Raw genomic sequence first — 54212 nt, forward strand, 5'->3', positions numbered from 1 at the left:
GGCTGGCCAGGTCGGCTACGCTGAACCGCTGGAGAATGCTGCCGAGGCGACCGGCGCGACGGAACACGCCACTGCTGTCGGGACGGCGCTGTTTCCGGACTACGGCGTCCCCGGTTTCGGCGGCGCGACTGGGACGTTCGTGTCGGCTGTCGTCGGGACGGCGCTGACACTCCTTTTCGGGGCTGGCATCGGTCGCTTGCTCGGGGCGGATACCGACGGACGTCAGTAGCCTATGTCCGGCAGGGACCTGCTCGACCGGACGGTCGCAGCCATCGCGGCCAGCGCCCAGTGGTTCCTGCTCGCCGAGGACCTACCGGACCGAGACGGGTTTCTTCAGGCCGTTACGCCGACCGTCAAGCTCGTCGGCATCGCAACGCTTGTCGCCCTGACCGTGACACAGCGGGCGTTGGCAGTCGTCAGTGCGCTCGCGCTTTTTGCCACAGTGCTCGCGGTCCTTTCTCGGGTCCCCGTTCGTACCTTTCTGGGTCGCCTGACCGGCCCGCCGGCCTTCGCCTTGGTTGTCGTCGCACCGCAGGCCGTCCTGATGGGTGGTCCCTCGCTGGGTGGGCTCCCACTCTCGGCCCCTGGCGTCGACTACGTGCTCACGTTCGCCGTCCGGGTAACCGCGTGTGTCGGTTTCCTGTCCGTGTTGCTGTTGACGACTCGTTTCGCCGACCTGCTGGCGGCGTTTCGCCGGCTCCGGGTCCCGACGATTGTCGTTTCGCTGCTCGGGATCACGTATCGCTATCTGTTCCTCTTTTTCGCCGAACTCGAACGCATGGTCCGGGCTCGACGGAGCCGAACCATCGCCGAGCCGAGCCTCCGCCGGAACTGGCGCGATTCGGGCCACTTCGTGGGCTCATTTCTCGTCCGGAGCCTGGAACGCGGCGAGCGGGTCCAGCGGGCCGCTCGTGCCCGCGGGGGCACCGGCTCGACGCCGACACAGCCTCGGGAACCGCTTGGACGAGCCGACCTCGCCTTCGGTCTGGTCGTCGCACTCGCCGTCGTGGTGGTGGTCGCGTGACTGCCATCGAGGCCACTGATATCCGGTACGCGTACCCGGACGAAACATTGGCCGTCGACGGCGTCGACGCGTCCATCGACCGCGGCGAGCGTGTGGCACTACTCGGCCCGAACGGGGCCGGCAAGTCGACGCTGCTGGAACTGCTCGGCGGCCTGGTCGAGCCAGACAGCGGACGGGTCCGGTACTTCGGTGAGACGACCGACGCCGACACCGTCCGCAGTCGCCTGAGCGTCCTCACGCAGAACCCCGCGGACTATCTGTTCAATCCGACCGTCCGCGAGGACCTCGCCTACGGGCCAGCACAACTCGACTGCGACCGCGCGGAAGTCGACCGCCGCGTCGAACGAGTCGCAGACAGACTTGACCTCGACGGCCTCCTGTCGAAGCCGCCGTTCCGGCTCAGCGGCGGCGAACAGCGCAGGGCGGCCCTTGCCAGCGCGCTCACTGTCGACCCGGACGTGCTCCTCCTCGATGAGCCGGTGAGCAACGTCGACGCCGCGAACCGGGCGACGATTCTCGATCTGCTCGACGAACTCGCGGCCGACGGCGTCACGCTCGTCGTCTCGACGCCGGACACCGAACTCGTCCCGCACGTCGCGGACCGGGTACTGCTGCTCGACGATACCGGTACGATTGCTGCGAGGGGGACGACTCGGCGTATCCTGACCGACACCGAGTTACTGAGGGATTGTGACCTGCGCCCGCCACAGGTCGTCAGACTGTTCGAAGGCCGAACGGACGACGTGCCACTGACCGTCGACGAGGCTGCTGAATGGCTGGATGGGGCTGGCTTAGACTCCATAGAGTGACGATCCAACGTGCAGGGGTTCCGTTGTCCAGCAGCCGGCTCTCATTCCGACGTGTCGAGCAGGCGGCCGTGTACGTCGATCTCCCCGTTCCGAATCCGGGTGCTGCTGATTCGCGTGCCGTCTTCCGCGACGACGAACGGCGGCGTGTGGATTTCCAGTGGGTGGAGCCCCGACTCCCGCCGCTGCTGATTGAGTTCGTAGGCGCGGCGTTGCGCCTTTGCCTCCGGCGACGCGACGAGCGCATCCACGTCCGCCCGTGTCGCGGCCGGTCCCTGCGTGTCGTCTAACCGGACGATCTCATACGTGGCGGTGTACGGTTCACCCAGCTGGTCCAACTCGGAAACGAGCGCGGTTCGACGGTCATCGTACGCACCCAGCTGATCGACGTGTGTCGGGTCGCTACGCGTCTCTGTGGCCAGTTCGGGGCTAGTCAGACCAACGATAACGTGGCCATCGCCGCTCCCGTCGTGGCTTGCGGTCTGAAACGCCTTGTGCAGGAGCGCCCGGTGGCCGTTGTGAATCGGTGTGAAGGTCCCGCCGAGGATCGCTGTCCGGTCCGCGTCTGCCATACGCGAATGTCCCACCAGTGTCATATATAACTGCTGTCCGTCGCATGACTCGTCAGCCCCGAGCGTTTCTACCGACAGTAACCCGGTAACACTCGCGTCAGCAGTCATTCAAGTAGTTTCGGCACGTATCGACACTAATGACTGAAGTCACTCCGACACCGGGTATCCACCACGTCACGTGTATCGCGAGCGACCCACAGGAGAATATCGACTTCTGGGTCGAAACGCTCGGGCTCAGGCTCGTCAAGCGCTCGATCAATCAGGACGACCCCAGTACGTACCACTTCTTCTTTGCCGACGCCGAGGGGAATCCGGGGACGAGCATGACGTTCTTCCCGTGGGAGAACCACGCACAGGGAAAAGTCGGCTCCGGTCAGGTCTCACGCACCGCGTTCCGCGTTCCCGAAGGGAGCCTCGACTACTGGGAGGACCGCTTCGACGAGTACGGCGTCGACTACGACGACCGCGTCGAGCGCTTCGGCGAGACTGTCCTTCCGTTCCGCGACCCGGACGGGCTGCCGATCGAACTGGTCGAAGTCGAGATCGCCGACGACGACCCGACCAAGCCGTGGACGGAGTTCGTCCCTGAAGACGCTGCGATCCGCGGCTTCCACTCCGTGACGCTGTGGCTGGCTGACCCCGAACCGACGGAGGAACTGCTCCAGACGATGGGCTTAGAAGAAGTCGGTACCGAGCAGGCACAGGGCGACACGCCCGGCGACGAGCGGACTCGCTTCGCCGCGACGGGGACCGTCGGGAAGTACGTCGACGTGTTGCCGACTATCGAAGGTGGTCGCCAGGGCCACGGCACGGTCCATCACGTCGCCTTCCAGACGCCAACCGACGAGGACCAGCAGTCGATGCGCGAGGCCGTTCGCGGTGCGGGGCTGCGCCCCACGTCACAGATCGACCGCCATTGGTTCCGCTCGGTCTACTTCCGGGAATTCGGCGGTGTGCTGTTCGAACTCGCTACAAGCGGCCCCGGCTACGACAGCGACGAACCGCTTGATGACCTCGGTGGCCGGCTGGTGCTGCCCGGGAAGTTCGAGGGTCGGCGCGAGGAAATCGAAGCGGGGCTCACGGACGTGACGATTCCCCGGCCAGAGGCCGCCGAAGCCGCCGACTAACGCTACCGAATCGATCGGTATCCGTTTCATTCTTCCTGTTAGCCTGCGAGTAAATATGCGTGCCCGGGATGTCCATTGTTATATGTCCACAGAGGGCCAGGAGTACGTTATCGCGCCGTGGGGGGAGAGTGAGTGTGAGACGACCGACGTGATGGTCGACCTGCCGTCGCGGGACATTGCGGCGCAACTGGAAGTCCCGACAGGCGTGCTGGACCGCATCGCACAGCTCAGCGACGAGCACGACATCCCGGTGACGCAGGCGCTCGGGGAGCGACTGGAGATCAACCGAGCGCGGGTATCGCTCTGTGCCGCAAAGTCGGTCGACGACGTGGCCGCCGTCCAGCAGCACCTCACTGACGCCCGCGAGTACCTCTCCGGTGTCGAGGCGCTCGATACGGCCGATCTCGAAGCCGATATCGAGCATCTCTGGACCAACGAACTCGGCGGCGCGTAACCTCGTCGGTGAGGTGGGTGACGGAGTGAGAGCGGCTATTGTGCCCATAGATGCGTAGAAAGTCGGTTTATCGGCAACGCGGGATAACTGGTAATGAATGATAGTTGAGAGACGGTACACTACGTGGGAGAAGACCCATTCCCTCTTTTTAACGGGTCAGCGTCTCATTTTCAGGTTTGCTCTCAATTCTTTACCGTCGGCTTGGAGTTTACAGTAACTTTAATTTACTGAGTGTTTCACCTGTCCTCGTGGTAATATCATGAACGATGATAGACGACTGTGGATCATAGCTGCAGTGTCGGTACTCCTGATATTCAGCGGGAGCGGGCTCGCATGGACGGTACAGACAGACGGTGGTTCCGTGGAGGTTCGCGACGTGACGTTCTCCGGAACCAACGGAACGATGATGAGCGGGACGCTGTACATCCCTGAAGAAGCGAGTAGCGCTTCCCCACAACCGGGGGTGTTGGCCGTCCACGGGTACATCAATTCGAAAGAGACGCAATCGCCGTTCGCGATCGAGTACGCACGGCGTGGTTTCGTCGTGCTCGCTATCGACCAGACCGGCCACGGCTACTCGGACCCGCCAGCGTTCAAGAACGGCTATGGTGGCCCTGACAGCCTCGAATACCTTCGGTCGCTGGACTACGTCGACAACAAAAACATCGGGCTCGAAGGGCACTCGATGGGTGGCTGGACCGTCGTCACGGCGGCCGCGGCCCACCCGGACGGGTACGAATCGATGGTCATCGAAGGCTCCTCGACGGGGTCGAACCGCGCCCCCAAAGGCACTGACTCGTTCCCGCGGAACTTCGCCGTCGTGTTCAGCGAATACGACGAGTTCTCCCCGCTGATGTGGGGGACGGCGAGTGCTTCCGACGTTGAACAGAGCGGAAAACTCCAGACGGTGTTCGGGACGGACAGCGCCGTCGAGGAGGGGCGTACTTACGGCAGCGTCGAGGACGGGACCGCACGGCGACTGTACACGCCGGCGACGACCCATCCCGGCGACCACTTCTCGACCACGGCCATCGGCGCGTCCATCCAATGGCTCCAGCTAACGCTCGAAGGCGAAGACGAGATGGACCCCAGCAATCAGGTCTGGTACTGGAAATCGCTGGGGACCTTTATCGCCCTCATCGGCGGTGTGCTGTCACTGTTCCCGGCCGGCGGGCTGCTCATCGAACGAGTATCGACTGACAGGCTCCGGCGGGAGTATCCTGATGGGAAGGGGATGACCGGCGCCAAGCGGTACGCGGCGTCGCTCCTCGCAGCGGCCATTCCGATTGTGACGTACTTTCCGTTGCAGGACATCGCACCGTCGATCATCGGGCTCAGTTGGCTGTTCCCACAGCAGATCAACAACGGCGTGATCGTCTGGGCGCTGGGTAACACAGTCATCACGGCGGTGCTGTTCGCGGTGTGGCATTACACGAGCAACGCCGATGACCCGTCCGTGTCGCTGGCGAACTACGGTCTCGATACGGGCGACGGCGCGCGGACAGTCGGCGTCTCGGTACTGGCCGGCGTCGCGACCGTCGCCGTGCTGTACCTGCTTGAGGCCGTCGTGGCGTTCCTGTTCCAGACGGACTTCCGTATCTGGGTGTTCGCCATCAAACTCCTGTCCCCGGCGCAGTTCCGGATTAGCTTCTCGTATCTCCTGCCGCTGTTTGCCTTCTTCGTCGTTCTCGGCGCGCTCCTGCACGGCCAGCTCCGTCCCGAGGACGAGTCCCGGTCGCTTCGCCGTGCGATGGCGACGAACTGGCTCATCGTCGTCGGTGGGTTCGTCGTGCTACTGGCGATTCAGTACATTCCGCTGCTGACCGGCCAGCCCCTGCCGCTTGGTCACCCACTGTTGACGATTCTGGCGCTGCAGTTCGTTGCCCTGCTCAGCATCGTGGCCTTCGTTAGTACCTACTTCTTCAGAAAGACAGGTCGGGTCTGGGTTGGCGCGACGATCAACGCCGTCCTCGTGACGTGGGTCATCGTCGCCGGAACGGCGACGCAGTTCCCCGTCTAAACCCGACGTTCACTTCTCTATTCGCTCTTGATGACGGTCGTGTTTCGACCGTTACGACGTACAGCCGAAACCCGATCGCGGCTCAGTCGTCGCTCATGACGCCTTCCGCGACGGCCATGTCCTCGACCGTGGGGTCATCCTCGGACCTTCGGAGGACGAACCGCTTGCGGATCAGGTCGGCCGCGTAGATGGCCGTCCCGAGGATAATGAGCGTGTCACCGGGAAGTCGCGCCCAGAACAGCGTCTGGACGAGCGGCTGGTTGTAGAACGCCACGCTCCGGGCCGCGGCGTAGCTGCCGGTGAACGCCGCCTCCAGCTGGAGGAAGCCTACGGGCAGGACGGAGACGAACACCATCAGTGCGAGGCCGACGTTCCAGCACCAGAACGCTGCCCGGAGCCAGGACCCGTCCCAGCGACCGGGTTTGATGGCGAGCTGGAGCATGTAGGTGACCATCCCCAGCGCGAGGAAGCCAAAGGCCCCGAACATCGCGGCGTGGGCGTGGCCGACCGTGAGGTAGGTACCGTGCTCGTAGTAGTTGATCAGCGGGAGGTTGATGAAGAACCCGAGCACGCCGGCCCCGACGAAGTTCCAGACCCCGCTGGCGATGATGAACATGAACGGGAGCTTGTAGGGGAACCCGCCGGTCTCGGACATCGTCCGGTACTGGCCCAGCGCCTCGTAGAGGATGAACACCAGCGGGAGCAGTTCCAGCGTCGAGAACACGCTCCCGATGGGGACCCACATGTCGGGCATGCCGACCCACCAGTAGTGGTGGGAGACGCCGATGACACCTGTACTCATCACCAGCAATGCCTGGAGCATGACCGCCTTCTCGGCACTACGGCGGCTGAGCAGGTTCATCGACACCAGCGTCAGCCCGATGATGGCGACGATGAAGAACTCGAAGGCCCCTTCGACCCACATGTGGACGACCCACCAGCGCCAGAACTCCGTGACGGCGATGTTGGTCTCGGGAGTAAAGAAGAACCCCGCGGTAAACAGCAGGGCAATGGAGCCGCCGGCGTACAGGATCATGTGTGCGAGACCGAACACCGGCTCGCGGTCCAGCAGCGGCTTCAGGCCTCGAATCGAGAGGACGGCCCACAGGCCGAAGCCGACGAACAGCCCGACCTGCCAGAGCTTCCCGACTTCGAGGTACTCCAGGCCCTCGTTGCCGACGATCCACCAGAGATCACCCAAGTAACCATGCGAGCCAAGCCAGATACCGCCGAGACCGCCGACGGTGACGACGACGATAGCTCCAAGGAGGATGTTGATGTACGTCGACTGGCGCTTGGGCTCGTGGCCGGTCAGCAGCGGTGGGAGGAACAGTCCCGCTCCGAGCCACGTCGCGGCAATCCAGAGAATGCCCAGGTCGATGTGCCAGGTCTTCGCTATGGCAAAGGGCAGTAGCTGGAGGATTGGGACGCCGAATATTTCCTCGACGCCGAAGAAGCCGGCCCGTTCGATGTAGAAGTGGGCGAGCAGCCCACCGAGTAACACCTGTGCGAGGAACAACCCGGCAGCGACCGGGATGAACCGCAAGGCGGCCCGCTGGCTGGGGAAGATGCTCACGTCGCCCGGCCCGGGAACTGAGAGGGAGTCTGCGGAGGGTTCCGGGAGACTGACGGACTGGTACAGCCAGATGCCGCCACCGGCGGCGGCGACGAGGAGGACCATCGCGATGACGCTCCAGGTCATCGCGGCACCGGTCGCGTCGTTACCGGCGGCCGGCTCGTACGGCCAGTCGTTCGTGTATGAGTGGTCGCCGCCCGGCCGGTCGGTGTGGGAGAACCACGCCGTCCACATGGCGAAGTCGGCGAACTGGCGGGCGTCGGCTTCGGAGTCGATCATCCCCTCGGGGACGCCCCGTTCGTGGCTCCCTTCGTGATATCGTTCGACGTATTCCTGACGGACCTGCTGGTGGGCGTACAGCTCTGCGGCGGAGTACTCGATGTTTCCGCCCTCGTACTCTCCACTGAGGTCCTGTTTCACGTCGTCATCGACGGCGGCCTGTTCGGCCGTCGACAGCGATTCGTACTCGGTCCCGTAGCGCTCCTCGGCGTAGTAGGTGCGCATGTGCTGGGTTTTCAACTCCAGCGCGTCGGCGGTGTAGTCCGCGCCGTAGTACGCACCGTTCCCGAGAATCGACCCGTGGTTCATCAGTCCGTTCTTCTGGAACGTCTTCTTGCCCTCACGGATGTCCTCACCCGTGACGAGCGTCTCGCCGTCGGGTCCGACAACCTGCTCGGGGATGGGTGGTGCTTCCTGGTACGCGATCCACGCGCCAGCCCCCATGACGACGAGGTTGAAGACGAACGCGGCGGCGATCACCTTCGCGATTGTTTTGCGTTTGAGCTCCATGTGGTTGGACCTCCAGCACCCCAAAATAAGAAGGGGATAAGACGTTCCCAGTCGCTGGCGACGGGGGAGAACATGTTCGCCCTGATAGGGACCGGTGGTCTCCTGTCTCTGGATTCGGCGTGAGACGTGGCGGGGTATCACAAGGTAGATTACGACCTGCCCCTCCCTCTCTGATATGCGCCGTCGCCACTTCGTCCAGACGCTCGGGGTGTCAGCACTGGTCGGGAGCGCGGGCTGTACCGGGCAGTCGGACGACACAGCATCGACTTTCGACGTGTCGAGCCCCGCGTTCAGTTCCGGAGACGAGCTTCCGGCCCGGTTCACCTGTGGCGGCGATGGCGTGTCGCCGCCCTTCGTCATCGAGCGCGTCCCGGAGCCGACGGCAGCGCTTGCCGTCACAGCCGAGTACGACGGTGGCGTGTTCAGCCAGCCGGTGTTCTGGACGCTGTGGAACGTCCCCCCGGAGACGGAGCGGATTCCGGCCGGACTCCCTCGCAAGCCGACCCTCGATACGCTCGGCGGCGCTCGACAGGGAACACAGCCCCCCAACGAGCCGGGGTATGAACCGCCGTGTCCACCAGCCGGACAGCCCTATGAACATCGGTTTCAGGTGTACGCACTCGGCGAGAAACTCTCTATCGAAGGTGGAACCGAGCAGGAAGAAGCGTCAGAGACCATCGCGAACGCACTCATCGCAAGCACCCGTATCACCGTTGACTACACCCACCCGGTTGAGACCGACAGCTAACGGGTGGTACCGGACACGATCGGGTCCAGCGCACTGTCTGAACGACTGCTCATCTAGCGCTGTCTGCTGTTCGTACGGTTCTTGAGTGGCACCGCTCGCTGTGACTGGCCGTCTCGTCGCACGCGGTGTGTCGTTACTTATGGCAATGTTTCACAATACCATTAAACCTATATACTGATGTGCTATACCATATCATGTATGGCGTCCGCACCGAGTAGTGACGATATGTTCGACGAGTTCCTCTCCCAGCGTGGCCACGACGTGGACCAGAGTGGTTGGGAAGAGAGCTATAACAAGAAGCAGTGCCCTGATTGCGGCGGTCTTCACGAGTCGACAGCGGCACAGTGCTCGGTGTGTGGCTGGACACCGGTACGGTAAGGATACTCCGCTTTTCGGTCTTCCACCTTTCATCCGGGAGCGACAGTACCGACCTGCAGAACCGGCAGTTCACTCTCTGCGGACTGTGTCCCGCTACGTCTGTTGTCGGGACAGCAGCAGCACAGACAGCCGGGACTGTATCACGTTATGCACAAAGGAAATGGGGAGTCGCTACGTGGCCAGCCGACGGTTGGGGGGTGATCTGTCGGCGGGCCGACCGGTTCGTAACCGACGATTGGGGGGTGGTGTGTCGGTGGACTGACCGGTCTGTGGTGGTTACAGCGCATCGAGCGACGCATGGAGGAACAGCCCGAGCGCGAGATGTTGGTACGCGGACGTCGCAATCTGCTCCTTTGCAGCCGCGTCGTCCGCGATTCCGTACTGCTTCGTCTGAACGAGTTCGTGCATCTGGAGCGTGCCATCCGCTTCTAACTCGTGCAGCCGGGGATACACTGTCCCCGGACTCAGTTCGGCACCGAACTGGGCTTCCAGTTCCTCCATCAGTCCGGTCCCGTGGGTGCCACCATCGGCGACTGCGATCATCGCCAGTAGGATCTCTTCCAGACTCTGTGTGACCAGGCCGTCATCGACTGCGGTCTCGCCGTCGACGACGTCGTCAATGACCGGATCCAACAGCGACTCCGTGATGGCGTCACGACTGGGTGGGTCATGCGATTCCGGGCGCTCTGTCTCGCCGAGAGGGGTCACTTGCTCGTCGGCGTTCTGGCCCTGCAGCTTGCCCGTCGTCACGCGACGGAGGTTGTCTCCGGACATCGTCTCACCTGAACGCAATCCGCAGTGAGTGCTACAGTGGCTATCATCATATAAACGGGGCAGTGTTTTCTGAGCGTGAAACCACCACAGTGCTCGAAAACGCTTATATAATACGACGCGAATCTTGGGGTAGTGGCTGAGGAACAGAGCATCGAGGAGATTCTCGATACGATCGGCGACCAGCACGCGCGCCGTGTGCTCGCCGCAATCAGTCGAGAGCCGCAGTCGGCGAAGGAACTCGCAGAGGAGTGCGACCTCTCGTTGCCGACGGTGTATCGACGTATCGAACTGCTCGACGAGTACGACCTCATCACCGACCGGACGCTCGTCGCCGAGGACGGAAACCACTACAAGGTGTACGAGTCCAACTTCGAGTCGACGGTCATCTCGCTTGAGGACGAGGAGTACAAAGTACGCATCTATCGGGAGGAGAACCTCCCAGACAGGTTCAGTCAGCTCTGGGACGAGCTGAACCCGGAATGAGCGTGCCGACCAGTGAACGGGTGACCGCATGACGACTGGCGTGACTATCGCACGTAGCGCGCTCATCCTGATGCGGATGGTGGTGTTCGGGCTGACGCTCGGTATCACCTTGATTAGCTTCCAGGCCTACCGAAAACGCCCGTCAGAACGACTCCAGTACGCGTTCGTCGGCTTTGCATTCATCAGTATGGGCGTCGCTATTTCCAGCGTCATCACGCAACTGAGCGCCGGCGAGACCGGGGCCCTCGTTCGCGTTTTCTTCCAGATGTCGGAGACGATCCCGTTCATCATCGGGTTCGCGATGCTGTACGTGTCGCTGTACCGATGAGAAAACCGTTCGGGTGCGCCCGTCAGTTGTCGCCTCGGTAAAGCACGTTGTTTATTTGGCCGCGGTCCCACTACATGTTCAATGACTGATTCGACCACCGAGGTTGTCCGCCTGTTCGGTGGGCCCGGTAGCGGGAAGACGACGGCGCTACTCGACCGCGTCGACGAACTGCTGGAAGACGACGACGTCGATTTCCGTGACGTACTGGTAGTCTCGTACACGCGTGCGGCGGCCGCCGAAATCCGTGAGCGACTCGCGGACCGACTCGGTCTGTCCCCTCGTGCGCTCCGCGGGAACGTCTGTACGATGCACGCGAAGGCATACGAACTCCTGAACCTCTCTCGCGGTGATGTCGTGGGTGAGGACGACAAGGAGGCCTTTTGCGAGGAGTTCGGCATCGAGTACGAGGACGAGTACGAAGGGTCCCGACGTCGGTCGGCCCGTTCGACCACCATCGGGAACAAGATTATCGCGACGAGCCAGTGGCTCCAGCGGACCCGCCGCGACGTGGCCGACTGGTACGACGTTCCGTTCAAGTGGGACGACGAGGAGGTCCGACTGCCGCCGGAGATTGACGACAACGCACAGACCGGCAACAAGTATACGCCGACCTGGCCGACCGACGATGACCGCATCGATGTGCCCAGCGCCATTCGCGGCTGGCGCACGTACAAAGGCGAGAACGACCTGACCGGCTTCGCCGACATGCTCGAACGGGTCGCCCAGCGCTCGCTGCTCCCCAACGTCGACTACCTCATCATCGACGAGTTTCAGGACATCACGACGCTGCAGTACGACGTGTACGACGAGTGGAAGCCCCACATGGAACGGGTCCTCATCGCCGGCGACGACGACCAGGTCGTCTATGCCTGGCAGGGCGCTGACCCCGACCTCCTGCTCGAGGAAGTCGTCACTCAGGACGAGGTTCTGCCGAACTCTTACCGGCTCCCCTCGCGCATCCTGAACGTCGTCAACCGCGAGGTTCGCCACATCGAGAAACGTCAGGAGAAAGACCTCAATCCGCGCAAAGAGGGCGGCCGCGTCGAGGCGGTCCAGAACCCCTCGATGTTCGACCTCTCCCGGAACGTCACGCGGACCATCGAGCAGTCCGACGAGACGGTGATGGTGCTGTTCCGGGCCCGCTACCAGATGTTCCAGTTCATCGACGAGTTTATCGACAACGGGATTCCGTTCTCCTGTCTCACCGACCAGCGGATGTGGACCGACCGGCTCACCCAGTACGTCAACGGGCTCGAAGCTGTCGAAGCTGACGAACCGCTCACGGTGCTCGAAGCACGCCGTCTCGCGGATATGCTCGTCGACTCTGCTTTCGGCACGGGCGAACGCGATGAACTCTTCGATGCGCTCGAAGAGATCGACGAGTCCCACGAGGACGAAGACATCGCCGATATCGAAATCGAACCCGACGTGGTTCAGGAGCACGTCCCGTTCCTCCCTGACGCGGCCTCTGCGGGCGACATGCTCCGGAAGGTGACTAACTTCCAGGAGCGGACCGTCGACGCGTACTTCACCGGCGACTACACCGGGATGGACGCCGACCGCGTCCGCGTGGGGACCATCCACTCCGCCAAGGGTCGCGAGGCCGACCACGTGTTCGTCGCGACCGACCTCACCGAGAAGGTCGTCGAGCAGATGGCCGCCACGGTCGACCAGCAGGGTATCGAGGTCCCTGGTATGGACGAGTTCACGAAACACACCAGTCCCATCCCGACGCTGACCGACAACGAACGGCGCGTGTTCTACGTCGGGATGTCCCGGGCCCGCGAACGGCTTGTTCTGCTTGAGAACCTCGTCGACGGCGCGCCGACGCTCCCAATCGACGTGTTGCTGGAAAACGAGCCGAGCGACCGCTCCATCGAGCAACTGCTCGACGACGCCAGCGAGACCCTCGCGGCCGACTGACGCAGGCGATTTCCTTACTCGTCGATTGTTCCGCCTTCTAGGTAGTATCTCGTCTTGTCACGCGTCGACTGGGCGATTTTGGTAAACGTGACAACACGCTGTTCGCCGTCGGTCTCGTCGTGCTCGACGTGGAGTTCTAGCCCCTGCTCGCGGAAGTACGACAGCAGGTCGTCGATTATTTTCGGGTCGCCACGAACGGTGTGCGTTTCGCCGACCGGGTCACCCCTGTCTACCGTCCGTATCGTTTCGACCGCAGGCTGGAGGATAACCTCGCCAAGGGCCTGTGCTCGCTCGCGGACGGCCGCTGCCGATTCGCCGCGCTCGACGGCCTGAAAGGCCTCCCGCATGATGCGTGTGAAGACGAAGTCTCGCCCGTAGTCGAATGGCAGTTCGAACGCGTGCTCGAGGTCGGCCCGGTGGATAGCGCTCGTCGTGTATTTCAAGGCCGTTTCCCCGTCTGTCGATTTCAGGACCACCCCCTCCCGCCCGCGAGCGTTCAGATCATCGATTCGCTCGCGCGCGGCGTCGACGGCTGCCGTCGGCGTGAACGTCCCGTAGTGGTCGACACTGTTGAGGCCGTACGTCGCACACTGGTCGAGTCGACGCTCCACACCCATCGGCGTCCCGCTCTCGCGGTGGCGGACCCCGAACACGTAGAACCCGATCTCACCGATCTCGCTGTAGGCGTGGTCGGTGTATGGATTCTCCGGCCCGACGAGTTCGCCACACAGCATCTGCTCGGGGTGCTCGTCGAAGAACGCCTCGGTGTCGAGTAATGCTTCGACCTTTCGCGTAGTGTACGGACAAATGAACCCGCTCCGGGTGAACGCCAGAAGGTCGCCGTCGATCCGTGCAACTCTGACGTTGTAGCCGTTGAGTTTCTCCTCGATGGCGACGGGACCGTCGAATGTCTCCCGAATCGCCGGTTCGAGGACGAGCGCACGCGGCATCGACGGATAGCCACGAACGACCACGTCTCCGACGAGCGCCGTTCCGCGTTCGATGCCGTGGCGCTCGTCGCTGAGATGCCGATACCGCTGTCCACGGAACCACTCGGTATCGAAGTGTTCCAGCAGGTCCTCGGAGTCGGTGTCGACATCGAACAGCGACCCCCAGTCTCTCGACATATGTGATTCTTGTTGACATGCCACTAAAATACTGCTGGCGCGTATCACTACCGTACCTGTCAGAGAACATTAGTGGCAGGCTATCGTAGCGTCAGTATGGTCGACCGCCCGCTCAAACAACGGTTCGTCCTCGACACGTCGCTGTTTCTCACCCCGGAGATCAGAGGCGACGACGAGGATCTGGAGGCGGCCTGTCTGGATCTGCTCGACCTCATTTCGGAGGCGAAACTGGTCCACAACATTTCCTGTTACATGCCCCCGTCAATTCAGGCCGAGCTGACGACGATGCTCGAAGACCGGGCAATCAGCGACGAGGTGCTGACGAAACTGGACACGTGGGTCATCACGAAGTCCCCGGCCCACCACGAGGTGCGGATTCCGGCGGATCTGGTGTACGAGTTCATCGACGAGATGTCCGAGCGGGTCGACCGTGGCCTGCGCGTCTCGGAGAAAGCCGTCCGGAAGGCCGAGGAGTCGCGGGCCGAAACGGTCGAGGAACACGATCACATGACGGAAGTGGACAAGGTCATCTCGGACTTGCGCGACGAGTACCGGGACACGCTCCGGCAGGGTGTGCTCGATTCCCGCGAGGACTTCGACCTCCTGATACTCGCACAGGAACTGGAGGCCGGCGTTGTCACGGAGGACCAGGGCATCATCAACTGGGCGGAGGACTTCGGACTGCGGTATCTCAAGGGCCGGAACTTCCCGCCGCTGCTCCGGGAGTACCTCGCTGCGGGCGACCCGGACCGCTGGCGCGACGAGACTTAGTCGTCCTCGCCGCCGTCCGGTGGCTTCCCGCCAGGGAGCGCGCTGCGCGCTCGGCCGGCGATTGCACCGGGAATGTCCGTCGGGGAGGGAGCCACCCATTCGATGACCAGTAAGGCGACGGCTAACCCCAGAAACACCGCGCCGATCGCCGGCTGGCCGCGAGCGATGTTGTCGACGCCGAGGAGGGTGACTCGCGCGGCGAGTACGACCGCGACCATCAGCTCGATTGTCCCGATGAGTCCCCGTGCCATCGGCCGTCGTAGGCGGTGACTAAACAAAAGCATCGCGCCTGCGTGACGACTACGTCCGCACCAGTGTCGAGGGACATACGTTCAAGTCGCTACCGGCTGAAGGTCGCTGGTATGCAAATCGGTATCGTCTCTGACACGCACGACAACGCGTCACAGGTCGAGGCCGCAGTTGAGACGTTCGCTGACGCGGGCTGTGAGACGGTCATCCACTGTGGCGACTTCGTCGCCCCGTTCTCCGTGACTCCGTTCGACGGCGACTGGTCGTTCTACGCCGTGCGCGGCAACAACGACGGTGAATGGGCGGTCCAATCTACCGTGGAGGACTTTGGGACGTACTTCGGCGAGATGGGCGAGGTAACGATCGACGGGCACGCCGTCGCGGTGTATCACGGGACTAGCGGAGAGATCGTCGACGCGCTGGTCGAATGTGGGAACTACGACTACGTGTTTCACGGCCACACCCATGAACGCGGGCACGAGGAGCGCGCGGGCACGGTACGAATCAACCCCGGCGGCATCTCGATTCCGCCGGCCCCCGAGCCGTTCTCGGTCGCGACACTCTCGACGGAGACCGGCGAGGTCGAATTCCACGAACTGGGGTGAGAATCAGTCGTCGGCGTGACTGTCGACGCGCTGTGGGCTGCCGTCGTGTTCGACGAGTCCCCGGCCGACGCCGAGGGCTTCGTCGGTCCGGCGAATACTCTTCTCGGCGCTTGCAGTCCGCTCCGAGAGCGCGCGAACGGCGTCGATGTTCTCCGGCACGACATCGGCTTCCTGGTGGATCGCCTGGAACAGGTAGAGGTCCCGTCGCTCAACGGTGATGGATTCGGCCCAGATGCAGTTCTCCCACACGTCACCGCGCGGGCGACCGGCGTCGCGGGTGTACTCCTTGAGCTTCCCCGCGCCGTCGATGCCGAGCGTCTCCGGGATGAGGAACAGCCGCGACTCGTCGGTCAGCAGCGACGTGACTTCCTCTGTGGTGGGTTCGCTTTCCAGCGTCACGTTGACGCTGTGAGTGTGCATCTGTGTCGTTGGGACCTTCATCCCCATCGTGTCGATGTCGAGGTCGGGAAAAATAGTCTGGACGTCGGGACCGTGGTGGGAGGGGATTTCGACGGGGTCAGGGAGTGTATCGTTGATCGGGCCACGACCGGTCTGGCCCGGATCGGCACCGCGCCGCACCAGTGTCACACGCGATTTTTCAACCCCGTATGATTCCCTGAGCGGTGCGAGCAGGCGTGACAGGCCTGTTGTATTACAGGAGACGACGCGAGCCGTGTCAGCCCCGACTGCCTTCTCGTAGTTGGCGCGGGCATTGAAGCTCACATCTGCCACATCGGCGTCCTCCCCACCCTGGAAGATGGCTGGCGTGTCGTGCTCGGCATATAACGGCGCGTTGGCCGCGCCGACGCCACTCGGCGTGGTGTCGACGACCACGTCGCTCGTTTCAATGAGGTCATGGACTGTCCCGGCCGTCGCGAGATCGGCTTCATCGAACGGTTCGCGGCCGTCCGCGGCGTAGAGGTCGTAGCCGCGGTCGTCTGCGATAGTTGCCTCGAAGTTCGGCGAGCGCTTTGCAACGCCCGCGACTGTCATATCTGGCTGGACACGCACCGCGTCAGCGACGCGTTTCCCGATGGTGCCGAAGCCGTTGATGCCCACGTGGAGCATACACGTCCATATCTCCGGGGAGAGTATATTCTTTGTGATTAATTTACGGAGAAATTAACTCAGATAGTTGTACCTCTGGATATTGTGAACTTTTAGCACGAACTACCAGAAAACACTGAGATGTCGCGTGTTTCGCCGGCCTGTGCCGGCAGTCTATCAAGAGTTATTCAGGCGGAGTACGCAGTCAGTTGTATGGACAACTCGTCGCTTCGTGCGCCCGCCGAGACCGCTGTCAAACAGTGCCTGAATCTCCAGTCCGACGAATCGTGTGCGGTCATCACTGACGACCAGCGGAAATCGATCGGCGAGGCGCTGTATCGTGTCGCCGCCGAGATCACCGACGACTCCGTCTTCGTGCGCTACCCGCCGGGCGAGCAACATGGCGCGGAGCCGCCCGCACCGGTCGCCGGCGCGATGGAAACCGCCGATGTCGTGCTCGCGCCGACGACCAAGAGCCTGAGCCACACTGAGGCCCGCACTGACGCTAACGAGGCCGGCGCTCGCGTTGCGACCCTGCCCGGCATCAGCGAGGGCGTGTTCCTCATGGGGTTAGACGCTGACTACCACCGTATCGAACAGCACTGCGAGGACGTGCTGGCACAGGTCGAAGACGCCGAGGAGATCCGGGTCACGTCGCCACAGGGGACCGACATCACGTTCGGTATCGGTGCCCGCGAGTGGCACATGGACACCGGCATTGTCCACGAGGCCGGCAAGATGTCGAATCTCCCTGCCGGCGAGGTGTTCCTCGCCCCCGAGACGGCCGACGGAAGGTTCGTCGTCGACGGGACGATGCGCCCCCACGGCAAACTCGACGGGAAGCAACTCACCTTCGAGGTCGAGGACGGCTACGTCACGGACATCGACGACCCCGACATCCGTGCGCAGGTCGAGGACGCGGCTGATGAGGTCGGTCGGGACGCATACAACCTCGCGGAGCTGGGTATCGGAACGAACGTCGCCGTCACCGAACTCGTCGGCTCCGTTCTCTTGGACGAGAAGGCCGGCGGCACTGTTCACATCGCTATCGGCGACGACCACGCGATGGGCGGCGATGTCCACGCGCCGATTCATCTGGACGGGATTCTGACGGAACCGACCGTGTATGCGGACGGGGAGGTCGTAGACCTCCCAAAACCGAGCGGTGAATGAAATGAACCGCGAGATGGGCGAGGAAGTGGAACTTCCTCGGGTAGAGTGAACGAGGCCAAAACGGATTTCCAACACACAGGACTGAGTGCGTAAGCAGCCCACACCGGCAGCCTCCACTATCTGCGTACGTATTCTTCTCTCACAGCGTATCCGACGATGAGCACCGCCCAAGCGAACGACCCGACGAGGACGAGGTCGAACGACACCGGGTAGCCGAGGTTCCACGCGAGCACCAGCCCGTGTACTGCACTCATGAATGCCATCGTTGCGACCGTGATGGTGGCCGCCACCTGTGGCACGTCCGGCGGGTCGAAGCGGAACGCTCCCTTCAGCACGAGAAGAGTCGCGAGCATCAGTGCCGGCATGAGGGCGACACCGACCGGTTTCGAGACGTAGGTATCGGGCGTGCCCGACGCAGAGAAGTGAATCGCGACTTCGGCTGGGAGGTGTGACCAGACTGTGAGACCAGCCATGGTTGTCAGGCCGACGATGACACCGCTTACGATGTCAGCACGGTCCGGTTGGCGGGCCATACCTATCGTTTGGTCCGACAATTCAAGAAGGGAAGCGTGACCGTGCGAGTGAGAACCACGAGCAGCGCCGTGGCGACGACCATTTAGGGGAGCGCAGTCAACGGCTGCATATGACAGACGCTACACCGGGCGACCGCATCGCCCTCCCGTGTCCGGCCTGTTCGCCGGACCTGGAAACGGTTCACGAGGTGCTGAAGCCGGGCGGCCACGTGACGGTTCGCTGTACGGACTGCGACCATGTCCACAAGGAACAACTGCCAGAAGATGAGACGCTACAGCGTAGTGTCGTCGTCTCACAGGATGGGGACTCCTTCACCGCAGAGGTCGACGTGCCGGCTGAGGAAGAACTGTCCGTCGGCGAGGAGTTCCTGCTTGAGACCGACGAAGCGGTTGTGACTGCGCGCATCACCAGCTTAGAGACCGCTGACGGCCGCGAGGACGAGGCGGCCGCCGAGGATGTCGAGACCATTTGGTCGCGGGCCGTCGGCAACGTTTCGGTCAACGTCACGATGCACCCGAAAGACGGGACCCACGACGAGACCGAGAGCTTCAAACTCCACGTTCCCGGCGACTACGAGTTCGTCGTCGGCGAGACCGAGGAGTTCGGCGAGGAAGAGTTCACCGTCGAGGGGATCCACGTCCGCGATGACGCCCACGGCTACGACCACGAGAACATGGATCACGACGGAGACATGGGCATCGCGAAGGACATCAACCGGTTGTACGTCAGAGACGAGTCGACCACGGCGTGGTCGGCCTGGTAGGATGGCCGACTGGGGCCGGCAGCGGTCGCGGCTGTCCGACCGTCTGCGAGAGCGGGTCGCCGACGAGGACGTTCTCGCGGCGATAGCGTCGGTTCCACGCCATCAGTTCGTTCCGGACGACAAGCGACACGACGCCTACGCCGACCGCCCGCTCCCGATCGGATCGGGCCAGACAATTTCTGCGCCGCACATGGTCGCAATCATGGCCGAGGTTCTCGACTTGTCCACGGGCGACCGCGTGCTGGAGGTGGGAACCGGCTGTGGCTACCACGCTGCGGTGACTGCCGAACTGGTCGGCCCCGGGAACGTCTACAGTGTAGAGTACCACGCATCGCTCGCCGACGACGCACGGGAAACGCTGGAAGCGACCGGCTACGGCGACATCTCTGTTCGGGTCGGCGACGGCAAGGAGGGGTGGCCAGAACACGCCCCCTACGACCGGACGTATCTGACCTGTGCCGCGCCGGAGTTCCCCGCCCCGCTCGTCGAACAGACCCGCGAAGACGGTGTTCTGCTGGCCCCAATTGGGGACGGACAACAGCGCCTCATCCGTGCGGAGAAACAGGCTGACGGCACGCTCGATAGCGAGGACCACGGTGGCGTCCGGTTCGTCCCGCTCCAGTAGGGTTTTCGACAGACACGGCCGTTGTCGCGCCATTGATATAGCTCTGGCCGAATGTAGTGGTATGGACCCGGCGGTACTGCGGGACGACATGGTCGACAGCCTGCAACACGAGAGCAAGGGTGTCGTCCGGAGCGCGTGGCTGTCGACAGCGATGCGTGCCGTCCCCCGGGAGGCCTTCGTCGGCGAGCAACAGGCCTACTCAGACCGTCCATTTGAACGCCTCGGCACGCGTGTGCTCTCGCCCAGTACCGCCGGCCGCGTACTCGAAACTCTGTCACCAGAAGAAGACGACAACGTGCTCGTGGTCGGAGCCGGCGTCGGCTACACGGCCGCCGTGTTGGCAGAACAGGTCGGCGCAGCGAACGTTCATGCGATAGATATCACGCGTCGCCTCGTCATCGAAGCCCGCCAGAACCTGGCAGAAGCAGGCTATGACGCCGTCCTCGTGGACCGCCGTGACGGGGCTGACGGACTCCCGGAGTACGCACCGTACGACCGCATTCTTCTCGAAGCCGCCGCGATTGACCCACCCAGGGCGCTCCTCCAGCAACTGACCGATGACGGCCGACTGGTGATGCCGCTTGGCACCGGCGAGCAGTCACTGGCTGTCGTGGAGGCCGACGGTTCGGTCAAGCGACACGGCACTGTCGCGTTCCAGCCGATGCTCGTCGAGGGTGAACAGGCTGACACTGTCGAGCGCAACCGGACCCACCGTGAAGACCGCGAGCGTGCCCGCCAGGCGGCTCAGTCCCGCGCGGGATGGGAGCAGGAGTGGATTGACTGGGACGGCTAGGGCGACTCGACGACAAGCAGGTCGGTGTTCGAGCGAGCGTCTTCGTAGTTGCTCCCAGCCGGTGGTTTCACCTCGAAAGTGACGGTGCCGTCCTGTTGATTCGGTCCGAGCGACGGCGACAGTGAGAGGGTCACGTTCCCTGCGCTACCCGTCTCGCCGGTTGTAACCGACGAGAGCGTTGCTGTCCCACTTTTCGCGACCACTGTTGCACCGGACACGGGTGACCCCTTTGAGTCGACGACGGTGACGACTACGTCCTGTGTCCCCGGGTTAGCCACTTCCGGGTGCGGCTCAACATCGACCTCTGTCACTTGTAGCGTCTCGATTCCGGAGATGGTGCTCATCATGACGGAGAGGCAGGCGACACCGACCACCAGCGCAATAACGAGACGAATCGGTAGGCCCTCGATAGCACGTTCGTCGTGCCACAGCGAATCTGACATGGACAGGCGTGGGTCCGAGCTCGTATTTGAACCCTCGTGCGGACGTTCAAGTAGCGGAACGAGTCAACCGCCGGTATGGTCGTTATCGGACGAGAGGGGGCGACGGGGACGACGGTTCGGCTGGGTCACTATCGGGCCCGCGACGGGAGCCGCGGCGCTGCGGTCGATTTCGATGTCGACCGGCCACACGTTGGTCTCGTCGTCGGGAAACGCGGGTCGGGGAAGACGTACACGGTCGGCGTCCTCGCCGAAGGATTGCTGGCTGCCGAAGGGGTCGCGCCGGTCATCGTCGACCCGATGGGGGCGTTCACGCCGCTGGATACTGCGGACGTGTCTGCAACGGTGGTCGACCCCAGCGTTCGCGCGGGCGCGCTTGACCCACGCCAGTGGTGTACGGTGCTCGGCCTCGACCCGGAACGGGGCGCGGGAGCGCTCGTGTGGCGAGCAGCGAGCGAGCGTGCGACTCTCGACGGGATGCGCTCGTGGGTGGCCGATGCGGATGTGGCGGCGAGCACCGCCCGCGCGGCGACGAATCATCTCGCACTCGCCGAGTCCTGGGGCGTCTTCGAGCCTTCGGGTATCGAGACTGAGACGCTGTGCAGCGATTGCCTGACCGTGCTCGACGTGTCGGGGCTCGATTCGCGGCCAGCCGGTGCGGTTCTCGCCGCTGTCGCGACCACGCTGTACGACGCTCGGATAGCCGAACAGACGAATCGGCTGCCCTGGCTGCTGGTCGACGAAGCCCACGCGTTCACCGACGGCGTCGCCCGGCGTCCGCTCCGCCGGCTCGTCACTCGGGGCCGCCAGCCCGGTGTGAGTTGTGTGCTGGCGACACAGCGACCCAGCGCCGTGGCAGCGACAACCGCTTCCCAAACTGACCTGCTCGTCGCCCACCGACTGACGAGCGCGGCTGACATCGACGCACTACAGGCCGCCCAGCCGACGTATCTCGACGGCGACTTCGCGGCCCGGCTCCCGGAGACGACTGGTGACGCGCTCATCGTCGATGACAGCACTGAATCCGTCCATCACGTGACCGTCCGTGAGCGGCGGACGCCCCACGGCGGCGAGACGCCGCGGGCAAGCGACTCCGGAGCAGACAGGGGGCACGAAGCTCGTGCGGGGGGTTCTGAAATCCGATGACCCGGCAGGAATCAAACGATTTGTACGATGCCCCAGGCCAACCCGATCCCAGCCAGCGCACAGACGAGATTTCCGACAGCGTTGAGCGCGGCCAAGGCCACATAGCCGTCCTCCCACAGTCGGACTGTCTCGACCGAAAACGACGAAAACGTCGTGAACGAGCCGCACGCACCGACACCGACAAGCAACGCTGCGTCACCAGTCACACCGGCGAACGTCACCAGTCCCAGAACAAAGCTTCCGACAGCGTTCACTGTGAGCGTCCCGAGCGGGAACGTCTCCCGCTGGACAGCCCCCGCCAGATAGTGGCGACAGAGTGCGCCGATAGCGCCACCGGTGCCGACCAGATGCGCCGGCTCGACAGCGACCATCAGCGCTCACCTCCGGCGAACAGCCGAACGACTTCACGGCCGACAAGGACGCCGGCAAAACCCAGAGCGTAGCTTCCGATGATGTTCGCAACAGCCCACTCGGGCGTTAGAACCGTCTCCACCGCGAACGTGCTGTAGGTGGTAAACGACGAGATAAAGCCGGTCGAAGCGGCCAGCTTCGTCTCGCTGGCCAGCGCACCGACCTGCAGCCCTTCGTACACGAGCACGCCGAGTGCGAAACTGCCACAGGCATTTACCAACAGCGTCCCCTGTAATCCCGGAACAAAGAGGCCGACGAAGTACCGGAGGTTCGAACCGGCGAACCCCCCGAGGCCGACGAGGACGATAGTTTCGACCGTTACCAGCGGGTGGGTGTCTGTCATCCTTACTCCCCGAGTATCTCCGCCAGCCGTGCTTCACCGAGCGTGTCAACGAGTTGCGCGAGTTCGATAACCCGCTCTTCGCCGAGCGTCTCGACGAGTTCACGGATCTCTGCTGGGTCGAACGTCCGTGCGACGTAGCCGAGGTTCTCTACCATTCGCGTCGTCCGGTCCAGCGTCTCTTCATCAGGGCGCAACGTCAACGGCCGATTAGTGAACTTGCCGTTTTCATTGAAGTAGCAGAAGCGTAACTCGGCAGTGTCGCTATCATCCGGGTCGACGATCTGCAAAACACCGTACCCACTGTCCCACTCGTCCAGTTCGACCTCAAGCAGCGTTTCGTAACGAGTCATACGATCTGATTCCAAATACACCGACTTATAGATTGGCATACTGCAATCAGAAACAAGCGACAAAAGTTACGTCTCACAACAAAAAAGCAATTCTGCCGAAACGGACTGCGTTGCCTCGCCAATAGCGTCGTACCGGAATAATATTGGTACAGGTGTTATTCCGGAATCGAGTGTCGGCTTATCGACTGTCTGCTGTATCCCATCGTTCGAGTCTCCCGAGTCGGCCCATCAGAGAGACGCAAGTGGCTAAAATGGTTTTCGGCAATGAAATTATTTTTATATCCGCTCCGACTACGGCAGAGCAATGCCAGAGTCAAAACAAGGATCTAGTGTCGCTCGTTTCGATGTCACCAATATCGGTGGGATCGACGAGACTTCAGTCGAGATTCCACCGGGTGTGACGGTGCTGACGGGGAAGAATGCCACAAACCGAACGTCGTTTCTGCAGTCTATTATGGCGGCGATGGGGAGTACGCAGGCCACGCTGAAAGGCGACGCCGATGAGGGGAGTGTTACCCTCACTTACCGGGACGCGGTATACGAACGGACGCTCACGCGAGCGGGAGACGCCGTTCAGTTTGACGGTGATGGGTACCTTGACGACCCTGCGGTCGCCGACCTGTTCGCGTTCCTCCTCGAAACCAACGAGGCGCGCCGGTCCGTTGCTCGTGGCGACGATCTCCGCGAAATCATCATGCGGCCGGTCGACATCGACGCGATCCGCTCGGAAGTCGAACAGCTGGAAGCGGAGAAAGGCGAGATCAACGACGAACTCGCCACGGTCGAGTCCCGCCAGCGCGACCTCCCGGACCTCGAACAGCGCCGGACCGAACTCCGCGAACAGATCGAGGAGAAACGCGAGGAACTGGCCGATCGAGAGGAGGAGATAGACAACAGCAGCCGGGATATCGAGGAGAGCCGTCAGGAACAGGATATCCTCGAAGAGAAACTCGACGAACTCCGCTCGACGCGGTCGGATCTCGAATCCGTCCGGCGGGATATCGAGGCACAGGAAGAGAGCATCTCCTCGCTAAAACGCGAGCGGTCCGACCTCGAAGACGAACTGGACGAACTGCCGGAGACGCCGATGGGCGACCAGCAGCACCTCGAAGACGAGATCGCAAGCCTGCGCGACCAGCGCCAGCGGCTGAACAGCGAGATATCAGATCTCCAGAGCCTCATCCAGTACAACGAGGAACGGCTCGAAGAGGAAGACTACGATGTCATCCAGTCGCTCGAAGACGCGCCCGAGGGCTCTGACGGCGCGGTAACAGAGCAACTCCTCGAAGGTGAAAACGGGGAATCCGTCGTCTGCTGGACGTGTGGCTCGACGGTCGACCGCGAGCAGATCGAAGACACTGTTGACCGCCTGCAGGACCTCCGTCAGCAGAAGGTCGAGGATCTCAACGATATCAAGTCGGAACTCGACGATCTCAAGACCGACCAGCGCGAGGCCGAAAAGAAACAGCGCCGCCGCGAGGACGTCGAACGGAAAATCCAGGAGACGGAGACGGAGATCGAACGCCGCGAAGCGCAGATCACTTCCCTGAAAGACCGGCGCGAGGAACTGACTGATGATGTCGAATCTCTGGAAGACGAGGTCGACAACCTCGAATCCGAGGACTTCGACGAAATCCTCTCGCTACACCGGGAGGCGAATCAGCTCGAATTCGAGATCGACAGCCTGGAATCTGACCTTGACGACGTGTCTGCCGAGATCGAGGAGATAGAGGAGCTGGTCAATCGGGCCGACGACCTCCGTGAGGAGCGCGACGCCCTTGTCGAGGAACTCACTGACAAGCGGACGAAGATCGACCAGATAGAGGCGAACGCTGTCGACCAGTTCAACGAGCACATGGACGCCATCCTCGGTATTCTGGAGTACGAGAACCTCGAACGCATCTGGATCGAGCGCGTCGAGCAGACCGTCCGCGAAGGACGCCAGAAGGTCGACCGAACGGTGTTCGAGCTACACATCGTCCGGACCACCGAGAACGGTGCGGCGTACGAGGACACCATCGAGCACCTCAGCGAGAGCGAGCGCGAGGTGACTGGCCTCATTTTCGCCCTTGCGGGCTATCTGGTGCATGACCTCCACGAAAGCGTTCCGTTCATGCTGCTCGACTCGCTGGAAGCTATCGACTCGGCACGAATCGCCGAGCTCGTCGAGTACTTCGCTGACTACGCCGAGCATCTCGTCGTCGCCCTCTTGCCGGAGGACGCCCAGGCGCTCGACGACGACTTCAACCGCATCACTTCGATCTAACCCCGTAGTCTTTTAGTTCCGGTTACCGTACGTGGGAACAACAGATGGCGAATACGACAGACGGCCGGCCGTCGAGCAAGGTCGCTCGACTCATCGACGAGTACGAACTCGATGGACTTGGTGCGGAGATGGAGGCTCGCTGGACGGGTGACGGTGAAAAGCGTATGAGTCTCCGTGACCTCGCGGAGTTTTTCAACAAGCGCCTCCTCGAACGCGAGCTGGTCGATGCAGGCCTGAGCGCCCTCGAAAGCGATGTGGAATCGACCTACGAGAACCTCACCGGCGACGACATCAGCACAGGCGTTCGGACTGACACCGTCAATCGACTCGAACGCAACGGTGTCGACGTCGACAGTCTCGAAACCGATTTCATTACCTATCAGGCCATCCGGTCGTATCTGAAGGAATGGCGCGGCGCGGAGTATCAGGGGCTATCCGACGACGAGAAGATAGAAAAGGATCTCGAAAGCATTCAGCGGCTCCTGACCCGAACGCTGTCGGTAACTGACCAGCGAATCGAGAAACTGCGGGATACGAGCCGTATCGACATCGAGGACTTCGAGGTATTTCTGGACGCACAGGTGCTGTGCCAGTCCTGTGGTAGTCAGTACGCCGTCGCGGAGTTCTTCGACCAGGGCGGCTGTGAGTGCCAGCAGGATTGAATCGCCGCTCTGACTCCATCTGACTGTCCCGAGAAGGATACTGTGTCGGAAGATGTAGAAACAATCGAAAACAGTTGTGAAGCGCAACAAAGCAAGCAATATAGCTGCGACAGCCGCCCGTAGAAATAGAACCGAACTGTTGTCTCGGGGATCTGCCGCCGCAGTTGCCTATTGAGTCACACAGGGCTGAAGGCGTCGGGGGGCATTATAACGGATATGCACCCAGCCGAGCTCCGAGCGTCGATTCCGGCACTCGAACGGTGTACGTACTTCAACACGGGGGCAAGCGGGCCGACACCGCGCCCTGTGGTCGACGCTGCGACGGCGTTTCTCGAACACCATGCCTTCGATGCACCTGCGGATGAGGGACCGTATACGGCTGCGTGGGACGCTATCGCGGCGGCCCGCGAAGTTGTCGCCAGCCACATCGGGACCGACGCCGCTAACGTCGCGTTCACCCGCAGCACCGCCGATGGGGTCAACATGGTCGCCGGGGCTATCGACTGGCAGCCCGGTGACGTGGTCGTCCGGACTGATCTTGAACATCCTGCCGGCATGCTCCCGTGGAACCGACTGGCCGACACCCACGATGTCGAAGTCCGCGTACTGGAAACCGAGGGTGGTCGGCTCGACATGGCTGACGTGAAAGACGCCGTGGCCGACGCCAGACTGGTGGCGCTGAGTTCCCTTTCTTGGACCCACGGGACTAACCTCCCGGTTTCGGATGTCGTCGATGTAGCCCACGACGCCGGCGCACAGGTACTCGTCGACGCCGTCCAGTCCGTCGGGCAACACCCGGTCGATGTGACCGAATGGGGCGCGGACTTCGTGGCCGCGGCGGGGCACAAGTGGCTGCTGGGCGTCTGGGGTGGCGGGTTCCTCTATGTCGACCCGGACGCGTATGACCGACTGCACCAGACCCGCATTGGCTACCGGAGCGTCGAAGACCCTGGTGCTGACGGGTACACATACTGCGAAGGCGCGCGCCGCTTCGAGGTCGGAACTACCTCGCCGGTCCCCTACGTCGCACTCGCGAACGCCATCGAAACGGTCGAGGCCGTCGGCTTCGACACGATCCAGCCTCGTGTCGAACGGCTGACCGACCGCCTCAAAGACGGGCTCGGCGACCGACTGCTGAGTCCCCGCGACTACGAGTCTGGACTCGTGACGTTCACTGCCGACGACCCCGAGGCGACCGTCGAGCGACTCGCGGCTGACGGTATCATCATCAGATCACTCCCCCCCCCCGAGGCGCTCCGGGCGTCGGTCCACGTGTTCAATACAGCCGACGACATCGACCGCCTGCTCGACGCGCTATAGCGTTCACAGCGCGCCCTGCTACGACCGGCGTCACAGCCCCGGACTTTCTTGTCCTGACCGGTCGTTCGTCCTTGCATGGAGACACGCCCCGTCCTGACGTGCTTCCTACGCAGCGAAGGCGAGGTGTTGCTGTTGCGCCGGAGCGATGCGGTCGGCTCGTATCAGGGCCAGTGGGGCGGGGTGGCGGGGCACGTCGCCGACGACGCCGGGCGGGAGCGGGACCCGGAGACGGCCGCGCGGGCTGAAATCGACGAGGAAACCGGGCTGGCCGACGCGGTGACGCTCGTCCGGGAGGGCGATTCATTTCAGATCGCAGACACAGATCATGGGGTTCGCTGGCGGGTCCATCCGTTCCTGTTCGATTGTGAGGCCCGCACGGTCGCGACGAACGAGGAGACGACCGAGACTGCGTGGGTCCACCCGCCGGAAATCCTGACTCGTGAGACGGTCCCGCGACTGTGGACCTCCTGGGACCGTGTTCGCCCGCGAGTGGGGACCGTTCGCGAGGACCGGACTCACGGCTCGGCGTGGCTCTCGCTCCGGGCACTGGAGGTGCTACGCGACGAAGCCGCTCTGGCCGATGCTGGACGGAGCGACGACTTGGAGACGGCCGAGCGGGACGGCGACGACTGGGACGCGCTCGCCGCCGTCGCCGCCGAACTCCGCGAGGCCCGCGCCTCGATGGTCGTCGTCGCCAACCGGGTCAACCGAGCGATGGCCGCCGTCGCCGACGAGTCGCCGACGGCCGTCGAACAGGCTGCGACCGAGACGCTGAACCACGCGGTGACCGCCGACCGAGTCGCCGCGGCTGTCGCCGCTGAGCACGTCGGTGACCGCATCGCGACGCTCTCTCGGTCCGGAACAGTCAGTACGGTGGTCGACGCCGTTGTACCCGAGGCCGTGCTCGTCGCCGAGTCACGGCCCGGCGGTGAAGGCATTGGCGTCGCCGAGACGCTTGCTGACAGGGCCGCGGTGACGCTGACGACTGACGCGGCGCTCGGCTACGCACTGGAGGACTGGACCGCCGCGACGCTCGTCATCGGTGCCGACCGCGTCCTTCCAGACGGTCGCGTGGTCAACAAGGTTGGTACCCGGTCGGCGGCCCTTTCGGCGGCCGCCGCGGACGTGGACTGCTACGCAGTGTGTGCGACAGACAAGATTGCGCCACGCGCTACGTGGGACAGAGAGGAACGTGACGCCCGGGAGGTGTACGCCGGCGACGCCGATATGGCCGTATCGAACCCGACCTTCGACGTGACGCCGGCGTCGGCAGTGACGGTCGTCACCGAGCGCGGCGTTCTGGAGACGACTGATATCGAGGAGATCGCTGACGCCCACCGGGATCGGGGCGAATGGCCCGGGCGCCGGTGATATCAGAGATTGGTGGACGCTCTCATTGCTCGTCTAGCACGACTGGGACGCCGGCTTCGGCCACGTCGGCGGCGAACTCGCGGGAATCGGCTTCGAGGTTAGAGAAGGTGTTGTAGTGGACTGGCATCACGAGGTCCGGGTCGATGGTCGCGGCCAGAGCGGCGGCCTCGTGGCGGTCCATCGTCGCCCGCGGGCCGATGGGCGGACACAGTAGCGATACCTCAAGGGTCCGGTGGCCAGGTAGGACATCCGAATCGCCGGGATAGAAGGCTCTGGTCCCCTCGACGGCGATCATGAAGCCACAGCCGAACCCCTCCGGATGATACGGCGTGCTGTCAGGGAGCGTATGCCGCCCGTCCGGTTCGTTGTATGCCGGTGTCGACCATATCGGCACGTCCTTGACCGTCGTCTGCGATTTCATGCCGACCTCGACGATGTCGTACGGCAGTGAGGACAGCGGCGGGAGGTCCCGGTCGCCGACGCGCTCGTCGATACCTTCGTAGGCGACGATGGTTGCATCCTCGCTCGCCACGCGCTCGATACCGTCCGGGTCGTAGTGGTGGACGTGAGTTACACAGACAACGTCGCCGTCTTCCGCACGGTAGTCGCTGCTCGGTGGATGGCCGATGCCGTCCGTGTGGGGTTCCCACTCGCCGGTGAGCACGCCGTACCGGCCCGGATCGACGTACACTACTGTGTCGTCGCCGGCAAACCGGAGCGTCGCGTACCCCAGCCAGTCGACGGTCAGCCCGTCGTGTCGAACTGTCATTGGATGTCGGTACGCGCTACACCCTGAATAAGGCCGCTACTCGCTTCCGTCCACCCCCGGCAGAAGATATACCAGGCCACTGTTCGTCTGCCTGCCCGTGCGAAACTTCCACATTACGACGGTCTGGGGGATTCCGATACGGGTCAACGTCTCACTGCTGATTTTCTTGCCGGTGCTGGCCTGGATTATCGGCAGCGGGACGCAGATCGAAACGTACGCCGGCATCGTGAGTGCCCTGTCGGGTGAGACACTCGACAGCACGGTGTTGACTGCGGGCCAGACCCCGTGGCTCATCGGTACCACCGCGGCCGTGGGCCTGTTCGCCAGCGTCGCTCTCCACGAACTGGGCCACGCCTGGGCGGCGATGCGCTACGGCCTCCGGGTCGAGTCCATCACGCTCTGGATTCTCGGCGGTCTCGCTAACCTCGAAGCCATGCCCAAGGAGTGGAACCGGGAACTCGTCATCGCGCTGGCCGGCCCGGCCGTGAGTATTCTGACCGGACTGGCCTGCTACGCCGCACTGTTTGCCCTGCCGGCGAGCGCGCAGGTGACGCTGTTCGTTATCGGCTGGCTGGCCGTCACGAACATCTTTCTCGCCGTGTTCAACATGCTGCCAGCGTTCCCGATGGACGGCGGCCGCGTGCTCCGGGCACTGCTCGCGCGAACGCGGCCCTACGCGACGGCCACTCGTATCGCCGCTCGGATCGGCACTGGGTTCGCCGTGCTGTTCGCCGTCGTGGGCGCCATCTCGGTTAGCCCGATGTTGCTGCTACTCGCACTGTTCGTCTACGGCGCCGCGTCGAGCGAATCCCGCACCGTCGCGCTGGCAGCGCTGCTTGAGGGGCTGACTGTCGATGACGTGGCCAGCCCGCTCGATGCGACTATCGAGGCCGATGCCAGCGTCGAGGACCTCGTCGACCGGATGTTCGCTGATCGGCGAACCGAGTTCGCTGTCACGCGTGGCGGCGACGTGGTCGGCGTCGTCACGGTCGGCGATTTCAGGGAACTCTCGACGGCCGAACGCGAAGCCGACACCGTGGCCGACCTGATGGAGGCGGATCTGCCGCGATTCCCAGCGGAGAAGGCCGCCTTCGACGCGCTCGTCGAACTCGACACCGCCAGAGCTATCGCCGCCTTCGTCGACGGCCCTGAGGGAACCCGCGTGGTCTCCCGGGAAGACTTCGCCAGCGCGATGGAGATGCGGCGCGTCGTCGGCTCGCCGGAACCGTTTTAAACAGCGCTTACTCGCTCGAATATGGCCGCTACCAACTAGAAGGCCCTACCTGAAGCCGACTGAACGACTTGAGCGAACCGAGGGGGTTTTCGTATTCTGTGCGGAGACGACACCAGAACCAGAGATGACCGCTTCTGACTGCCGGTACACACAAGAGGGGCCGACGTACACTACTGGACAATGCAATCCGGGTTCGTCGACCTGTTCGTCGACCTCGTCGGCACCGATCCGCTGATAAACGGCCTCGTCGGCGGGGTCATCATCGCGACGATGAACCTCTTCGGGGCGTCGCTCGTGTTGGTCTGGCGTGACCCCTCGGAGCGGGCGCTGGATACGGCGCTGGGCTTCGCTGCTGGCGTGATGCTGGCCGCTGCGTTCACGAGCCTCATCATTCCCGGCATCGAGGAGTACTCGGGCGGAAATCCGATTCCGACGCTCGTCGGCGTCGGGCTGGGGGCGCTGTTCCTCGACCGCGCGGACGGCCTCGTCCCACACGCCCACTACCTCCTGACCGGGAGCCGCCGGTCGGACGCGGCCAACCCCAGTCAGGACCTCTCGGTCGACGAGTCGAAACTGACGGGTGTCATCCTGTTCATACTCGCAATCACGCTGCACAACATCCCTGAAGGGCTGGCCGTCGGCGTCGGCTTCGGCGCGGCCGCCGGTGACCCACTCCAGATCGGCGGCGCGCTCTCGTTGATGCTCGCCATTGGCATTCAGAACATCCCCGAAGGACTGGCCGTCTCAGTCGCGGCAATCAACGCGGGTCTGGATCGGCGACTGTATGCCGTCTTCTCCGGGATTCGCTCCGGTGTCGTGGAGATACCGCTTGCGGTGTTTGGCGCTGTCGCCGTCGTGACTGTCGAACCGCTGCTGCCATACGCGATGGGCTTTGCAGCGGGCGCGATGCTGTTCGTGATCTCCGACGAGATAATCCCCGAGACGCACCAGCGCGGCTACGAGCGCGTCGCGACGCTCGGCCTGATGGCCGGCGTCATCATCATGCTGTATCTGGATATCGCGCTCGCGGCCTGAATCTTGTCTTCGTGTCCACTATTCTTCGTAGGGCCAGTTCGGGTCGCGGTCGAGGTCTGTCGGCTCCTCGCAGTCCTCGGCCTCATCGGGGGCACACGCTCCGTGTTCGCGGAAGTTTTCCCGGGCTTCCGTCAGTGATACGTGGTTTGTATCGCTGACGAACTCCGCGTCGCCGAACTGGATAGGGTCGTCGAGCCAGTGACACACCGGACACATCTCGTACGACCCGGGCCGCCCCTCCGGGAGTGTCTGGTAGCCACAACACGGGCAATAGCCCAGCTCCCGTGCGGCTGGATTACCGGGCGTCTCGGTTGACATATTTCGTGGTATGTGCCTTCACACCATAGAATTACCGAACCGGGCGATGCATGACTATCGCTGCGACGGACAGACTACTCCGACTGTGCGTCTTCGACTTTCTCCGCGTACTCCTCCAGTTCAGCGGCCAGTTCGCGGGCCTGGGCCGCCGACAGCGTCACCGAATCCGCGTGTGGCTTCACCGCGTCGAGATCGGTGTTGTCCATCTCCAGTTGGAGTTCGACGTGGTCCGGGTTCTTTCGCGGCGCAGTCACGTTCAGGACGGCCAGTGCCTCCTCCTCGAAGCCGTGGCCCTCTACCTCACCGTCGAGCAGGTCGAAGGTCGTGTACGCGTTGACCTTCATGATGCGGTCGACCATACCGCCTGTTCGCGGGCCGGAGACTTAACGCACGTTACTCCTCGGCGGTGACGCCCTCGTAGCCGACTCGCTCGGCGTCCGCCGCCGCGCGGTCGATGGCCGCATCGAGGTCGAACTCCCTGACGACCGTTCCGTCACGAATCAGTGGTTCGAGTAGCGACTCGGCGTCTTCCGGCCCATCACGGTCGGCCAGACCGATGTGGTGGCCGCCGTCGGCGGTGCGGTACACCGACTTCATCCCGGTGAGCTTCCCCCGCTTGGCCGCAGGCTCGCCGTCCACTTCGACGATGTCCAGTGCGAAATCCAGCGGGTCGGCGTTGGCGACGTAGCTCCCGACACCGAAGCCGTCGGCCACGTCCCGAAGTTCTCGCAGGGTTGTCGGGGTCAGACCCCCGGAGAGGAACAGATCCACGTCATCATGGCCGTGGGCGTCCAGCGTCCAGCGCACCTCTCGAACGATGTGGCGGAAGTCACCGCGGCGTGACCCAGTCGTGTCCAGCCGGACGCCGGCGAGGTCATCGACGGCCTCCGCCGCACGGAGCGCTTCGTCGGCCTCGTCGCTGTAGGTGTCAGTCAGGGCGATGCGCGGTGTCTCCTCGGGGACGGCGGCGTCGAACGCCTGCCACGCCTGTTCCTGATTTCCGCGGCCGAAACAGATCATGAGCGCGTGGGGCATCGTCCCGCCGGCCTCCCGGCCGATGACCTCACCCGCTGCGACGTTCGAGATGCCGTCGAGCCCGCCCAGCAACGCCGACCGCTCGACCATCGCGCCGATAGAGGGGTGGACGTGGCGCGAGCCAAAGGAGAGCACCGTTGACTCCGGCGCGGCGTGGCGTGCCTCTAATGCCCGCGTCGCGACGCCAGTCGGGTGTGAGAGAAAGCCAAGGAGTGCCGTCTCCAGGCGACAAAATTCACGGTACGACCCCTCGATTCGCATCACCGGGCCACCGTCGAACAGTTGTCCTTCGGGGAGCGCGTCAACGTCGACGCTCCGTCCTTCGAGCAACGCGGTGGCGTCTTTCAGCCCCGCCAGCAGCTTCCACCGGCCCGTTGCGAACTGGTTCGCCGTCACCTCGGCGACCACGTCCGGGTTCTTGCCTGCGTGTTCCAGCGCCTCCATCGTCCGGTCGAAGTAGGCGTCGGTCGCCCGCCCCTCGCGAATCGCCTCTGGTGAGACGATGTCGAACTCCTCGCTCATGGCACGGTGTTTTCAGTGTGGCGAAAAAAGCAGTCCGGTCGGCGACTGCCCCTCAAGACTCCGCTTGCCGGTGAATATCGTCGAGATCACTCACTGTCGGGCCGTTGACGATGCGGACGGTCTTGCCCGACCGGACCACGCGGAACGCGTCGTTGAACTGGTCGTCTGCTGGGACGACGTAGACGTCACTCTGGGGCTGGCTGGCGTCGTGTTCCTCGGTCAGCGCCGCCCGGTAGGCCTGTGCGAACTCGCTGGCGTCTTCCTCGGTATCCCAGCGGGTCTCCCAGACGTAGCCGTAGCCGCCCGAGCCGTTGCGGTAGGGCACGACGAGGTCACCGCCCCAGCCAGCCGAGATTTCGCTCTCGTAGCTGTAGCGGTCGCCCTCCGTCCGGCCGTTGTGGTACATCATCGCGTAAATCGAGGTCTCCCCGACCGTGTCGCCGACCGGGTCGTGGTCGAAGCGACTCCATTCCTCGGTCGAGCGGTCCGCGACGCTGACATTCACTGGTTTTTCGTCTGGATACCTCTCCGGGTGGAGCACCTGCTCAGTGCTGTCGGGGAAGTCGTCGTGGAGGGCGTCGACGGCGTCCCAGCCACCGTCAGAGCGAACCTGGTCGACGAACCGCGGCCCGGTGACGTAGGGCTGGTAGAGGACGGTGAACAGCCCCTCGTTGTAGCTCGGTTCCTGACTGCCGCCGTCTCCGTCGCTGCTTCCGCCGTCGTCACTGGTCCGGTCTGGAAGTGCGATACAGCCCCAGCCGTCACCACAGCGTCGCTCGTAGAGGATGCGGACGTAGTTGGCCTCGCCCTCGGTGACGCCCTGCCGTGACAGCTGTGTGTCCTGGGTCTTCGCGGAGCCGTTCAGCCCGAAGTGCTGGTCCTGCAGGGCGTGGACGAGTTCGTGTGAGAGCGTCCGCCGGTCGATCTGTGGTGTCTCCGTCGGGCTGACGATGACGATCTCATCCCGACTCGGAGAGTAGTACCCCTGGACTGTCGTCGAAAGCGTGTCGTCGATTTCGTCGCTGCTGCCGGAGTCTTCGCCAATGAGCAGGAGTGATTCCCACACCTGATCGTTCCAGGGGTCCTGTGGCCGGCCGCTACCGCCGCCGTCGTTGCCACCTGAGCGGTTCTGGTACTCGGCTCGGGAGATGACCGAAACCGGGACAGACTCTTTGAACTCCAAATCGCGGACCTGCTCGACGCGGGCCATCGTCCGGGCGACGACAGCTGCTCGCTCTGTCTTGTTCAATCCGTCGTCGGTCGTCACCGACACCGAGTCGTCGTACCAGTAGCCGTTCTCGTAGCCGATGGCGTCTTCGCCGGTCGGCGTCTCGGGGTGATCATTACCGCCGAAGGAGGGGACCGTACAGCCCGCCAAGACGACCGCCAGCGCAATGAGTAGTTCCTTACGCATCGTGAACCTCGCTCAGTTCGTCGGCTGTCGGTGCGTTCACGACGGTGACCGTGTCCCCATCGACCCTGACCGAAACAGCGTCGGTGTAGGGACTGTCTTCTTCGATAACCCAGTGGCCCTCTGCGGTTCGAGTGCCGCCCCAGTGAGCGATCACCGCCTCCCAGGCGTCGGCGAACTCGCGGGCATCGGCCTCACTGGCCCAGGTCGTCTTCCAGACGTAGGCCGTCTCGTCACCGTTGTCGTAGACGTACATTCGGCCGCCCGCCCAGCCGTCGGTGGCGGGCAGGTCGTAGTTATACGGGTCGTCGCTGTCCAGTGACCCGTCCTCGTAGTTGATGACATCTCGCGTCTGGACGACGCTCGACTCGTTGTAGTCGTCGGCGATGGTGTATGCCATCGACCCGGCGATGGCAGAGGGGCCGACGACGGCGTAGTCGGGTCGGTCGCGGTCAGTCGAGGGTCTGACCCGCTCCCAGTCGTCGCTGGACCGGTCCGCAAGCGAGACTGATTCGGGTTCCCACTCGGTGTAGCGCCCGGGATAGGTAACTTCGGCGGCCCCGTCGGGATAGTCGTCGTACGCGTCATTGACGGCGCTCCAGCCGCCACGTTCTCGGAGATCTCCGATCAGGCCGGGCCCGTCGCTGTAGGGGAAATACTGCATGAAGTTGATACCGAAGTGGCGGTCACCGCCGCCACCGCCGCTCCGGGAAGGCCTGTCGATACAGCGCCATGCCTCGCCACAGCGGTCGGTGTAGGTTTGGGTGACAGCAACGGCATCGCCTTCGACCATGCCGTTCCGACCCTGGACCTGATCCCGCGTCCGCGCGTCACTTTCGAGCCCGAAGTGCTGGTCCTGCAGGGCGTGGACGAGTTCGTGGGCCAGCGTCCCCCGGCTAATCGTCGGCGTCTCCGACTCGCTGACGATGACGATCTCACCGCGCTGGCTGCTGTAGTAGCCCAGTACGCTCTCCCCGCGGTTGCTGTTCTGGACGGCGATGGAGTCGCGGTCCTCGCCGATGAAAAACAGCGCCTCGAACTTCGCGTTGTCAAACCGACGCAGCGAATCACCGGTCTCGCCGCCGCCCGTGTTGTTGCGGTACTCGGCTCGCGAGACGACGGAGACCGGCACTGTCTCCTCGAATTCCAGCCCGCGAATCCGCTCGACGCGGGCCATCGTCCGAGCGACGACGGCGTCCCGCTCCGTCTTGTTCAGTCCGTCATCGGTCGTTACTGACAGCGATTCGTTGTACCAGTAGCCGTTCTCGTAGCCCAACCGGTCCGTCGCAGGTGCTCCCGGGGCGGAGTCGTTGTTCCCGTAGTCGGTCGCGGGTTCGCTCGGCGTCAGATCGGCGTTGCCCGACTCCGTGTCGGGCGACACACTGGGTGCCTGACAGCCTGCAAGTAACAGCACAACGGCACAGAGAACGACGAGGGCGAAAGGGCGGCGCATCTATCTTCACGGTAGGTTACCACAGTGAAAAGTCACACGCTCATCGTGACCACATTCATCAGCCAAAAGAATTTTTACGTCTGTTTGTGGCGCCCGGTCCCCACCCTGGGAGTAACTTTCGTAGTTGCGCCCTGCCAAGGTTCCCGTATGGAACTCGACCCAGCGCAGACCGCTCTGGTCGTCGTCGATATGCAGAACGGCTTCTGCCACCCCGACGGAAGCCTCTACGCACCGGACAGCGAAGCAGCCATCGCGCCCTGTGCCGACCTCGTCGACCGTGCCCGCGACGCCGGCGCGACGGTCGTGTTTACCCGCGACGTGCATCCGCCCGACCAGTTCGAGGGCACCCACTACTACGACGAGTTCGACCGGTGGGGCGAACACGTCGTCGAAGACTCGTGGGAAGCCGAACTCGTCGACGAACTCGATCCACAGGATGAGGACCTCGTCGTCGTCAAGCACACCTACGACGCCTTCTACCAAACGGAACTGGAGGGGTGGCTCGACGCCCACGGCGTCAAGGACTTGATTATCTGTGGCACGCTCGCGAACGTCTGTGTACTCCACACCGCTTCCAGTGCCGGCCTTCGAGACTACCGACCAGTTCTCGTCGAGGACGCCGTCGGCTATATCGAGGACGAACACCGCGAATACGCACTAGACCACGCTGAGTGGCTATTCGGTGAACTGACTGACCGCGACAACCTCATGTTCGCCTGACTTGGGGTAAGGATCCAGACTACGAACAAGCGAAGCAGGCCCACGCCGACCGCTACGGGGAGTCGTAGCTACGTGGCGTCGTCGCCGGTCGCGCCTCGTTCGATACTCACCCACACCTCGTCACCACGGGTGAGGTCGATATCCTCGCCGACGAGCTTCGCGCCGAAGCGCTTGCGTCCACAGAACAGTGCGATACCCGCTATTGGTTCGCCGTTTGCCAGCACGGTTACGTCGTCCCATGCGACCGTGCGGCCGTCGGCTGTCCCGACGTGTTGGCCTGCAAGGGCCGCGGCTTCGACCCCATCATGACTCAGCAGACCACCGCCCGAGTAGTGGGGCAAGCCGCCGTCGAGAACGCTTGAGCCGTCGCTGTTAACATCGTTTGCGATGCCAGCGAAGGATTCACCGGGTGCCGGATGTACGGGTTCGTCGAGTCGGACCCACGTTTCGCCGCCGTCGACGACGGTACCAGTCCCGTTCCAGGACAGCGGCGTCACGTCGACGGCCACGTCGACCGGCAGTGAGCCCGACGCCCGATAGGGGTTCGCGTCGGGGTCACGGAAGCCGAGATGTATGTGGTTCGGAACCCACGGCGCGAAAAATCCTGCCCGGACCAGCGCTCCGAGGTCGTCGCCAACGGCGACCGTTTCGCCGGCCTCGACAGCGGGGTCGACGTGCAGTAGCCGCGCCACAGTATCGCCGGTATCGATCAAGATGAGGTGGTCGTGCTCGGCGGCGTAGGCCTTCGGCGGGGCCTGCACTGTTTTCGTGTCCAGCACCTCGCCAGCGACTGGTGACGGTGCACGTTCGCCCTCGGGATAGAGGTCGATGGCACATCCCTCGTCGTGGGCGTCGAACGGCGAGTTGTACAGGGAGAACCGGTAGTACTGGAAGAGCACGTCCCGCGGTATCGTGACGGGCATCGACGGCGATTAGGGGTGTGTCGGTATGGCTCTGTCGTCCACGACCACGTTTTTCTGCGTCGGGTGGCTCGCGATGCTCGCCACCACTGCTTGAAAAACGTGGTCTTGCTGAGCGGAGTCGTTCGAGGGGCGCAAGCGCCCCTCGTGATGACGAGAGAGCGAAGCTCTCTCGAACCACGAAGCAAGGCTTGAAAGACGAGTTCGCGAGTCTTTCGGTGGCGGAAAAGCCGCGCTCTCACAGAGTTCGAGCGCGGTACACCAAACGCTGGCTGTGGATTGCTCTTGCTCTGTCTCCTTCGCTCTCTGCTTCTGACAACTGGTGACACGGCATCACGATGGCCTGTTTCGTTACTGCATCCTGGTTCGTCCGAGAGTTCAAGACCCATGCCGGGGCCACTGCTTCGTGTGCGCTGACGACGACCGCGGCGGGGGCAGCGGGAGCGCGACACGTCCCGCCGCGACAGTCATGTGTCGCCTGTTCGCTATCCACCGCTGCGGGGTCACCTACCGGACCAGCGGACCGTTTTAATCCAAAGGAACCGTACAACTCGATCATGCGTCTGCTACGGGGCCGTGCCACCGACCCCGAAACCGACTTCGAGCGGACCCGCGAGATGGCTGAGACGGTCGCCGAAGACCGCGAGCCGGCCCTGCGAGTCTGGCGACCGCACAGACAGGTTGCGTTCGGCCGCCGGGACGCGAACAGCGACGGTTACGACCAGGCGTGCCGGGCCGCTCGCGACCGAGGTTACACCGTCCTCGAGCGCGCCGTGGGGGGTCGCGCAGTCGCCTACACCGGGTCGACGGTTTCGTTCTCCCTCGCCGTCCCGACTGAGGACCCGCGAGGGACTATCGACGATCGCTACGAGTGGGCTAAAACCGCTGTGAAGCGTGCGATCGACGACCGCGGTATCACCCCCCGGACCGGCGAACCGGACGCTGCATTCTGTCCGGGAAGCCACTCGATTCAGGCCGACGGTAAAATCGCGGGGCTCGCCCAGCGTGTCCGCCAGTCCGTCGCTGTTGTCGGCGGAATCGTGGTCGTTCGGGACCACGAGGCTATCGCCGAGGTGCTGGCCCCCATCTACGAGGCGATTGATGTCCCCTTCGACCCACAGAGCGTCGGTAGCATCGCCAACGCTGGGGGAACCGACGACCCCAAACAGGTCATCGCGGCGCTGGAGCGGTCGCTTGCCGACGGTCGCGACGTGTCGGTGAGCACTATCCGAGAGACTTAGGGGTGCGCCCGGTCGACTGGGCGTATGCTCATTCGTAACGCGACGCTGCCGGACGGCCGCCAACGGGATGTCCGGGTACGTGGCGAGTCCATCGCCGAGGTCGGCCGTGACCTCGACGCGTCCGACCAGCACGTCATCGAAGCGACCGGCAAGCGGCTGTTCCCGGGGATGATCGACGCGCACGTTCACTTCCGCCAGCCCGGCTACCCCCACAAGGAGACGTGGGAGAGCGGGTCCCGATCCGCGGCGGCCGGCGGCGTCACAACCATCGTCGACCAGCCAAACACCGACCCGCCGACCATCGACGGCGAGTCGTTCGACCAGAAAGCCGAGTTTGCTGCCGACTCCGTCGTCGACTGGGGCATCAACGGCGGTGTGACGGCTGACTGGATTCCGAACGTCCTCTTGCGCCGTCGACTGTTCGCGCTCGGCGAGGTGTTCCTCGCGGACTCGACCGGCGACATGGGTATCGAGTCGGACCTGTTCGCCGACGCGCTGGAGGCTGCCACCGACAACGACGTACCGGTCACCGTCCATGCAGAGGACGCCGACTACTTCAACGACGATGCCAAGGCCCGCGACGATGCCGACGCTTGGAGCGCGTTCCGGACTGCAAAGGCCGAAGCGGAGGCCGTCGAGCGGGCCTGTACAGTCGCGAAAGAACACGACGCGACGATACACATCGCCCACACGTCCACGCCGGAGGGCGTCGACATCGCCAGTGAGGCCGAGATGACGACCGAGGTGACGCCACATCACCTGCTGCTCTCCCGGCGTGACCTCTCGGAACTGGGAACGTTCGGGCGGATGAACCCGCCTCTGCGCCGCGAGAAGCGCCGTCAGAAGCTCTACGAGCGCGTCGTCGACGGCACCGTCGACATGATCGCGACGGACCACGCGCCACACACCCGCGAGGAGAAAGACGCCAGCATCTGGGACGCGCCGTCGGGCGTCCCCGGTGTCGAGACGGTCCTCCCGCTCCTACTGGCTGAAGCCCGTGACCCGGATAGCGGGCTCACCTACGAGCGTGTTCGAGACCTCACCGCACGCAATCCAGCCGACGTGTTCGACCTGCCACAGAAGGGGGCTATCGAGGCCGGCAAGGACGCCGATCTCGTGCTCGTCGACACGACCGAGACGAGTGAGATCAGCGGTGCGGCGCTCCACTCGAAATGCGACTGGACGCCGTTCGAGGGATACGATGCGGTGTTCCCTGAATGGACGATGGTCCGTGGGGCGGTCGTCTACGAGCGCGGCGACGCGCTGGACGCTGCCGACACAACGGCACAGGAAGACGTGTTCTACGACCATCAGGGCGAGAATGTCCGTGGCGCGGACAGCGAGCGGCTAGAGTAACGCGGCGACGATTGACGTCCCGACCATTATCCCACCGCCACCGCCACAGAGCCGGGCCATCGCTCGCCGCGAATCGCGCTCGGTCCAATTGCTGCGCGTGCCCATATGTTCCTGCATGGCTTCGATGCCGCGGCCGGCGAGTATCGACCCAGACCAGCCAAGCAGGCCGAAGCCGAACACTAGCGCGCCGAGGGCGAACACCGTCGCTTCACTCGACCGTGCATCACCGGTATAGAGCGTCCAGCCCGCCATTCCGAGGCCACCAAGCAGGAGGCCGACGACCAGCCCGCTCCCCACGAGTTGCGCCCGGACTACGACGTACTGCCGGAGCCGAGGTGGGTCACCGCTCTGTGCCATCAGTCAATCGCGTCGCGCATCCGCGGATCGAGCGCGTCACGCATCCCGTCACCGAGCAGATTGAACCCGAGGACGGTGATAGCGAGGAACAGCCCCGGGAAGAAATAGAGCCACCACTCGCCAGTCAACAGGCCGTTCTCGACGCCGCGGGACAGCATCAGGCCCCACGATGGTGATCCGGCCTGTGCGCCGAACCCGAGGAACGACAGCGCCGCGAGGTCGATGATGGCGAGCCCGAAGTTCAGTGTGGACTGGACGGTGATCGGCGCGAGTGTGTTCGGCAGGATGTGCCGGACGAGAACTCGCGGGTCAGTCGCGCCAAGCGCGACCGTGGCGTCGACGTACTCGTCTTCGAGCACTTTGAGCGCGGCTCCGCGGACGACCCGGGCGAACCGCGGCGTGTACACCAGCACGAGCGCCACCACGGCCCGCCAGAGTCCGAGTTCTCGCGGGAAAATGGCGACCAGCGCGAGTGCGAGCAACAGCGGCGGGAACGCCAGCAGCACGTCCATCGTCCGCATGATGACGTTGTCGGTCACGTCGCCGTAGTATGCTGCAATAATCCCCAGTCCGACGCCCACGGTCGTCGAGGTCCCGACCGTGATCGTCCCGAACTTCAGGGCCAACCACGCACCATACAAGGTCCGCTTGTAGATGTCACGAGCCGCTGTGTCTGTGCCGAACAACTGCTGGTTCGCGGGCGTGGGACCGAACCAGCCGGGTGGCGCACGGTCCACGATTTCGGTGCCAAGCTGTGAGCTGGCAAGTGCGCCGAGATCGTATGTCACACGGGCGTAGATGGCGACAGCGGCCATACTGAGGATGATCGTCAGCCCGACGACGGCGAGGCGGTTCGTCAGCAGGTCGGCGAGGAACGGGGACGCCCGCAGGCGTCCCAGCGTGCCCCGTGTCTCGGTGTCCGTACTCATTGTTGAATCCGTGGGTCGAGATAGCTATAGGTGACATCGACGAAGACGTTCACGAGCGTGAACAGCAGGGCGAAGGTGAGCACCGTTCCCTGAACTACTGGGTAGTCCGAGACGCCGATGGCGGTGACGATAGTCAGCCCCATCCCGTTGATACCGAACACGGTTTCCGTCAGGACTGCACCGCTCAGCAGCGTGCCGAACTGGATGCCGATGACGGTGACGACCGGAATCAGCGCGTTCCGGAAGCCGTGTTTCATCAGCGTGATCTTCGCGCCCTGACCCTTTGCCCGCGCGGTCCGGATGTAGTCCTGCCGGATGACCTCGAGCATCGAGGAGCGCATCATCCGCGAGATGAGCGCCGTCGAGTAGACGCCGATGACCACCGCCGGCAGGAACAGGTGATGCGCCGCTGAGAGGAACGCCTCAGTGTTCCCGAGCAGGATCGTATCGAGCGTTATCATCCCGGTCAGGGGCAGCTCACGGCCGAACAGCGTCCATGTCTCGGGCAGGAACAGCGTCGATTTGATGCGGCCACTGGTCGGGAACACGTCGAGATACGTCGAAAACAGCAAGATGAGCAGCGGTCCGGACCAGAATATCGGGACTGAGATACCAGTCAGTGCCCCGATCCGAGTGACGTGGTCGGTCAGTGAGTCCTGCTTGACCGCTGAGATGATGCCTAGCGGCAGGCCGAGCAGGATGCCTGCTGCCTGACCGTAAATTGCGAGTTCGAGCGTGATCGGGACTCGGTCTGAGATGACCGAGCGGACGCTGTTCCCGCGGCTGATGCTGTAGGACTGGCCGAAGTCGAACCGCGCCGCGTCCCACAGGAAGCTCAGGTACTGCTCCCAGAGCGGCCGCCGAAGTCCCAATTCAACACGTATCTGCTCTAGCTGTTCGGCCGACGCCCGCTGGCCGGCGATAACGATAGCAGGGTCGCCTGGGGCGAGGTGCAGAATCGCGAAGACGACCGACGCCACGCCGAACAGCACCGGGATGAGCAACAGCAGTCGCTTGATGACGAACCGTGGCGGTACCACCGGCTCGACCAGCCTGAAAAGAGACTGTGTCCAGTTCATTCGAAGGTTCTCTTGAAGTGCTACTGCAGTTCGACCGTGTTAAGATACGGGCCACCTACGGAGCTGATCGTGTAGGTGTCCTCAACGACAGCCTCGTTGACCGCCCGAAGCGTCTCAGCGTAGTCGATGAACACCCACGGGGACTCGTCGTAGGCTATCTGGCTGGCCTCTTCGTACATTGACTCGCGGTCGCCCTCCGCGTAGGTCTTCTGGGCTTCCCGGACCAGTTGCATGTAGTCGGCGTTAGCCCAGCCGGACACGTTGAGGGTGTTGTACCCGTCGGCGTCGAAACTGACCCAGTCCTGCCCGTCGGGCACGGCGTCCATCTCCACCTGCGGGTCCAGCAGGACGTACAGGAAGTTGTCCGGGTCGGCGTTGTCGGTGTACCAGCCAAGGAAACAGGCGTCGTGTTTCCCGGCCGACGTGTAGTCCAGATACGGTCCGAAGTTGGAGAACTGGTTGATGTTGACCGTCAGACCGATTTCCTCCAAGTCTGACTTCACCTGGTTCGCCGTGTTGACCGGACTGGGGTTGTATCCCCGGGGGTTCGAGAACGTCGCGAGTTCGAACTCGAAGCCGTCGCCGTAGCCCGCCTCTTCGAGCATCGACTGGGCCTTCTCCTTGTCCGTCGGATACGGATCAAGGTCGTCGTTGTGCCCGAGCACGTCCGGTGGGAGCGGCTGGGATGCCTGCGTTGCAAAGCCCTGATAGATCTGGTTGACGATGGCCTCGGTGTTGACGGCGTGCGCGATGGCCTGACGGACCTGCCTGTCTCGGAACGGCTCGAACCGGGCCATGTTCATCGCCATGTAGCCGTGGTTGATGCCGTCCTTCCGCAACAACGTCGCCGTTCCGCTTTCCTCGGCGCGCTGGAATCCGGAGGAGTCGAGATTATCCGTGATGTGTGAGTCCCCGTTGATGACGTCCTGCACTCGCGTGCTGTTTTGGGTGATCGTCTTGAAGATGACCGTTCCAACGTTCGGGCCGTCTCCCCAGTAGTCGTTGTTGGCCGCCAGCCGGATGCGCTCGTTCGGGTTGTCGAGCGTGTCGAACTGGAAGGCCCCGGTCCCAGCAGGTTCGCTTCCGAGGTCGGCCTGGCTGTCGCCCAGCGATTCGATCTGGGCTTTCGAGAGGACTGCCGAGGCGAACATCGCGAGGTTCCGTAGGAACGGCGCGAACTGCTGTGTAAGCTCGATCGTCAGCTCGTAGTCCTGGCTCGCGTCGACGCTTTCGATCCAGTCGCCAAGCGTGAACGGACCGTACCCCGACCGGGTATCGTCGCCGAGGTAGTACTCGTAGTCGCTCTGGGTGAACCGCTGCCAGGTCGCCTTGAAGTCCGACGCGGTGAACTCCTCGCCGTTGTGGAACATCACACCCTCTCGGAGCGTCAGCGTCGCGGTGGTGCCCTCAAGAGTGTAGTCGGTCGCGAGTGCGTCCTCTAGCTGGCCACCGCTCCCGGCTGCGAACTGGATGATGGTGTCAAACACCTGATTGGTGACCTTCGCCACCTCGCCGCTGGTCGACTGCTGCGGGTCGTAGTTCTCGGGGTGGTCACCGCGGGCGTACACGAGCGTCTGGTCGCTTCCACCGTCCCCGCCGTCGCCACCAGTGCCGTCGCCGCCGTCTCCACCTTCGGTGCCGCCACGATCGCCACCGTCGCCGGAACAACCTGCGAGCGTTGCGGCTGCCGCGGCACTGCCGGCCGCGGTAAGGAAGCTCCGTCTGTCCAGAGAATCACCGGATGACATGGGACTTTCTTCAAACAGATCTATTATAATTGTACCGGATAGATCAATGATTCAGTTATATATCTACTGAGCGTTATGTGCAGCTAAGTAATATTAGTCAGTTGCTGTCTCCGTCCTCCTGTTCGTAAAGATGACACGCTGCTGGATGGGAGTCCGGTTGCAGTTCGGGGTGCTGTGTCTCACAGACGCTTTCGAATCGATCCCGTAGCACCGATGCGGCGGCGTCCCAGTCCTCGTCCGCGAGATGCTCAATCGACGTTTCGACGACGCGGCGGTTCTCCCCGGTCAGGCTCGTTTCGAAGAACCGGTCGAACATCGTCTGTTTGAACGCTGCCATCGGTACCTCTCCCCTGCCGCTCGGCGGCTCGGTGAGGTCCGCGCCACCGTCCGTCGCCGCTGTGGCTCTGTCGTCGTTTCCGGCCTGCTTCCGAACTGCATCGATGGTGATGGCCTCGTCTTCGACCCGTTGCCGGTAGTCCATTACCTCGCGATACGTCTCCTGCTCGATATCGATATCCGGCGGGATGACCTCGGGACAGCGAGTCCGGAAGTGACAGCCTGACGGCGGGTCAATCGGTGACGGGACATCGCCTTTCAGCAGTATCCGATCGGCCTCCACGGTCGGGTCCGGTTCCGGGATGGCCGACATGAGCGCCCGCGTGTAGGGGTGTTTCGGGTCCGCGAACAGGTCCGGCGTGTCGGCGACTTCGACCACCTCGCCGAGATACATCACCGCGACCCGGTCACAGATGTGGCGCACCACAGAGAGGTCGTGAGCGATGAACAGATACGTCAAGCCGAACTCGTGCTGGAGATCCTCGAGGAGATTGATTATCTGGGCCTGCACGCTTACGTCCAGTGCCGAGACGGGTTCGTCACAGACGATGAAATCGGGATCGACGGCGAGCGCGCGGGCGATGCCGACTCGCTGGCGCTGACCGCCCGACAGTTCGTGCGGGTAGCGGTCGTACTGGTCTGGATCGAGTCCCACTGCCTCCATGAGGTCGGCCACACGGTCGACCCGTTGCTCGCGGCGTGAGCCGTCACCGGTGTCCTCTGGCAGGTCGTGGATTTTCAGCGGCTCCATGATTGTCTGGCCGACGGTCATCCGCGGGTCGAGGCTGGACATCGGGTCTTGGAAGATCATCTGCAGATCCCGACGGACTTCCCGCAGGCCGCCTTTATCGAGTTCCGAAAGGTCTTGGCCGGCGAAGACAACGGTCCCATCTGTCGGTTCTAGCAGTCTGAGGATGGTCCGGCCGGTCGTCGACTTCCCACAGCCGGACTCGCCGACGAGTCCCAGCGTCTCGCCCTCGTAGATGTCCATCGAGACGCCGTCGACGGCCTTGACCGACTCTGGTTCGCGCCCGATGTACTTGTCCAGCAGGTCGTCAGCCCGCGAGAAGTGTTTTTTCAGCCCGTCGACCTCCATGAGCTGTCTGTCCGTTCGCGTCGTCTCCGTCGCGGCAACGCCGGTATCGCCGGTGCCGTACTCGCTCGTGTCGAACGATTCGAGGATACACTTCGAGCGGTGGGTGACGTCGTCCGGGCCGTGCTGGAGATCTGGAATATCGCCCTCACGGCACTCCGGCTGGGCCCACGGACACCGATCGGCGAAGTGGCACCCTTCGGGCATGTCGATGAGGCTGGGGACGTTCCCCTCGATTGGAGTCAGCCGCTCCGTTCCCTCGCCCGGTATCGATTCCAGCAGCGTGTACGTGTACGGGTGTGACGGGTTCTGGAAGATTTCTTCGACCGGCCCCTCTTCGACGATCTCGCCGGCGTACATCACAGCGACGCGGTCGCAGGTCTCTGCGACGACGCCGAGGTCGTGCGTGATGAACAGCACCGACATCCCGAGGTCCGCCTGCAGGTCGTCGATGAGGTCCAGAATCTGTGCCTGGATGGTCACGTCGAGCGCCGTCGTCGGCTCGTCGGCGACGAGCAGCTTCGGGCGGCACGCAAGCGCAATGGCGATGAGGACGCGCTGGCGCATCCCGCCGGAGAACTCGTGGGGGTACTCGTCGACGCGGTCGGCCGGCTCCGGGATACCGACCTCTTCCAGCAGCGAGATAACGTCCGACCGGACCTCTTCGTCCATCTCGCCGCTCCGGCTGATCGAGGGCGTGATCTCGCGGACGGCGTTGAACCACGAGTCGTTTCGCTTGCTCCCGTAGCGGTGGAGGCGCAGGCTCTCCGCGACCTGTTCCCCGACCGTTATCGCGGGATTCAGCGACGTCATCGGGTCCTGGAAGATCATTCCCATATCGCCGCCGCGGATGTCTCGCATCACTCGCTCCGGGGCTGCCGTCAGATCGACGTAGCCGTCGGTAATCGTGACGGGCGCGTCGCCGCTCTCCGGGAGGGCCTTCTTCGGGGCCTTCTGAATGAACTGCTCGGCGAGCGTCCTGTCGTCAGCCGTCGTCGAAACCGATTCGGGGAGACGGCTCCGGTCGACCGTCGCCGCCTCGATGGTGATGAAACCGCTGTCACTGTCGACCGTCCGTACTTCCTTCGGATACTGCCGAGACAGTCGTGTGACTGTCTCAAGTGCACCGAACTGGATCTCCCCACCGGCGATGTGTCCGGGCTCGTCGACGATATCCATCGCCGATAACGCTGTGACGGATTTCCCCGATCCGGACTCGCCGACCAGCCCGACGGTTTCACCCTCCCTGACAGTGAGGTCGATGCCGTCGACGGCTTTGACGGTGCCGCGGTCCGTCTCGAACTGGGTTCGGAGGTCGGATAATGTTAAGAGGTCGCGCATCTGTCACCCACTTCTCAAAATACCAGTAAAACTGTTGTGCCACTGTCCCACCAACAATTTATCCCGGCCGCCGCCACACTCGACGTATGAACGACCCTGTCGACCCCGAATCTAATCCCTTCGACCGTGTCGTCGGTCACTGGGAGCAGGTCATCGAGGACATGGCGGCCACGGCGACACAGTACCGCGACGACGGGCGCGAGGCCATCGAACTTCACCCCGGCGACGTGGCGGTGCTGACCGGTGAGCCGCGGACGCTGGCCGAACAGACTGGCGAGTACGAGCCCGAAACTCGGCGGCTCGGCTTCGATGTCGTGGTTCCCGGCGACGAATTCCGGCGGGTCGCCGACGCCCTCGAAGACCGTACCGTCGACCGCTCCGAGGTGTTCCGGGCGACAGACGACGGGATGGTGTTCCTGCTCGTCGCGCTGGAATGTGGTGACGACCTCGCCGTGCTCGTGCCGCTGTACTACGACCAGACCGACCGCGCGGACCTCTCGCAGGTCGCCGCCGACCACGGACTGTACTCGCACATCCGACCGCTCACTGACGATGAGGTGGTCACCGTCACCCACGAGGACCCCGAGCCGTTCTTCCCCGAGTGAATCCTGGTTCCGGATCGGTCACAGACCGCTTAGCTACGAGGTCTCTCGGACTCGGCTCAGTCGGTACGCTGGCACGTCGAAAACGATCCCGTAGAGCAACCGGTTGCCGATGACACCGACACCGAAGCCCGAGAGAACGGCCGCGAGTACGAGTGTCACCGACACCTCGGAAAGCATCATGAGGCCGGCGACAACCCCGGAAAGCACGATGAACGCCGCCAGAGCGGCGACCTCCGGGTAGACGCCCGGGACCGCGTCGTGTTCGACGACAGCCACCGTGATACCCGTCAGGAGTCCGAACCCGACGACCACCGCCAGTACGTCGACCAGTGCTGTCCCTGCCTCCGCGTAGCCAAGCACCGTCCCGCCGATGCCAATGGCCAGGTCGGTCCGTAGCACTTCTTGTGTCGCTTCGTGGACCGACATCGACGGCTGTGCGCCGGGGTCGATATCGTCCATCTCAGCCGTGTCTACTCGTCAACTTCGAATTCATTGCCACACTCCGGACAACACACCTCGTCGTGTCGCAGCGCCGCCGACTGCTCGCGGACCTCTCGCATCACCGAGGAGATCCGGTCTTCGGCCTCCATCTCGTCCTCGACGGCGAGGTCGACGCCCTCGACTTCGAGGAGGAACTTCGCGACCTCGGTGGCCTCGTACATCACGTCGTCGAGGTCCTCGGCGGTGAAGAAGTCACACATCGCACCGTAGAGGAACGTCGCACCGGCCTTCCGGACCTTGTCTTCGAAGGCAGCGCGGGCCTGGTTGACGGCCTGTGGGGTATACGTGTCCGTCATGAACGGGACGAGTTCGGGGAGGTTCTCCCCGATCTTCGTCATCTCGACGCCCGTTTCGGTCCGGAAGTCGGCACAGAGCCGGGCGATAGCCCACTCGCGGGCGGTGATGTACGTCCGGTCCCGCAGGAAGTCGTTCGCGCGGTCGTAGGTCCCGCCCTCGATCTTCTTGAAGCGGTCGTACTTCTGTACGTCGGACGGGATGTCACTGGCTTCGGACACCGCCGTCTCGCTGGCTGGCTCGGCCGGGGCCGTCTGTTCAGTGGCCGAGTCAGCGGGGTCGCTGTCCGTGGTGGCGTCGTTGCCCCCGTCACCCGCGGCCGCCGGCTCGTCCGACTGGTGTCCGGTCGATCCGTCGTCTGCCGCCTCGACATCTGTCTCGTCCGGCGGTGCGCCCTCAGTCATAGCCGGGAATGCGTGCCCGCGGTGAAAAAGGGTATCGCCGCCGTCCCGCTGTCATTGTCTCCAACCGACAGTTCGGCCGGGTGGCTTTTTTACTGCTCCCATGCATGGCCCGACTATGAAACTACTGCTCGGTGTCGGGGGCAGCGAACTGTCCTACCAGGCACTGACCGAGACACTCGAACGCGTATCGGAAACAGGCGACGAGCTGACCGTCGCTGTCTTCGAAAACGGCGACATCGACGCCGACTTCGAGACGGTCAAGCAGCGGATACAGGAGCATATCGACGAAAGCGGGCTCGAGCCGCCGATCCGCCACGTCGAAGGCACTTCGCCGGGAAGCGAGCTGGTGAACATCGCCGAGAGCGAGGGGTTCGATAGGATCGTCCTCGGCGGTGGCGGCCGCTCGCCGCTCGGGAAGATACAGCTCGGCCCCATCGTCGAGTTCGTCCTGCTGAACGCACAGACGCCAGTGACTCTCATCCGATGACTCGCACGTATCCAGACGAACCCGCCGAAGCGTTCCCACAGCCGCCGCGGACGATCACCGACCGCAAGGACCGCCCCATCGACGTCATCCCCGCCGACGACGCCGACACGGAGAGCCTCGTCGAGATGTATCTCGATTTCGACCCTGCCGACCGTGCGCAGGGCATCCCGCCGGTCAAAGAGGAAGCTATCCGCGAGTGGCTCGAAACGATCCTCGACGGCGACTGTGTCAACGTCGTCGCCAAACACGACGACACCGTCGCCGGCCACGCGACGCTGGTCCCGGACAACGAGGACGAGCACGAACTCGCTATCTTCGTGCTACAGGCCTACCAGGGCGCTGGTATCGGGACGGCGCTGGTCGAGACGCTGCTGGGGTACGGCCAGACCGAGGGCATCGACCACGTCTGGCTCACCGTTGAGCGGTGGAACGATCCGGCGATATCGCTGTACGAGAAGGTCGGGTTCGAGATCAGTAGCGCCGAGAGCTTCGAGATAGAGATGGCGATCCGTCTTTAAACGGTGAGGACTGGCTGGCTTGCGTACTCGATGACGTAGGTCGCCGCGCGCCCGACAGCCTCTTCGCCTTCGCTTCTTTCCTCGCGCGGGACGACGATGAAGTCCGCGTCGAGGTCCTCTGCCACGTCGAGGACGACGCTGCCCGGCGTTTGCATGAGTCGCGTCTCTGAGAACGCGGTCGCGGACGACGTTTCGAACACGCCGTCGTGGGCGTCGCGGAATCGTTCTCGGATACTCTCGGTGAACGCCTGGTGCTCCTCGGCGATCGCGGTCGCGCTCACGTCGCCGCTGTCGATATCCCGGTGGAGCCGTTCGTCGATGACGAACAGCAGGTGGAGGTCGGCGTCGTACCGCTCCGCGACGGCGATCGCGTACTCGGCCGCTCGTTCCGACTGGTCGCTGCCGTCGACCGGCGCGAGTACGAGGTCGATGTCCATCACTCGCCAGTGCGGCCCCGGCCGGCAAAAATCCACCGAGGTTCGCGCCGGTGATGCGGTGTCATATGGAGAGACCCTCGCCGTGACCAACAGTGTATTTAGTCGCGGCTTCGATGCGTGGTGTATGTTCGATACGGTGGTCATCGCCACGGACGGCTCCGGCAGCGCAGAGCGGGCCGTTGAAGCAGCGCTGGACCTGGCAGCACGCTTCGACGCAACTGTCCACGGGCTGTACGTCGTCGACACCGGCGAGGTCGAGACGACTCCCGAAGAGGTTCGCGAGGCGCTGGAGCGCGCGCTGGCGACCACTGGCGGCCGCGCCCTCTCGTTCATTCTGGAGGCCGCTGACGCCGAGGCAGACGAGGAGCTCGTCACTGCCGTCCGGGAGGGCGACCCGGCCGACGAAATCTGCACGTACGCGGTGGAGCACGACGCCGATGTCATCGTCAGCGGGACTCGTGGCCGCCACGGCGAACACGGCTACCTGCTGGGCAGCGTCGCCGAGGAACTCGTCCGGGAGGCCCCGATGCCAGTGCTGACGGTCCGCCAGCTCGAAGGCGAACCCAACCCCGAGCGCGAGGACGTGTAACGGAACCCGACGGCTTCTTGACGCCCCGCCCGCTTGCAGGGGCATGGACGATTGGCTCATCGACGACGACCGCCTCTCTATCGGCCGCAAATCCGTACTCCCCGGTGAGGGGTTCTTTATTCCGGATTCCTACGAGGAAGAGCAAGCCGAAGCCGAAGCCGCCGAGACGCTGCAGGACGCCGGCGTCATCGTTATCGCCGACCCGGACGCAGACGGACTGGCCTGTACCGCGTTGATTCGCGAGGCCCGCAACGAAGGCGCGCTGCTGCCCGCCGGCCCGCACGAACTCACGGAAGCGCTCGAATGGACCGCTGAGTACGCCGACTCCGACGCGACCGTCTTCATCTGTGACCTCTGTCCCGACCGCGAGTCTGACATCGCCCCCCTTGACGCGCTGGTCGACACCGCCGAACGGGTCGTCTGGTTTGACCACCACCAGTGGCCTGACGACCTCGCCGACGACGTGGACGCGGCCGGCGTCGAGCGCACTGTCGGTAACTCCGACGAAGTGTGTACCGCCGACGTAGCGCTGTCGGAACTCGACTACGACTTCGACGAGCAGTGGGCCGACCTCGCCGCCGTCACCCGCGACCACGACCTCTGGATACGGGACGACCCTCGCAGCGACGACCTTGCTGACCTGTCCTACTGGAGCGAACCCGAGGAGTACATCGAGGCGGTCCGCGACCACGGCCCCGACCTCTCCCCGGAGTTCCACGAGTACCTCGAGGAGAAGCGCGTCGAGAAGGAGGCGCTCATCGAGAAAGCCGTTGAGCGGGCCGAACTCCGCGACGTGGGCGAGTGGACGGTTGGCGTCACCTACGGCCGTTGTTCGCAGAACGAGGTCGCCGAAGCCCTCCGCGAGCAGGGCGCGGATGCCGCCGTCATCGTCAAGCCCGCCGGCTCCGCCTCGATTCGCGGGACGGACAGCTTCGAGCGCGCCCACGAGGTCGCCCAGCAGGTCAACGGCGGCGGCCACCCGAAAGCCGCGGGCTGCAAGCCCGACATCTACGACGACATGATGGACTACGCTCACCACTGGACGACACAGGGTGCGGTGGCGAAACAGGCTATCGTCGATGCGTTCCGGCGGTTGCCCGAAGAAGAGGAGGAAGGCGTCGATACCGAACGGTAACGCAGGTTTCCGGTAATCGATTCAATTGGTTTACTGCGACTCGATTCTACTCCCCGACGACCCACTTGTCGCTGTACCGTTCTCCGCAGGCACAGACCGCGTAGGCGTGGACCACGTCGCCCTCAGCGTAGAGGCCGCCCACATCCTCGTTCTGTTCCTCGGCGAAGGCGAAGACGAAGCGGGTGGTGTGGTCGCTCTCCGGTTCCTCCTCTGCGACCGGACAGACCGCACCCGTCAGGTCGTCGTGGATGTCGCCCCCGGTGCCCATCGCCTGCTGGGCCAGTCCCATCGGGTCGATGCCCGTCGCCGACTGGAACGCACTCCGGCCGTCATCGCCGGGCAGGACGAGGACGTGTCCGTCCTCGACTTCGTCGGCGTACTCGGCCAGTGCGCCCGGGTTCGAAACGGCGTCCTCGTGGAGGAAGAACAGCACGTCTTCAGGCCGCTCACCCGTCAGAAACTCCGTGTGTTTGGTCATGCAGAGAGGGAGTCACTCGCTGGGCAAAAGTGCCGCGTTCCTCCCACAGGTCACTGTCCCGTCATAGCCTCACTTTTAGGCACGCTCACGGCATACAGTCGTACATGACCGACTTCGCCGAGTACGTCACGGACATCGTCCACGAACCGACCCAGACCGACAGCCCGGGGTTCGACCTCACCGTCGCTGCGGTGTACGAGATCGTCGAGCCGGGGCGCATCGATTTCGGCGGCGGCGAACTCGACGCGGCCGAAGTGGTGCCCCACGCGAGCGAAAAGCGAGACCCGGACGACGACTACGAGTGGTGGACGCTGCGGGGCGGCCAGTACCTCATCGAGTACAACGAGCCGATGACCGGCGAGGCGACGGTGACACTCCAGCCGCGGACGGAACTGCTCGAACGCGGCGCGTTCCACCCGACGCTGGACGTCGATGCGCTTCCGCGCGTGCCGCTATCGGTCGGCGGCGCGGGGCTGAAGCTCAAGGAGAACGCCAGAGTTAGTACGATTGTCGGAGCTGAGGAGTAAGCCGACGAGCGGTAGCGCCCTGTTATTAGGCGTTCACGTCTTCGAGGTGGCGGCTGGCGACGACCTTGCCAGTCGGCGTGAGCGTCGGCCCGTCGGAGCCGTCTTGTACGAGGCCGTCGGCCGAGAGGTCCTGAAGAATCATCGACACCTGCGAGGAATCCTTGCCAAGAATACTCGCAAGCGGCATCCCGTCCATGTCGCCGGTCGAGTACATGGCGACCAGCACCTCCTTCTTGTCCTTCGTGAGTTCGACGTCTTTGAGCTCCTCCATGAGCTCGGCGTACTCGCGGCGGAGGTAGCGCCCGAGGATGGACATCTTTCGGTTCGATGCCATCGCAGCCA

General features: G+C 63.6%; 61 protein-coding genes (2 of these 61 only partly in view). 33 read left to right on the plus strand and 28 right to left on the minus strand.

Annotated features, from left to right (window positions below; all coding sequences use genetic code 11):
* The 3 genes in view from C443_RS14480 to C443_RS14490 are tightly spaced (at most 3 nt apart) and all read left to right on the plus strand, a layout consistent with a single transcriptional unit that may run on beyond the window.
* Nucleotides 1-229: the 3' portion of a PDGLE domain-containing protein gene (locus C443_RS14480; RefSeq protein WP_005537289.1), read on the plus strand. Its footprint begins 86 nt before the window's first position; the window shows 229 of its 315 coding nt (coding positions 87-315); its start codon lies off the left edge, out of view; the stop codon is at nucleotides 227-229.
* A gap of 3 nt (nucleotides 230-232) precedes the next feature.
* On the plus strand, nucleotides 233-1024 hold the full coding sequence (cbiQ, locus tag C443_RS14485; RefSeq protein ID WP_005537290.1) for a cobalt ECF transporter T component CbiQ: 792 nt from the start codon (nucleotides 233-235) through the stop codon (nucleotides 1022-1024).
* On the plus strand, nucleotides 1021-1833 hold the full coding sequence (locus tag C443_RS14490; protein WP_005537291.1) for an energy-coupling factor ABC transporter ATP-binding protein: 813 nt from the start codon (nucleotides 1021-1023) through the stop codon (nucleotides 1831-1833). The genes cbiQ and C443_RS14490 overlap by 4 nt, the downstream gene beginning before the upstream one ends.
* 41 nt (nucleotides 1834-1874) lie before the next feature.
* On the opposite strand, the gene C443_RS14495 is transcribed toward C443_RS14490, so the two are convergent.
* Complete coding sequence (locus C443_RS14495; RefSeq protein WP_049944075.1) at nucleotides 1875-2402, minus strand: phosphopantetheine adenylyltransferase; 528 nt, start codon at nucleotides 2400-2402, stop codon at nucleotides 1875-1877.
* 137 nt (nucleotides 2403-2539) lie between these two features.
* On the opposite strand from C443_RS14495, the gene C443_RS14500 reads away from it, so the two are divergent.
* The 3 genes from C443_RS14500 (at nucleotide 2540) to C443_RS14510 (ending at nucleotide 6003) form a co-directional block, all read left to right on the plus strand.
* Nucleotides 2540-3529, plus strand: a complete 990-nt coding sequence (locus C443_RS14500; RefSeq protein ID WP_005537293.1) for a ring-cleaving dioxygenase — start codon at nucleotides 2540-2542, stop codon at nucleotides 3527-3529.
* Between the two features lie 82 nt (nucleotides 3530-3611).
* On the plus strand, nucleotides 3612-3983 hold the full coding sequence (locus tag C443_RS14505) for a hypothetical protein (RefSeq protein WP_005537294.1): 372 nt from the start codon (nucleotides 3612-3614) through the stop codon (nucleotides 3981-3983).
* Nucleotides 3984-4242: 259 nt separating this feature from the next.
* On the plus strand, nucleotides 4243-6003 hold the full coding sequence (locus tag C443_RS14510; protein ID WP_005537296.1) for an alpha/beta hydrolase family protein: 1761 nt from the start codon (nucleotides 4243-4245) through the stop codon (nucleotides 6001-6003).
* Between the two features lie 82 nt (nucleotides 6004-6085).
* On the opposite strand, the gene C443_RS14515 is transcribed toward C443_RS14510, so the two are convergent.
* On the minus strand, nucleotides 6086-8368 hold the full coding sequence (locus C443_RS14515; protein ID WP_005537298.1) for a nitric-oxide reductase large subunit: 2283 nt from the start codon (nucleotides 8366-8368) through the stop codon (nucleotides 6086-6088).
* Between the two features lie 175 nt (nucleotides 8369-8543).
* Between C443_RS14515 and C443_RS14520 the strand changes: the two genes are divergently transcribed.
* Complete coding sequence (locus C443_RS14520; RefSeq protein WP_005537299.1) at nucleotides 8544-9116, plus strand: YbhB/YbcL family Raf kinase inhibitor-like protein; 573 nt, start codon at nucleotides 8544-8546, stop codon at nucleotides 9114-9116.
* 198 nt (nucleotides 9117-9314) lie between these two features.
* Nucleotides 9315-9494 carry an HVO_0416 family zinc finger protein gene (locus C443_RS20855; RefSeq protein ID WP_004515335.1) on the plus strand — a complete coding sequence of 60 codons (180 nt, stop codon included), beginning with the start codon at nucleotides 9315-9317 and terminating at the stop codon, nucleotides 9492-9494.
* Nucleotides 9495-9770: 276 nt separating this feature from the next.
* Here the strand turns inward: C443_RS20855 and C443_RS14525 are convergent, their stop codons facing one another.
* Nucleotides 9771-10268 carry a PadR family transcriptional regulator gene (locus tag C443_RS14525; RefSeq protein ID WP_005537300.1) on the minus strand — a complete coding sequence of 166 codons (498 nt, stop codon included), beginning with the start codon at nucleotides 10266-10268 and terminating at the stop codon, nucleotides 9771-9773.
* A 132-nt stretch (nucleotides 10269-10400) separates the two neighbouring features.
* On the opposite strand from C443_RS14525, the gene C443_RS14530 reads away from it, so the two are divergent.
* From C443_RS14530 to C443_RS14540, 3 genes are all read left to right on the plus strand, one after another.
* A complete protein-coding gene (locus C443_RS14530; protein ID WP_004958928.1) occupies nucleotides 10401-10751 on the plus strand; it encodes an ArsR/SmtB family transcription factor in 351 nt (116 codons plus the stop codon).
* A gap of 28 nt (nucleotides 10752-10779) precedes the next feature.
* Nucleotides 10780-11079, plus strand: a complete 300-nt coding sequence (locus C443_RS14535; RefSeq protein WP_004590842.1) for a DUF7521 family protein — start codon at nucleotides 10780-10782, stop codon at nucleotides 11077-11079.
* An 81-nt stretch (nucleotides 11080-11160) separates the two neighbouring features.
* Nucleotides 11161-13002, plus strand: a complete 1842-nt coding sequence (locus tag C443_RS14540; RefSeq protein WP_005537302.1) for a UvrD-helicase domain-containing protein — start codon at nucleotides 11161-11163, stop codon at nucleotides 13000-13002.
* Nucleotides 13003-13016: 14 nt separating this feature from the next.
* Here the strand turns inward: C443_RS14540 and C443_RS14545 are convergent, their stop codons facing one another.
* Nucleotides 13017-14129 (minus strand): RNA ligase, encoded by a 1113-nt coding sequence (locus C443_RS14545; protein ID WP_005537303.1) that lies wholly within the window; start codon nucleotides 14127-14129, stop codon nucleotides 13017-13019.
* A gap of 96 nt (nucleotides 14130-14225) precedes the next feature.
* Between C443_RS14545 and C443_RS14550 the strand changes: the two genes are divergently transcribed.
* Nucleotides 14226-14900: an RNA ligase partner protein gene (locus C443_RS14550; RefSeq protein WP_005537304.1), complete on the plus strand. Its 675-nt coding sequence runs from the start codon at nucleotides 14226-14228 to the stop codon at nucleotides 14898-14900.
* Here the strand turns inward: C443_RS14550 and C443_RS14555 are convergent.
* Nucleotides 14897-15151 (minus strand): DUF7533 family protein, encoded by a 255-nt coding sequence (locus C443_RS14555; RefSeq protein WP_005537305.1) that lies wholly within the window; start codon nucleotides 15149-15151, stop codon nucleotides 14897-14899. The genes C443_RS14550 and C443_RS14555 overlap by 4 nt on opposite strands.
* 111 nt (nucleotides 15152-15262) lie before the next feature.
* Between C443_RS14555 and C443_RS14560 the strand changes: the two genes are divergently transcribed.
* Nucleotides 15263-15754: a metallophosphoesterase gene (locus C443_RS14560; RefSeq protein ID WP_005537306.1), complete on the plus strand. Its 492-nt coding sequence runs from the start codon at nucleotides 15263-15265 to the stop codon at nucleotides 15752-15754.
* 3 nt (nucleotides 15755-15757) lie between these two features.
* Here C443_RS14560 and C443_RS14565 read toward each other — a convergent pair whose 3' ends face one another.
* Nucleotides 15758-16822 (minus strand): type II glyceraldehyde-3-phosphate dehydrogenase, encoded by a 1065-nt coding sequence (locus tag C443_RS14565; protein WP_005537307.1) that lies wholly within the window; start codon nucleotides 16820-16822, stop codon nucleotides 15758-15760.
* A gap of 192 nt (nucleotides 16823-17014) precedes the next feature.
* On the opposite strand from C443_RS14565, the gene C443_RS14570 reads away from it, so the two are divergent.
* A complete protein-coding gene (locus C443_RS14570; RefSeq protein WP_005537308.1) occupies nucleotides 17015-17974 on the plus strand; it encodes an aminopeptidase in 960 nt (319 codons plus the stop codon).
* 116 nt (nucleotides 17975-18090) lie between these two features.
* On the opposite strand, the gene C443_RS14575 is transcribed toward C443_RS14570, so the two are convergent.
* Nucleotides 18091-18507, minus strand: coding sequence for a DUF1648 domain-containing protein (locus C443_RS14575; RefSeq protein ID WP_005537309.1), 417 nt, complete (start codon nucleotides 18505-18507; stop codon nucleotides 18091-18093).
* Nucleotides 18508-18617: 110 nt separating this feature from the next.
* On the opposite strand from C443_RS14575, the gene C443_RS14580 reads away from it, so the two are divergent.
* The 3 genes from C443_RS14580 (at nucleotide 18618) to C443_RS14590 (ending at nucleotide 20689) form a co-directional block, all read left to right on the plus strand.
* Nucleotides 18618-19271: an HVO_0476 family zinc finger protein gene (locus tag C443_RS14580; RefSeq protein ID WP_005537310.1), complete on the plus strand. Its 654-nt coding sequence runs from the start codon at nucleotides 18618-18620 to the stop codon at nucleotides 19269-19271.
* A gap of 1 nt (nucleotide 19272) precedes the next feature.
* A complete protein-coding gene (locus C443_RS14585) occupies nucleotides 19273-19896 on the plus strand; it encodes a protein-L-isoaspartate(D-aspartate) O-methyltransferase (RefSeq protein WP_005537312.1) in 624 nt (207 codons plus the stop codon).
* A 61-nt stretch (nucleotides 19897-19957) separates the two neighbouring features.
* A complete protein-coding gene (locus C443_RS14590) occupies nucleotides 19958-20689 on the plus strand; it encodes a protein-L-isoaspartate O-methyltransferase family protein (RefSeq protein ID WP_005537314.1) in 732 nt (243 codons plus the stop codon).
* Here C443_RS14590 and C443_RS14595 read toward each other — a convergent pair.
* Nucleotides 20686-21132 carry a DUF7382 domain-containing protein gene (locus tag C443_RS14595; RefSeq protein ID WP_005537315.1) on the minus strand — a complete coding sequence of 149 codons (447 nt, stop codon included), beginning with the start codon at nucleotides 21130-21132 and terminating at the stop codon, nucleotides 20686-20688. The genes C443_RS14590 and C443_RS14595 overlap by 4 nt on opposite strands.
* A gap of 75 nt (nucleotides 21133-21207) precedes the next feature.
* On the opposite strand from C443_RS14595, the gene C443_RS14600 reads away from it, so the two are divergent.
* Nucleotides 21208-22275: an ATP-binding protein gene (locus C443_RS14600; protein ID WP_005537316.1), complete on the plus strand. Its 1068-nt coding sequence runs from the start codon at nucleotides 21208-21210 to the stop codon at nucleotides 22273-22275.
* Between the two features lie 11 nt (nucleotides 22276-22286).
* On the opposite strand, the gene crcB is transcribed toward C443_RS14600, so the two are convergent.
* The 3 genes from crcB to C443_RS14615 are packed head-to-tail and all read right to left on the minus strand — an operon-like array spanning nucleotide 22287 to nucleotide 23379.
* Nucleotides 22287-22646, minus strand: coding sequence for a fluoride efflux transporter CrcB (crcB, locus tag C443_RS14605; RefSeq protein ID WP_005537317.1), 360 nt, complete (start codon nucleotides 22644-22646; stop codon nucleotides 22287-22289).
* A complete protein-coding gene (locus C443_RS14610) occupies nucleotides 22646-23029 on the minus strand; it encodes a fluoride efflux transporter FluC (RefSeq protein WP_005537318.1) in 384 nt (127 codons plus the stop codon). Before C443_RS14610 ends, crcB begins: the two co-directional genes overlap by 1 nt.
* 2 nt (nucleotides 23030-23031) lie before the next feature.
* The gene (locus C443_RS14615; RefSeq protein ID WP_005537319.1) at nucleotides 23032-23379 is read right to left on the minus strand and encodes a hypothetical protein; all 348 of its coding nucleotides are present in this window, start codon (nucleotides 23377-23379) and stop codon (nucleotides 23032-23034) included.
* Nucleotides 23380-23683: 304 nt separating this feature from the next.
* On the opposite strand from C443_RS14615, the gene C443_RS14620 reads away from it, so the two are divergent.
* The 4 genes from C443_RS14620 (at nucleotide 23684) to C443_RS14635 (ending at nucleotide 28998) form a co-directional block, all read left to right on the plus strand.
* A complete protein-coding gene (locus tag C443_RS14620; RefSeq protein ID WP_005537320.1) occupies nucleotides 23684-25645 on the plus strand; it encodes an archaea-specific SMC-related protein in 1962 nt (653 codons plus the stop codon).
* Between the two features lie 44 nt (nucleotides 25646-25689).
* Nucleotides 25690-26307 carry a rod-determining factor RdfA gene (gene rdfA, locus C443_RS14625; protein WP_005537322.1) on the plus strand — a complete coding sequence of 206 codons (618 nt, stop codon included), beginning with the start codon at nucleotides 25690-25692 and terminating at the stop codon, nucleotides 26305-26307.
* Between the two features lie 216 nt (nucleotides 26308-26523).
* Nucleotides 26524-27627 (plus strand): aminotransferase class V-fold PLP-dependent enzyme, encoded by a 1104-nt coding sequence (locus C443_RS14630; protein ID WP_005537324.1) that lies wholly within the window; start codon nucleotides 26524-26526, stop codon nucleotides 27625-27627.
* A 75-nt stretch (nucleotides 27628-27702) separates the two neighbouring features.
* Entirely contained in the window at nucleotides 27703-28998 is a 1296-nt protein-coding gene (locus C443_RS14635) for an NUDIX domain-containing protein (protein ID WP_005537326.1), read from the plus strand.
* 22 nt (nucleotides 28999-29020) lie between these two features.
* Here C443_RS14635 and C443_RS14640 read toward each other — a convergent pair whose 3' ends face one another.
* Nucleotides 29021-29767, minus strand: a complete 747-nt coding sequence (locus C443_RS14640) for an MBL fold metallo-hydrolase (protein ID WP_005537327.1) — start codon at nucleotides 29765-29767, stop codon at nucleotides 29021-29023.
* Nucleotides 29768-29864: 97 nt separating this feature from the next.
* On the opposite strand from C443_RS14640, the gene C443_RS14645 reads away from it, so the two are divergent.
* Nucleotides 29865-31001: a site-2 protease family protein gene (locus C443_RS14645; RefSeq protein WP_005537328.1), complete on the plus strand. Its 1137-nt coding sequence runs from the start codon at nucleotides 29865-29867 to the stop codon at nucleotides 30999-31001.
* 180 nt (nucleotides 31002-31181) lie between these two features.
* Nucleotides 31182-32036, plus strand: a complete 855-nt coding sequence (locus C443_RS14650) for a ZIP family metal transporter (protein WP_005537329.1) — start codon at nucleotides 31182-31184, stop codon at nucleotides 32034-32036.
* Between the two features lie 18 nt (nucleotides 32037-32054).
* On the opposite strand, the gene C443_RS14655 is transcribed toward C443_RS14650, so the two are convergent.
* The 5 genes from C443_RS14655 to C443_RS14675 form a co-directional block, all read right to left on the minus strand.
* On the minus strand, nucleotides 32055-32354 hold the full coding sequence (locus tag C443_RS14655) for a CPCC family cysteine-rich protein (protein WP_049944076.1): 300 nt from the start codon (nucleotides 32352-32354) through the stop codon (nucleotides 32055-32057).
* 74 nt (nucleotides 32355-32428) lie between these two features.
* Entirely contained in the window at nucleotides 32429-32713 is a 285-nt protein-coding gene (locus tag C443_RS14660) for a DUF6360 family protein (RefSeq protein ID WP_004515308.1), read from the minus strand.
* Nucleotides 32714-32747: 34 nt separating this feature from the next.
* Entirely contained in the window at nucleotides 32748-33911 is a 1164-nt protein-coding gene (locus C443_RS14665; RefSeq protein ID WP_005537331.1) for a nicotinate phosphoribosyltransferase, read from the minus strand.
* A gap of 52 nt (nucleotides 33912-33963) precedes the next feature.
* Nucleotides 33964-35325 carry an Hvo_1808 family surface protein gene (locus C443_RS14670; protein WP_005537332.1) on the minus strand — a complete coding sequence of 454 codons (1362 nt, stop codon included), beginning with the start codon at nucleotides 35323-35325 and terminating at the stop codon, nucleotides 33964-33966.
* Nucleotides 35318-36775: an Hvo_1808 family surface protein gene (locus C443_RS14675; RefSeq protein ID WP_005537333.1), complete on the minus strand. Its 1458-nt coding sequence runs from the start codon at nucleotides 36773-36775 to the stop codon at nucleotides 35318-35320. The genes C443_RS14670 and C443_RS14675 overlap by 8 nt, the downstream gene beginning before the upstream one ends.
* A gap of 147 nt (nucleotides 36776-36922) precedes the next feature.
* On the opposite strand from C443_RS14675, the gene C443_RS14680 reads away from it, so the two are divergent.
* Nucleotides 36923-37495 carry a cysteine hydrolase family protein gene (locus tag C443_RS14680; RefSeq protein ID WP_005537334.1) on the plus strand — a complete coding sequence of 191 codons (573 nt, stop codon included), beginning with the start codon at nucleotides 36923-36925 and terminating at the stop codon, nucleotides 37493-37495.
* A 68-nt stretch (nucleotides 37496-37563) separates the two neighbouring features.
* On the opposite strand, the gene C443_RS14685 is transcribed toward C443_RS14680, so the two are convergent.
* Entirely contained in the window at nucleotides 37564-38418 is an 855-nt protein-coding gene (locus C443_RS14685; protein ID WP_005537336.1) for a hypothetical protein, read from the minus strand.
* A 554-nt stretch (nucleotides 38419-38972) separates the two neighbouring features.
* Here C443_RS14685 and C443_RS14690 point away from each other — a divergent pair.
* Together C443_RS14690 and C443_RS14695 are read left to right on the plus strand one after the other, a co-directional pair.
* On the plus strand, nucleotides 38973-39656 hold the full coding sequence (locus C443_RS14690; protein WP_005537337.1) for a lipoate--protein ligase family protein: 684 nt from the start codon (nucleotides 38973-38975) through the stop codon (nucleotides 39654-39656).
* A 24-nt stretch (nucleotides 39657-39680) separates the two neighbouring features.
* Nucleotides 39681-41012: a dihydroorotase gene (locus C443_RS14695; protein ID WP_005537339.1), complete on the plus strand. Its 1332-nt coding sequence runs from the start codon at nucleotides 39681-39683 to the stop codon at nucleotides 41010-41012.
* Here C443_RS14695 and C443_RS14700 read toward each other — a convergent pair.
* The 5 genes from C443_RS14700 to C443_RS14720 form a co-directional block, all read right to left on the minus strand.
* Entirely contained in the window at nucleotides 41004-41369 is a 366-nt protein-coding gene (locus C443_RS14700) for a DUF7268 family protein (protein WP_005537340.1), read from the minus strand. The genes C443_RS14695 and C443_RS14700 overlap by 9 nt on opposite strands.
* A complete protein-coding gene (locus tag C443_RS14705) occupies nucleotides 41369-42298 on the minus strand; it encodes an ABC transporter permease (protein ID WP_005537341.1) in 930 nt (309 codons plus the stop codon). The genes C443_RS14700 and C443_RS14705 overlap by 1 nt, the downstream gene beginning before the upstream one ends.
* Nucleotides 42295-43377 carry an ABC transporter permease gene (locus tag C443_RS14710; RefSeq protein WP_005537342.1) on the minus strand — a complete coding sequence of 361 codons (1083 nt, stop codon included), beginning with the start codon at nucleotides 43375-43377 and terminating at the stop codon, nucleotides 42295-42297. Before C443_RS14710 ends, C443_RS14705 begins: the two co-directional genes overlap by 4 nt.
* Nucleotides 43378-43397: 20 nt before the next feature.
* Nucleotides 43398-45125: an ABC transporter substrate-binding protein gene (locus tag C443_RS14715; protein ID WP_005537343.1), complete on the minus strand. Its 1728-nt coding sequence runs from the start codon at nucleotides 45123-45125 to the stop codon at nucleotides 43398-43400.
* A gap of 97 nt (nucleotides 45126-45222) precedes the next feature.
* Nucleotides 45223-47895, minus strand: a complete 2673-nt coding sequence (locus C443_RS14720) for a dipeptide ABC transporter ATP-binding protein (protein ID WP_005537344.1) — start codon at nucleotides 47893-47895, stop codon at nucleotides 45223-45225.
* An 86-nt stretch (nucleotides 47896-47981) separates the two neighbouring features.
* Between C443_RS14720 and C443_RS14725 the strand changes: the two genes are divergently transcribed.
* Nucleotides 47982-48500, plus strand: coding sequence for a DUF7529 family protein (locus C443_RS14725; RefSeq protein ID WP_005537345.1), 519 nt, complete (start codon nucleotides 47982-47984; stop codon nucleotides 48498-48500).
* A 33-nt stretch (nucleotides 48501-48533) separates the two neighbouring features.
* On the opposite strand, the gene C443_RS14730 is transcribed toward C443_RS14725, so the two are convergent.
* Both C443_RS14730 and C443_RS14735 read right to left on the minus strand, forming a co-directional pair.
* Nucleotides 48534-48959, minus strand: coding sequence for a hypothetical protein (locus C443_RS14730; protein ID WP_005537347.1), 426 nt, complete (start codon nucleotides 48957-48959; stop codon nucleotides 48534-48536).
* An 11-nt stretch (nucleotides 48960-48970) separates the two neighbouring features.
* Nucleotides 48971-49699, minus strand: coding sequence for a DUF5806 family protein (locus tag C443_RS14735; protein ID WP_005537349.1), 729 nt, complete (start codon nucleotides 49697-49699; stop codon nucleotides 48971-48973).
* 115 nt (nucleotides 49700-49814) lie between these two features.
* Between C443_RS14735 and C443_RS14740 the strand changes: the two genes are divergently transcribed.
* Both C443_RS14740 and C443_RS14745 read left to right on the plus strand, forming a co-directional pair.
* On the plus strand, nucleotides 49815-50186 hold the full coding sequence (locus C443_RS14740; protein ID WP_005537350.1) for a universal stress protein: 372 nt from the start codon (nucleotides 49815-49817) through the stop codon (nucleotides 50184-50186).
* Entirely contained in the window at nucleotides 50183-50704 is a 522-nt protein-coding gene (locus C443_RS14745) for a GNAT family N-acetyltransferase (protein WP_005537351.1), read from the plus strand. Before C443_RS14740 ends, C443_RS14745 begins: the two co-directional genes overlap by 4 nt.
* Here the strand turns inward: C443_RS14745 and C443_RS14750 are convergent.
* Nucleotides 50701-51141: a universal stress protein gene (locus C443_RS14750; RefSeq protein WP_005537352.1), complete on the minus strand. Its 441-nt coding sequence runs from the start codon at nucleotides 51139-51141 to the stop codon at nucleotides 50701-50703. The two genes, C443_RS14745 and C443_RS14750, sit on opposite strands and share 4 nt — an antisense overlap.
* Nucleotides 51142-51265: 124 nt before the next feature.
* Between C443_RS14750 and C443_RS14755 the strand changes: the two genes are divergently transcribed.
* Together C443_RS14755 and C443_RS14760 are read left to right on the plus strand one after the other, a co-directional pair.
* Nucleotides 51266-51730 carry a universal stress protein gene (locus C443_RS14755; RefSeq protein ID WP_005537354.1) on the plus strand — a complete coding sequence of 155 codons (465 nt, stop codon included), beginning with the start codon at nucleotides 51266-51268 and terminating at the stop codon, nucleotides 51728-51730.
* A gap of 43 nt (nucleotides 51731-51773) precedes the next feature.
* The gene (locus C443_RS14760) at nucleotides 51774-52865 is read left to right on the plus strand and encodes a DHH family phosphoesterase (protein ID WP_005537355.1); all 1092 of its coding nucleotides are present in this window, start codon (nucleotides 51774-51776) and stop codon (nucleotides 52863-52865) included.
* Nucleotides 52866-52911: 46 nt separating this feature from the next.
* On the opposite strand, the gene C443_RS14765 is transcribed toward C443_RS14760, so the two are convergent.
* Complete coding sequence (locus C443_RS14765) at nucleotides 52912-53343, minus strand: DUF5807 family protein (protein WP_005537356.1); 432 nt, start codon at nucleotides 53341-53343, stop codon at nucleotides 52912-52914.
* Nucleotides 53344-53447: 104 nt separating this feature from the next.
* Between C443_RS14765 and C443_RS14770 the strand changes: the two genes are divergently transcribed.
* Entirely contained in the window at nucleotides 53448-53870 is a 423-nt protein-coding gene (locus C443_RS14770; RefSeq protein ID WP_005537357.1) for a hypothetical protein, read from the plus strand.
* 25 nt (nucleotides 53871-53895) lie between these two features.
* Here the strand turns inward: C443_RS14770 and C443_RS14775 are convergent, their stop codons facing one another.
* A protein-coding gene (locus C443_RS14775; RefSeq protein WP_005537358.1) for a CheF family chemotaxis protein crosses the window boundary here: on the minus strand, nucleotides 53896-54212 show its final stretch. 562 nt of this gene lie beyond the right edge of the window; the window shows 317 of its 879 coding nt (coding positions 563-879); the start codon falls outside the window, past its right edge; the stop codon is at nucleotides 53896-53898.

The organism is Haloarcula argentinensis DSM 12282 (assembly GCA_000336895.1).
GTDB classification, from domain to species: Archaea; Halobacteriota; Halobacteria; order Halobacteriales; family Haloarculaceae; genus Haloarcula; species Haloarcula argentinensis.

What these genes read in the sequence shown, in the direction of transcription:
- cbiQ (WP_005537290.1), top strand. Translation starts at nt 233, where the DNA reads ATGTCCGGCAGGGACCTGCTCGACCGGACGGTCGCAGCCATCGCGGCC.
- C443_RS14495 (WP_049944075.1), bottom strand. Translation starts at nt 2,402, where the DNA reads ATGGCAGACGCGGACCGGACAGCGATCCTCGGCGGGACCTTCACACCG.
- C443_RS14500 (WP_005537293.1), top strand. Translation starts at nt 2,540, where the DNA reads ATGACTGAAGTCACTCCGACACCGGGTATCCACCACGTCACGTGTATC.
- C443_RS14505 (WP_005537294.1), top strand. Translation starts at nt 3,612, where the DNA reads ATGTCCACAGAGGGCCAGGAGTACGTTATCGCGCCGTGGGGGGAGAGT.
- C443_RS14510 (WP_005537296.1), top strand. Translation starts at nt 4,243, where the DNA reads ATGAACGATGATAGACGACTGTGGATCATAGCTGCAGTGTCGGTACTC.
- C443_RS14515 (WP_005537298.1), bottom strand. Translation starts at nt 8,368, where the DNA reads ATGGAGCTCAAACGCAAAACAATCGCGAAGGTGATCGCCGCCGCGTTC.
- C443_RS14520 (WP_005537299.1), top strand. Translation starts at nt 8,544, where the DNA reads ATGCGCCGTCGCCACTTCGTCCAGACGCTCGGGGTGTCAGCACTGGTC.
- C443_RS20855 (WP_004515335.1), top strand. Translation starts at nt 9,315, where the DNA reads ATGGCGTCCGCACCGAGTAGTGACGATATGTTCGACGAGTTCCTCTCC.
- C443_RS14525 (WP_005537300.1), bottom strand. Translation starts at nt 10,268, where the DNA reads ATGTCCGGAGACAACCTCCGTCGCGTGACGACGGGCAAGCTGCAGGGC.
- C443_RS14535 (WP_004590842.1), top strand. Translation starts at nt 10,780, where the DNA reads ATGACGACTGGCGTGACTATCGCACGTAGCGCGCTCATCCTGATGCGG.
- C443_RS14540 (WP_005537302.1), top strand. Translation starts at nt 11,161, where the DNA reads ATGACTGATTCGACCACCGAGGTTGTCCGCCTGTTCGGTGGGCCCGGT.
- C443_RS14545 (WP_005537303.1), bottom strand. Translation starts at nt 14,129, where the DNA reads ATGTCGAGAGACTGGGGGTCGCTGTTCGATGTCGACACCGACTCCGAG.
- C443_RS14550 (WP_005537304.1), top strand. Translation starts at nt 14,226, where the DNA reads ATGGTCGACCGCCCGCTCAAACAACGGTTCGTCCTCGACACGTCGCTG.
- C443_RS14555 (WP_005537305.1), bottom strand. Translation starts at nt 15,151, where the DNA reads ATGGCACGGGGACTCATCGGGACAATCGAGCTGATGGTCGCGGTCGTA.
- C443_RS14560 (WP_005537306.1), top strand. Translation starts at nt 15,263, where the DNA reads ATGCAAATCGGTATCGTCTCTGACACGCACGACAACGCGTCACAGGTC.
- C443_RS14565 (WP_005537307.1), bottom strand. Translation starts at nt 16,822, where the DNA reads ATGCTCCACGTGGGCATCAACGGCTTCGGCACCATCGGGAAACGCGTC.
- C443_RS14570 (WP_005537308.1), top strand. Translation starts at nt 17,015, where the DNA reads ATGGACAACTCGTCGCTTCGTGCGCCCGCCGAGACCGCTGTCAAACAG.
- C443_RS14575 (WP_005537309.1), bottom strand. Translation starts at nt 18,507, where the DNA reads ATGGCCCGCCAACCGGACCGTGCTGACATCGTAAGCGGTGTCATCGTC.
- C443_RS14580 (WP_005537310.1), top strand. Translation starts at nt 18,618, where the DNA reads ATGACAGACGCTACACCGGGCGACCGCATCGCCCTCCCGTGTCCGGCC.
- C443_RS14585 (WP_005537312.1), top strand. Translation starts at nt 19,273, where the DNA reads ATGGCCGACTGGGGCCGGCAGCGGTCGCGGCTGTCCGACCGTCTGCGA.
- C443_RS14590 (WP_005537314.1), top strand. Translation starts at nt 19,958, where the DNA reads ATGGACCCGGCGGTACTGCGGGACGACATGGTCGACAGCCTGCAACAC.
- C443_RS14595 (WP_005537315.1), bottom strand. Translation starts at nt 21,132, where the DNA reads ATGTCAGATTCGCTGTGGCACGACGAACGTGCTATCGAGGGCCTACCG.
- C443_RS14600 (WP_005537316.1), top strand. Translation starts at nt 21,208, where the DNA reads ATGGTCGTTATCGGACGAGAGGGGGCGACGGGGACGACGGTTCGGCTG.
- crcB (WP_005537317.1), bottom strand. Translation starts at nt 22,646, where the DNA reads ATGGTCGCTGTCGAGCCGGCGCATCTGGTCGGCACCGGTGGCGCTATC.
- C443_RS14610 (WP_005537318.1), bottom strand. Translation starts at nt 23,029, where the DNA reads ATGACAGACACCCACCCGCTGGTAACGGTCGAAACTATCGTCCTCGTC.
- C443_RS14615 (WP_005537319.1), bottom strand. Translation starts at nt 23,379, where the DNA reads ATGACTCGTTACGAAACGCTGCTTGAGGTCGAACTGGACGAGTGGGAC.
- C443_RS14620 (WP_005537320.1), top strand. Translation starts at nt 23,684, where the DNA reads ATGCCAGAGTCAAAACAAGGATCTAGTGTCGCTCGTTTCGATGTCACC.
- rdfA (WP_005537322.1), top strand. Translation starts at nt 25,690, where the DNA reads ATGGCGAATACGACAGACGGCCGGCCGTCGAGCAAGGTCGCTCGACTC.
- C443_RS14630 (WP_005537324.1), top strand. Translation starts at nt 26,524, where the DNA reads ATGCACCCAGCCGAGCTCCGAGCGTCGATTCCGGCACTCGAACGGTGT.
- C443_RS14635 (WP_005537326.1), top strand. Translation starts at nt 27,703, where the DNA reads ATGGAGACACGCCCCGTCCTGACGTGCTTCCTACGCAGCGAAGGCGAG.
- C443_RS14640 (WP_005537327.1), bottom strand. Translation starts at nt 29,767, where the DNA reads ATGACAGTTCGACACGACGGGCTGACCGTCGACTGGCTGGGGTACGCG.
- C443_RS14650 (WP_005537329.1), top strand. Translation starts at nt 31,182, where the DNA reads ATGCAATCCGGGTTCGTCGACCTGTTCGTCGACCTCGTCGGCACCGAT.
- C443_RS14655 (WP_049944076.1), bottom strand. Translation starts at nt 32,354, where the DNA reads ATGTCAACCGAGACGCCCGGTAATCCAGCCGCACGGGAGCTGGGCTAT.
- C443_RS14660 (WP_004515308.1), bottom strand. Translation starts at nt 32,713, where the DNA reads ATGGTCGACCGCATCATGAAGGTCAACGCGTACACGACCTTCGACCTG.
- C443_RS14665 (WP_005537331.1), bottom strand. Translation starts at nt 33,911, where the DNA reads ATGAGCGAGGAGTTCGACATCGTCTCACCAGAGGCGATTCGCGAGGGG.
- C443_RS14670 (WP_005537332.1), bottom strand. Translation starts at nt 35,325, where the DNA reads ATGCGTAAGGAACTACTCATTGCGCTGGCGGTCGTCTTGGCGGGCTGT.
- C443_RS14675 (WP_005537333.1), bottom strand. Translation starts at nt 36,775, where the DNA reads ATGCGCCGCCCTTTCGCCCTCGTCGTTCTCTGTGCCGTTGTGCTGTTA.
- C443_RS14680 (WP_005537334.1), top strand. Translation starts at nt 36,923, where the DNA reads ATGGAACTCGACCCAGCGCAGACCGCTCTGGTCGTCGTCGATATGCAG.
- C443_RS14685 (WP_005537336.1), bottom strand. Translation starts at nt 38,418, where the DNA reads ATGCCCGTCACGATACCGCGGGACGTGCTCTTCCAGTACTACCGGTTC.
- C443_RS14690 (WP_005537337.1), top strand. Translation starts at nt 38,973, where the DNA reads ATGCGTCTGCTACGGGGCCGTGCCACCGACCCCGAAACCGACTTCGAG.
- C443_RS14695 (WP_005537339.1), top strand. Translation starts at nt 39,681, where the DNA reads ATGCTCATTCGTAACGCGACGCTGCCGGACGGCCGCCAACGGGATGTC.
- C443_RS14700 (WP_005537340.1), bottom strand. Translation starts at nt 41,369, where the DNA reads ATGGCACAGAGCGGTGACCCACCTCGGCTCCGGCAGTACGTCGTAGTC.
- C443_RS14705 (WP_005537341.1), bottom strand. Translation starts at nt 42,298, where the DNA reads ATGAGTACGGACACCGAGACACGGGGCACGCTGGGACGCCTGCGGGCG.
- C443_RS14710 (WP_005537342.1), bottom strand. Translation starts at nt 43,377, where the DNA reads ATGAACTGGACACAGTCTCTTTTCAGGCTGGTCGAGCCGGTGGTACCG.
- C443_RS14715 (WP_005537343.1), bottom strand. Translation starts at nt 45,125, where the DNA reads ATGTCATCCGGTGATTCTCTGGACAGACGGAGCTTCCTTACCGCGGCC.
- C443_RS14720 (WP_005537344.1), bottom strand. Translation starts at nt 47,895, where the DNA reads ATGCGCGACCTCTTAACATTATCCGACCTCCGAACCCAGTTCGAGACG.
- C443_RS14725 (WP_005537345.1), top strand. Translation starts at nt 47,982, where the DNA reads ATGAACGACCCTGTCGACCCCGAATCTAATCCCTTCGACCGTGTCGTC.
- C443_RS14730 (WP_005537347.1), bottom strand. Translation starts at nt 48,959, where the DNA reads ATGGACGATATCGACCCCGGCGCACAGCCGTCGATGTCGGTCCACGAA.
- C443_RS14735 (WP_005537349.1), bottom strand. Translation starts at nt 49,699, where the DNA reads ATGACTGAGGGCGCACCGCCGGACGAGACAGATGTCGAGGCGGCAGAC.
- C443_RS14740 (WP_005537350.1), top strand. Translation starts at nt 49,815, where the DNA reads ATGAAACTACTGCTCGGTGTCGGGGGCAGCGAACTGTCCTACCAGGCA.
- C443_RS14745 (WP_005537351.1), top strand. Translation starts at nt 50,183, where the DNA reads ATGACTCGCACGTATCCAGACGAACCCGCCGAAGCGTTCCCACAGCCG.
- C443_RS14750 (WP_005537352.1), bottom strand. Translation starts at nt 51,141, where the DNA reads ATGGACATCGACCTCGTACTCGCGCCGGTCGACGGCAGCGACCAGTCG.
- C443_RS14755 (WP_005537354.1), top strand. Translation starts at nt 51,266, where the DNA reads ATGTTCGATACGGTGGTCATCGCCACGGACGGCTCCGGCAGCGCAGAG.
- C443_RS14760 (WP_005537355.1), top strand. Translation starts at nt 51,774, where the DNA reads ATGGACGATTGGCTCATCGACGACGACCGCCTCTCTATCGGCCGCAAA.
- C443_RS14765 (WP_005537356.1), bottom strand. Translation starts at nt 53,343, where the DNA reads ATGACCAAACACACGGAGTTTCTGACGGGTGAGCGGCCTGAAGACGTG.
- C443_RS14770 (WP_005537357.1), top strand. Translation starts at nt 53,448, where the DNA reads ATGACCGACTTCGCCGAGTACGTCACGGACATCGTCCACGAACCGACC.